Origin of the sequence: Sphingomonas faeni (assembly GCF_040407565.1) — a bacterium.
GTDB lineage: Bacteria > Pseudomonadota > Alphaproteobacteria > Sphingomonadales > Sphingomonadaceae > Sphingomonas > Sphingomonas faeni_F.
This window is the reverse complement of sequence record NZ_JAPZPR010000005.1, coordinates 1-55604: the sequence shown is the minus strand read 5'-3', so window position 1 is coordinate 55604 and position 55604 is coordinate 1. Positions and strand designations below refer to the sequence as shown.

The 55604-nt window shown below is 66.2% G+C and carries 54 protein-coding genes and 1 other annotated feature (1 of these 55 running past the window's edge); of the genes, 29 read left to right on the top strand and 25 right to left on the bottom strand.

Going from position 1 to position 55604, the window contains the following annotated elements; translation table 11 throughout:
• Nucleotides 1-582, bottom strand: the beginning of a protein-coding gene (locus O6Y00_RS11485) for a heavy-metal-associated domain-containing protein (protein ID WP_353442754.1). 675 nt of this gene lie to the left of the window's left edge; 582 of the gene's 1257 nt are visible here — the first part of the coding sequence; its start codon is at nucleotides 580-582; its stop codon lies beyond the left edge, outside the window.
• Nucleotides 583-646: 64 nt separating this feature from the next.
• On the opposite strand from O6Y00_RS11485, the gene purM reads away from it, so the two are divergent.
• Genes purM through O6Y00_RS11465 form a run of 4 tightly spaced genes read left to right on the top strand, consistent with a single transcriptional unit; the run spans nucleotide 647 to nucleotide 3291 of the window.
• A complete protein-coding gene (purM, locus tag O6Y00_RS11480; RefSeq protein ID WP_353442753.1) occupies nucleotides 647-1762 on the top strand; it encodes a phosphoribosylformylglycinamidine cyclo-ligase in 1116 nt (371 codons plus the stop codon).
• A complete protein-coding gene (gene purN, locus O6Y00_RS11475) occupies nucleotides 1755-2327 on the top strand; it encodes a phosphoribosylglycinamide formyltransferase (RefSeq protein ID WP_353442752.1) in 573 nt (190 codons plus the stop codon). The genes purM and purN overlap by 8 nt, the downstream gene beginning before the upstream one ends.
• Nucleotides 2324-2689 (top strand): MmcQ/YjbR family DNA-binding protein, encoded by a 366-nt coding sequence (locus O6Y00_RS11470; protein ID WP_353442751.1) that lies wholly within the window; start codon nucleotides 2324-2326, stop codon nucleotides 2687-2689. The genes purN and O6Y00_RS11470 overlap by 4 nt, the downstream gene beginning before the upstream one ends.
• On the top strand, nucleotides 2686-3291 hold the full coding sequence (locus tag O6Y00_RS11465; protein WP_353442750.1) for a hypothetical protein: 606 nt from the start codon (nucleotides 2686-2688) through the stop codon (nucleotides 3289-3291). The genes O6Y00_RS11470 and O6Y00_RS11465 overlap by 4 nt, the downstream gene beginning before the upstream one ends.
• 102 nt (nucleotides 3292-3393) lie before the next feature.
• On the opposite strand, the gene O6Y00_RS11460 is transcribed toward O6Y00_RS11465, so the two are convergent.
• From O6Y00_RS11460 to O6Y00_RS11445, 4 genes are all read right to left on the bottom strand, one after another.
• Complete coding sequence (locus O6Y00_RS11460) at nucleotides 3394-3912, bottom strand: GNAT family N-acetyltransferase (protein ID WP_353442749.1); 519 nt, start codon at nucleotides 3910-3912, stop codon at nucleotides 3394-3396.
• Nucleotides 3912-4334 carry a nucleoside-diphosphate kinase gene (gene ndk, locus O6Y00_RS11455; protein ID WP_353443024.1) on the bottom strand — a complete coding sequence of 141 codons (423 nt, stop codon included), beginning with the start codon at nucleotides 4332-4334 and terminating at the stop codon, nucleotides 3912-3914. The genes O6Y00_RS11460 and ndk overlap by 1 nt, the downstream gene beginning before the upstream one ends.
• Nucleotides 4335-4406: 72 nt before the next feature.
• The gene (locus tag O6Y00_RS11450) at nucleotides 4407-4853 is read right to left on the bottom strand and encodes a DNA polymerase III subunit chi (protein ID WP_353442748.1); all 447 of its coding nucleotides are present in this window, start codon (nucleotides 4851-4853) and stop codon (nucleotides 4407-4409) included.
• A 173-nt stretch (nucleotides 4854-5026) separates the two neighbouring features.
• Nucleotides 5027-6502, bottom strand: a complete 1476-nt coding sequence (locus O6Y00_RS11445; protein WP_353442747.1) for a leucyl aminopeptidase — start codon at nucleotides 6500-6502, stop codon at nucleotides 5027-5029.
• A gap of 217 nt (nucleotides 6503-6719) precedes the next feature.
• On the opposite strand from O6Y00_RS11445, the gene O6Y00_RS11440 reads away from it, so the two are divergent.
• The 4 genes from O6Y00_RS11440 (at nucleotide 6720) to rsmA (ending at nucleotide 12346) form a co-directional block, all read left to right on the top strand.
• Complete coding sequence (locus tag O6Y00_RS11440; RefSeq protein ID WP_353442746.1) at nucleotides 6720-9032, top strand: LPS-assembly protein LptD; 2313 nt, start codon at nucleotides 6720-6722, stop codon at nucleotides 9030-9032.
• Nucleotides 9033-9208: 176 nt separating this feature from the next.
• Nucleotides 9209-10489 (top strand): peptidylprolyl isomerase, encoded by a 1281-nt coding sequence (locus tag O6Y00_RS11435; RefSeq protein ID WP_353443023.1) that lies wholly within the window; start codon nucleotides 9209-9211, stop codon nucleotides 10487-10489.
• A gap of 22 nt (nucleotides 10490-10511) precedes the next feature.
• Complete coding sequence (gene pdxA, locus O6Y00_RS11430) at nucleotides 10512-11522, top strand: 4-hydroxythreonine-4-phosphate dehydrogenase PdxA (RefSeq protein ID WP_353442745.1); 1011 nt, start codon at nucleotides 10512-10514, stop codon at nucleotides 11520-11522.
• A gap of 8 nt (nucleotides 11523-11530) precedes the next feature.
• On the top strand, nucleotides 11531-12346 hold the full coding sequence (gene rsmA, locus O6Y00_RS11425) for a 16S rRNA (adenine(1518)-N(6)/adenine(1519)-N(6))-dimethyltransferase RsmA (RefSeq protein WP_353442744.1): 816 nt from the start codon (nucleotides 11531-11533) through the stop codon (nucleotides 12344-12346).
• Between the two features lie 119 nt (nucleotides 12347-12465).
• Here the strand turns inward: rsmA and O6Y00_RS11420 are convergent, their stop codons facing one another.
• The 3 genes from O6Y00_RS11420 to guaB all read right to left on the bottom strand — a co-directional run bounded on the left by O6Y00_RS11420 (nucleotide 12466) and on the right by guaB (nucleotide 16163).
• Nucleotides 12466-12966 (bottom strand): tetratricopeptide repeat protein, encoded by a 501-nt coding sequence (locus O6Y00_RS11420; protein ID WP_353442743.1) that lies wholly within the window; start codon nucleotides 12964-12966, stop codon nucleotides 12466-12468.
• Between the two features lie 56 nt (nucleotides 12967-13022).
• Nucleotides 13023-14210, bottom strand: a complete 1188-nt coding sequence (locus tag O6Y00_RS11415; protein ID WP_353442742.1) for an RsmB/NOP family class I SAM-dependent RNA methyltransferase — start codon at nucleotides 14208-14210, stop codon at nucleotides 13023-13025.
• Nucleotides 14211-14705: 495 nt separating this feature from the next.
• Entirely contained in the window at nucleotides 14706-16163 is a 1458-nt protein-coding gene (gene guaB / locus O6Y00_RS11410; RefSeq protein ID WP_353442741.1) for an IMP dehydrogenase, read from the bottom strand.
• Nucleotides 16164-16281: 118 nt separating this feature from the next.
• Here guaB and O6Y00_RS11405 point away from each other — a divergent pair, with 118 nt between their 5' ends.
• Both O6Y00_RS11405 and O6Y00_RS11400 read left to right on the top strand, forming a co-directional pair.
• A complete protein-coding gene (locus O6Y00_RS11405; RefSeq protein ID WP_093397470.1) occupies nucleotides 16282-17253 on the top strand; it encodes an SPFH domain-containing protein in 972 nt (323 codons plus the stop codon).
• Nucleotides 17253-17702, top strand: coding sequence for an NfeD family protein (locus O6Y00_RS11400; RefSeq protein WP_353442740.1), 450 nt, complete (start codon nucleotides 17253-17255; stop codon nucleotides 17700-17702). Before O6Y00_RS11405 ends, O6Y00_RS11400 begins: the two co-directional genes overlap by 1 nt.
• Nucleotides 17703-17958: 256 nt before the next feature.
• On the opposite strand, the gene O6Y00_RS11395 is transcribed toward O6Y00_RS11400, so the two are convergent.
• Nucleotides 17959-19569, bottom strand: a complete 1611-nt coding sequence (locus O6Y00_RS11395) for a phosphoenolpyruvate carboxykinase (RefSeq protein WP_353442739.1) — start codon at nucleotides 19567-19569, stop codon at nucleotides 17959-17961.
• A gap of 177 nt (nucleotides 19570-19746) precedes the next feature.
• Here O6Y00_RS11395 and O6Y00_RS11390 point away from each other — a divergent pair, with 177 nt between their 5' ends.
• The 9 genes from O6Y00_RS11390 (at nucleotide 19747) to O6Y00_RS11350 (ending at nucleotide 26955) form a co-directional block, all read left to right on the top strand.
• On the top strand, nucleotides 19747-20454 hold the full coding sequence (locus tag O6Y00_RS11390) for a response regulator transcription factor (protein WP_353442738.1): 708 nt from the start codon (nucleotides 19747-19749) through the stop codon (nucleotides 20452-20454).
• Nucleotides 20423-22006: a sensor histidine kinase gene (locus O6Y00_RS11385; protein WP_353442737.1), complete on the top strand. Its 1584-nt coding sequence runs from the start codon at nucleotides 20423-20425 to the stop codon at nucleotides 22004-22006. The genes O6Y00_RS11390 and O6Y00_RS11385 overlap by 32 nt, the downstream gene beginning before the upstream one ends.
• Before the next feature lie 9 nt (nucleotides 22007-22015).
• On the top strand, nucleotides 22016-22447 hold the full coding sequence (locus O6Y00_RS11380; RefSeq protein ID WP_353442736.1) for an HPr kinase/phosphorylase: 432 nt from the start codon (nucleotides 22016-22018) through the stop codon (nucleotides 22445-22447).
• Entirely contained in the window at nucleotides 22444-23358 is a 915-nt protein-coding gene (gene rapZ, locus O6Y00_RS11375) for an RNase adapter RapZ (RefSeq protein WP_353442735.1), read from the top strand. The genes O6Y00_RS11380 and rapZ overlap by 4 nt, the downstream gene beginning before the upstream one ends.
• Before the next feature lie 15 nt (nucleotides 23359-23373).
• The gene (locus tag O6Y00_RS11370) at nucleotides 23374-23781 is read left to right on the top strand and encodes a PTS sugar transporter subunit IIA (protein ID WP_353442733.1); all 408 of its coding nucleotides are present in this window, start codon (nucleotides 23374-23376) and stop codon (nucleotides 23779-23781) included.
• Nucleotides 23778-24053 (top strand): HPr family phosphocarrier protein, encoded by a 276-nt coding sequence (locus O6Y00_RS11365; RefSeq protein ID WP_353442731.1) that lies wholly within the window; start codon nucleotides 23778-23780, stop codon nucleotides 24051-24053. Before O6Y00_RS11370 ends, O6Y00_RS11365 begins: the two co-directional genes overlap by 4 nt.
• 107 nt (nucleotides 24054-24160) lie before the next feature.
• Nucleotides 24161-24976 carry a TrmH family RNA methyltransferase gene (locus tag O6Y00_RS11360; protein ID WP_353442730.1) on the top strand — a complete coding sequence of 272 codons (816 nt, stop codon included), beginning with the start codon at nucleotides 24161-24163 and terminating at the stop codon, nucleotides 24974-24976.
• Between the two features lie 222 nt (nucleotides 24977-25198).
• The gene (locus O6Y00_RS11355; protein ID WP_353443022.1) at nucleotides 25199-26611 is read left to right on the top strand and encodes a L,D-transpeptidase family protein; all 1413 of its coding nucleotides are present in this window, start codon (nucleotides 25199-25201) and stop codon (nucleotides 26609-26611) included.
• Nucleotides 26612-26622: 11 nt separating this feature from the next.
• Entirely contained in the window at nucleotides 26623-26955 is a 333-nt protein-coding gene (locus tag O6Y00_RS11350; RefSeq protein WP_353442728.1) for a hypothetical protein, read from the top strand.
• A 143-nt stretch (nucleotides 26956-27098) separates the two neighbouring features.
• Here O6Y00_RS11350 and O6Y00_RS11345 read toward each other — a convergent pair whose 3' ends face one another.
• The 5 genes from O6Y00_RS11345 to O6Y00_RS11325 all read right to left on the bottom strand — a co-directional run bounded on the left by O6Y00_RS11345 (nucleotide 27099) and on the right by O6Y00_RS11325 (nucleotide 32956).
• Complete coding sequence (locus O6Y00_RS11345) at nucleotides 27099-27824, bottom strand: 3'(2'),5'-bisphosphate nucleotidase CysQ (protein ID WP_435368623.1); 726 nt, start codon at nucleotides 27822-27824, stop codon at nucleotides 27099-27101.
• A gap of 5 nt (nucleotides 27825-27829) precedes the next feature.
• The gene (gene cysN, locus O6Y00_RS11340) at nucleotides 27830-29743 is read right to left on the bottom strand and encodes a sulfate adenylyltransferase subunit CysN (protein WP_353442724.1); all 1914 of its coding nucleotides are present in this window, start codon (nucleotides 29741-29743) and stop codon (nucleotides 27830-27832) included.
• Nucleotides 29743-30669: a sulfate adenylyltransferase subunit CysD gene (gene cysD, locus O6Y00_RS11335; protein ID WP_353442722.1), complete on the bottom strand. Its 927-nt coding sequence runs from the start codon at nucleotides 30667-30669 to the stop codon at nucleotides 29743-29745. The genes cysN and cysD overlap by 1 nt, the downstream gene beginning before the upstream one ends.
• Before the next feature lie 70 nt (nucleotides 30670-30739).
• Nucleotides 30740-32218 carry a SulP family inorganic anion transporter gene (locus O6Y00_RS11330; protein ID WP_353442721.1) on the bottom strand — a complete coding sequence of 493 codons (1479 nt, stop codon included), beginning with the start codon at nucleotides 32216-32218 and terminating at the stop codon, nucleotides 30740-30742.
• A 68-nt stretch (nucleotides 32219-32286) separates the two neighbouring features.
• Nucleotides 32287-32342, bottom strand: a sequence feature (sul1 is cis-regulatory element that is thought to sense ions involved in sulfur or methionine metabolism; They are found in Alphaproteobacteria).
• Between the two features lie 170 nt (nucleotides 32343-32512).
• Entirely contained in the window at nucleotides 32513-32956 is a 444-nt protein-coding gene (locus O6Y00_RS11325; RefSeq protein ID WP_353442720.1) for a DUF488 domain-containing protein, read from the bottom strand.
• Between the two features lie 73 nt (nucleotides 32957-33029).
• Here O6Y00_RS11325 and trmFO point away from each other — a divergent pair, with 73 nt between their 5' ends.
• The gene (trmFO, locus tag O6Y00_RS11320) at nucleotides 33030-34397 is read left to right on the top strand and encodes a methylenetetrahydrofolate--tRNA-(uracil(54)-C(5))-methyltransferase (FADH(2)-oxidizing) TrmFO (RefSeq protein WP_353442718.1); all 1368 of its coding nucleotides are present in this window, start codon (nucleotides 33030-33032) and stop codon (nucleotides 34395-34397) included.
• Here trmFO and O6Y00_RS11315 read toward each other — a convergent pair.
• The 4 genes from O6Y00_RS11315 to pdhA form a co-directional block, all read right to left on the bottom strand.
• On the bottom strand, nucleotides 34333-34773 hold the full coding sequence (locus O6Y00_RS11315; RefSeq protein WP_353442716.1) for an EF-hand domain-containing protein: 441 nt from the start codon (nucleotides 34771-34773) through the stop codon (nucleotides 34333-34335). The genes trmFO and O6Y00_RS11315 overlap by 65 nt on opposite strands.
• Nucleotides 34774-34868: 95 nt before the next feature.
• Nucleotides 34869-35522: a hypothetical protein gene (locus tag O6Y00_RS11310; protein WP_353442715.1), complete on the bottom strand. Its 654-nt coding sequence runs from the start codon at nucleotides 35520-35522 to the stop codon at nucleotides 34869-34871.
• A gap of 221 nt (nucleotides 35523-35743) precedes the next feature.
• Complete coding sequence (locus O6Y00_RS11305) at nucleotides 35744-37171, bottom strand: pyruvate dehydrogenase complex E1 component subunit beta (RefSeq protein WP_353442714.1); 1428 nt, start codon at nucleotides 37169-37171, stop codon at nucleotides 35744-35746.
• The gene (gene pdhA, locus O6Y00_RS11300) at nucleotides 37171-38223 is read right to left on the bottom strand and encodes a pyruvate dehydrogenase (acetyl-transferring) E1 component subunit alpha (protein ID WP_056048766.1); all 1053 of its coding nucleotides are present in this window, start codon (nucleotides 38221-38223) and stop codon (nucleotides 37171-37173) included. Before pdhA ends, O6Y00_RS11305 begins: the two co-directional genes overlap by 1 nt.
• Nucleotides 38224-38690: 467 nt before the next feature.
• Between pdhA and O6Y00_RS11295 the strand changes: the two genes are divergently transcribed.
• The 3 genes from O6Y00_RS11295 to O6Y00_RS11285 are packed head-to-tail and all read left to right on the top strand — an operon-like array spanning nucleotide 38691 to nucleotide 42282.
• Nucleotides 38691-40043, top strand: coding sequence for an MFS transporter (locus O6Y00_RS11295; RefSeq protein WP_353442712.1), 1353 nt, complete (start codon nucleotides 38691-38693; stop codon nucleotides 40041-40043).
• Entirely contained in the window at nucleotides 40040-40960 is a 921-nt protein-coding gene (cysK, locus tag O6Y00_RS11290; protein WP_353442711.1) for a cysteine synthase A, read from the top strand. Before O6Y00_RS11295 ends, cysK begins: the two co-directional genes overlap by 4 nt.
• Nucleotides 40957-42282, top strand: a complete 1326-nt coding sequence (locus O6Y00_RS11285) for a cell wall hydrolase (protein WP_353442709.1) — start codon at nucleotides 40957-40959, stop codon at nucleotides 42280-42282. The genes cysK and O6Y00_RS11285 overlap by 4 nt, the downstream gene beginning before the upstream one ends.
• 139 nt (nucleotides 42283-42421) lie before the next feature.
• Here the strand turns inward: O6Y00_RS11285 and O6Y00_RS11280 are convergent, their stop codons facing one another.
• The 4 genes from O6Y00_RS11280 to hisI are packed head-to-tail and all read right to left on the bottom strand — an operon-like array spanning nucleotide 42422 to nucleotide 45557.
• Nucleotides 42422-44224: an acyl-CoA dehydrogenase C-terminal domain-containing protein gene (locus O6Y00_RS11280; protein WP_353442708.1), complete on the bottom strand. Its 1803-nt coding sequence runs from the start codon at nucleotides 44222-44224 to the stop codon at nucleotides 42422-42424.
• 3 nt (nucleotides 44225-44227) lie between these two features.
• Entirely contained in the window at nucleotides 44228-44680 is a 453-nt protein-coding gene (locus tag O6Y00_RS11275; RefSeq protein WP_056049049.1) for a MerR family transcriptional regulator, read from the bottom strand.
• A 32-nt stretch (nucleotides 44681-44712) separates the two neighbouring features.
• Entirely contained in the window at nucleotides 44713-45198 is a 486-nt protein-coding gene (locus tag O6Y00_RS11270) for a hypothetical protein (RefSeq protein ID WP_353442707.1), read from the bottom strand.
• Complete coding sequence (gene hisI / locus O6Y00_RS11265; RefSeq protein ID WP_056058610.1) at nucleotides 45195-45557, bottom strand: phosphoribosyl-AMP cyclohydrolase; 363 nt, start codon at nucleotides 45555-45557, stop codon at nucleotides 45195-45197. The genes O6Y00_RS11270 and hisI overlap by 4 nt, the downstream gene beginning before the upstream one ends.
• A gap of 120 nt (nucleotides 45558-45677) precedes the next feature.
• Between hisI and purF the strand changes: the two genes are divergently transcribed.
• Nucleotides 45678-47135, top strand: a complete 1458-nt coding sequence (purF, locus tag O6Y00_RS11260) for an amidophosphoribosyltransferase (protein WP_056058607.1) — start codon at nucleotides 45678-45680, stop codon at nucleotides 47133-47135.
• Nucleotides 47136-47151: 16 nt separating this feature from the next.
• Nucleotides 47152-47862 (top strand): SDR family NAD(P)-dependent oxidoreductase, encoded by a 711-nt coding sequence (locus tag O6Y00_RS11255; protein ID WP_353442705.1) that lies wholly within the window; start codon nucleotides 47152-47154, stop codon nucleotides 47860-47862.
• A gap of 81 nt (nucleotides 47863-47943) precedes the next feature.
• On the opposite strand, the gene O6Y00_RS11250 is transcribed toward O6Y00_RS11255, so the two are convergent.
• The 3 genes from O6Y00_RS11250 to O6Y00_RS11240 all read right to left on the bottom strand — a co-directional run bounded on the left by O6Y00_RS11250 (nucleotide 47944) and on the right by O6Y00_RS11240 (nucleotide 51688).
• Complete coding sequence (locus O6Y00_RS11250) at nucleotides 47944-49188, bottom strand: cyclopropane-fatty-acyl-phospholipid synthase family protein (protein WP_353442703.1); 1245 nt, start codon at nucleotides 49186-49188, stop codon at nucleotides 47944-47946.
• A 202-nt stretch (nucleotides 49189-49390) separates the two neighbouring features.
• A complete protein-coding gene (locus O6Y00_RS11245; protein WP_353442702.1) occupies nucleotides 49391-50752 on the bottom strand; it encodes a cryptochrome/photolyase family protein in 1362 nt (453 codons plus the stop codon).
• A 33-nt stretch (nucleotides 50753-50785) separates the two neighbouring features.
• Entirely contained in the window at nucleotides 50786-51688 is a 903-nt protein-coding gene (locus O6Y00_RS11240; protein ID WP_353442700.1) for a histone deacetylase family protein, read from the bottom strand.
• Nucleotides 51689-51762: 74 nt separating this feature from the next.
• Between O6Y00_RS11240 and O6Y00_RS11235 the strand changes: the two genes are divergently transcribed.
• From O6Y00_RS11235 to O6Y00_RS11220, 4 genes are read left to right on the top strand one after another with little or no spacing between them, the layout of a single operon-like run.
• Nucleotides 51763-52245 (top strand): RNA pyrophosphohydrolase, encoded by a 483-nt coding sequence (locus tag O6Y00_RS11235; RefSeq protein ID WP_353442699.1) that lies wholly within the window; start codon nucleotides 51763-51765, stop codon nucleotides 52243-52245.
• A 52-nt stretch (nucleotides 52246-52297) separates the two neighbouring features.
• Nucleotides 52298-53200 (top strand): DUF481 domain-containing protein, encoded by a 903-nt coding sequence (locus tag O6Y00_RS11230; protein ID WP_353442697.1) that lies wholly within the window; start codon nucleotides 52298-52300, stop codon nucleotides 53198-53200.
• A 40-nt stretch (nucleotides 53201-53240) separates the two neighbouring features.
• Nucleotides 53241-54446, top strand: coding sequence for a hydrolase (locus O6Y00_RS11225; RefSeq protein WP_353442696.1), 1206 nt, complete (start codon nucleotides 53241-53243; stop codon nucleotides 54444-54446).
• On the top strand, nucleotides 54443-55459 hold the full coding sequence (locus O6Y00_RS11220; protein ID WP_353442695.1) for an arginine N-succinyltransferase: 1017 nt from the start codon (nucleotides 54443-54445) through the stop codon (nucleotides 55457-55459). The genes O6Y00_RS11225 and O6Y00_RS11220 overlap by 4 nt, the downstream gene beginning before the upstream one ends.
• The last annotated feature ends 145 nt before the right edge of the window (nucleotides 55460-55604 follow it).

Below are 55604 nucleotides of genomic sequence, written 5' to 3'. Positions count from 1 at the left end.
GTTGAGCAGGAGCGCGTCGGGGCCGGAGCCGGACGGGCGGACATAGTCGATGCTGCTGTTACCGGTGCGATAGCGCGCCCAGGCCTGCTGCCACTGCGTGCTTTGCTCGAACGCCTGTCCGACGCCGCCCGAATACTGGATCGGGATCGTCAGCATCGGCTGCGAGCGATCGGCATAGGTCGAGATGCCGAGGATCGATCCGGCGCGCCCCCGATCGAACAGCACGCCGAGCTTGGCGATGTAGCGCTGCGGGCCGATCTGTTCGTTCTCGACGACGATTCCGGAGACCAGCGAATCGAGTGTGCCGTCGGAGACGAGACCGCCACCACCGCCGAGCCGGTTCGACAATTGCACCCAGGCTTTGCGCTGTGCGAGCCGCCAGCCGCTGTAACGCGCGGCGTCGGCGGTCTTGCCGGCGACGTCGACCATGACGCCGCTCACTTCGTAGGCGCTGCCGCTGTCGACAGGGGCTGCGCCTCGGCTGCCGCCTTCGATCTGCGCGAGTACGGCGCCGCCGCTGAGCAGCAGGGCCCCTGCGGCAATGGCGCCGGCGAGGACGGTGGGAAGGGCACGGATACGCATCTAGCGTGCCTTTTGGCGAAGCAGACGTGGAAATCCAAGCGCGATGTGGCTAGCAGCACCGATCATGACCGATACGCCAGACTCCGCCGCTCCCGCTTCGGGCTCCTACACCTACGCTCAGGCGGGGGTTTCGATCGCCGCGGGCAATGCGCTGGTGCGGGCGATCGCCCCGCTCGCGCGCTCGACACGCCGACCGGGGGCGGATGCCGATCTTGGCGGGTTTGGCGGGATGTTCGATCTCAAGGCCGCCGGCTTCGTCGATCCATTGCTGGTCGCGGCGAACGATGGCGTCGGCACCAAGCTGAAGCTGGCGATCGAGTGGGATCGGCATGAGGGCGTCGGAATCGACCTCGTCGCGATGTGCGTCAACGACCTGATCGTTCAGGGCGCCGAGCCGCTGTTCTTCTTGGATTATTATGCGAGCGGGAAGCTCGATGCGGCGGTCGCCGAGCGCGTCGTCGCTTCGATCGCGGAGGGGTGCAAGACCGCTGGCTGCGCGCTGATCGGGGGCGAGACCGCCGAGATGCCGGGCATGTATGCCGACGGCGATTACGACCTGGCAGGCTTCTGCGTCGGGGCGGTCGAGCGGACCAACGTGCTGACCGGGCGAGAGATCGCGGCGGGCGACGTGATGCTCGGGCTCGCGTCTTCGGGGGTGCATTCGAACGGGTTCTCGCTGGTCCGGCGGCTTGCCACCGATCGCGGGTGGAAGCTCGATCGACCCGCGCTGTTCGATCAGGACCGGTTGCTGATCGATCATTTGATGGCGCCGACTCGCATCTACGTCGCGAGCCTGCTGCCGTTGCTGCGCGAGCGGCGGATCAAGGGGCTGGCGCATATTACGGGCGGCGGCTTGCTCGAGAACATCCCCCGCGTGCTGCCCGACGGCGTGCATGCGGTGGTCGATGCGGATGCGTGGGAACAGTCGCGGTTGATGGCGTTCCTGCAGGCGCAGGGCGCGATCGAGCCGGAGGAGATGGCGCGGACGTTCAATTGCGGGATCGGCATGGTCGTGATCGTCAGCGCGGACGAGGCCGAGGCGGTGACGGCGGCGCTGGAGGCGGCGGACGAGACGGTGTTCACGATCGGGCGGATCGAGACCGGATCACACGGCTGCACGGTGCGTGGGTCTGCGGGTACGTGGAGCGCGCGCGAGGATTGGACCGCGACGCATGGCTGACAAGACGCGCGTCGGCGTGCTGATCTCCGGGCGCGGATCGAACATGATGGCGCTGGTCGGGGCGTCGCGTGCGGTTGAGTGTCCGTATGAGATCGCACTGGTGGCGTCCGACAAGCCGGATGCGGCTGGGCTCGAATGGGCTAAGTCCGAGGGTTTGGCTACGTTCGCGCTCTCGCCGAAAGGTTTGGGGAAGCCGGCGTATGAGGCGGCGATCGATGCGGCGTTGCGCGAGGCTGGCGTCGAGGTCGTTGCGCTGGCCGGCTATATGCGGCTGTTGTCGGACGGGTTCGTCGCGGCGTGGCGGGACCGGATCGTCAACATCCACCCTTCGCTGCTGCCGAAATACAAGGGCCTCGACACGCACGCGCGGGCGATCGCGGCGGGCGATGCGGTCGGCGGGTGCTCGGTGCATGTCGTGACCGAGGAACTCGATGGCGGAGTCGTGCTCGGCCAGGCAGAGGTGCCGATCCTTCCCGGCGACGATGCGGATGCGCTTGCGGCTCGCGTGCTGGCGGCGGAACATGCTTTATACCCGAAGATCTTGGCGGAGTTCGTGACGCGATGACCGATCTGTCCCCCCTCGACCGCGTTCGTGCGGCGGCGCTTGCCTTGCCCGAGACCGAGGAGAAGGTTTCACACGGCCAGCCGACCTTCTTCGTGGCCGACAAGCAGTTCGCGCAGTTCCGGGCGGATCATCACGGCGATGGGCAGACGATCGTGTGCGTGAAGACCGGCGGAATCGACGAGCAGACGATGCTGATCGAGGCGAACCCGGCGGTGTATTCGCTACCGGCCTATCTCGGCGCGACTGGTTGGGTCGGGATGAATGTTGCCGGCGATCCGGACTGGGCGCTGGTCGAGGACAGGATTGCGCGGAGTTGGGAACTGGCGACCCCTGCCCGTTTGCTGGAGGCTGGTGGGCGATGAGCACCGAGACTCCGACCGAACGGCGCGAGGCTGCGGCGACGCGGCGGCGTTGGGTGACACTTGCGGAGGTCGTGGCGGTGGCTGGCGTACTTATCGCGGCGCTGACGCTGTGGACCAACTGGTCAGATCACCGCGCGAACGAAGCAGACAAGATCGCGGCGCAGTCGAGTGCGGCGCGCGAGAGGACGAAGATCGATCTTTCGGCGATCGTGCAGGATGGCGGCGATACGCTGTTGTTGAAGGACGCGCGGCATGATCTTCAGGACGTGACCGTGACGTTTCCACGGTCGTTGGGGGTATCGGCTCAGCGACCGCCGGCCGAGCCGGTTATCGATGCGTCGTGGTTCTCGGCACCGTTGCTGAAGCTGACCGATGGCGGTTCGGATGATCGTGCGGGACGGCTGCCGGTGCTGGTGAGCGTGCAGTATTTCGATGGGGATACGACGCGGTCTGCGCGTGGAATCTACGATGTGATCTGGAAGACCGAGGGGCGGATGTTGCGCGGTCGCGCGCTCAAGCTCGAGGGGTTGCGGGTCCGCCAGCGTGGTGGGGATCAGGCTAGGCTCGATGCGATCTGGGCGAAAGAAAAGCCGGCGGCATAAGCTGCACTGCCTGAAAAGTAAGCGTGTTCCCCCGCGAAGGCGGGGGTTCAGTCTGGGCTCCCGCCTTCGCGGGAGAACAAGAAGTCGGGAGCTACGGCTCTCTCAGAGCACTCGTGCGTAGACCGGATCGTCGTGGCGGGTGGTGCCGACCGTGAACTGGCGGGTGCCGATCACCTCGAAGCCTTGGCGTTCGTAGAAGGCACGGGCGCGGGTGTTCTGGTCCCATACGCCTAGCAGGACGCGGGTTCGGCCTACCGCCGCGCCGTCTTCGAGAGCACGCGTCATCAGTGCGGCGCCCAGGCCTGAGCCTTGGGCCTGCTTCATGAGATAGATGCGGCGGAGTTCGATGTCCGCGGGGCCAGATTCGATCGGAAAGTCCGGCGCGGTCAGCACCGTGTAGCCGATCGGCGCGTGACCGGGCTCGTACTCGGCCAGCGTCACGATCGTCGCGAGATCGGACAGCCACGTCTCGAACGTGGCGATGCTGTTCTTCGTCGTGCAGTGGGCGACGATGTCCGCCCCCGTCAGCACGGTCGCATAGGTATCGAGAAACGTGGCGGATGCGACGAGCGATAGCGCGGGCGCATCGCCCGGCTCAGCCCGTCGCAGCCGCCATGTCATCAGCCGACGATCTCTTCGGGCTTGAAGAAGTACGCGATCTCGATCTCGGCGTTCTCGTCCGAATCCGAACCGTGGACCGAGTTGGCTTCGATCGACTCGGCGAGTTCCTTGCGGATCGTGCCGGCGTCGGCGTTGGCGGGGTTGGTGGCGCCCATGATGTCGCGGTTGCGCTGCATCGCGTTCTCGCCTTCGAGAACCTGGACGACGACCGGGCCGGAGATCATGAACGAGACGAGCTCGTCGAAGAACGGACGCTCCTTGTGGACCGCGTAGAAGCCTTCGGCCTGCTCGCGGGTCATCTGGATGCGCTTCGAAGCGACGACGCGCAGGCCGGCTTCCTCGAGCATCTTGGTGACCGCACCGGTCAGGTTGCGGCGGGTTGCGTCGGGCTTGATGATCGAAAAGGTACGGTTCGCGGCCATGATGGTCACGGGCTCCTGTGTTGACGGTAATCGGATGCGCGGCGCTTAGGCGGGGCACGCGGCTAAAGCAACCTATGCGGCCTGTTCCCAGCGGCCGGAGTCGTTCTGCTTCCAGTAGCGGCGTTCGACGCCGTCGCGGTCGGCTAGTGCCTTCCACGCCAGGCGCGCTTCCTGGATCGCTTCGTCGTCGAAGAGGTGGAAGCCGCGGTCAAAGGTTAGGATAAGGTCACGCCAACGTCCGTCTACCACCGCGACGTTGCGAGCGGCATTGGCGGGGGCAGTTTCCTGGATATCTTGAGCGATTAAAATGGGTTGGGCGGTATCGTCGTTGCTGCCGGCCTGGGCGTGGGGGAGGAAGCTTTCGGGGGCGTAGGACCAGAGGAGGCGATCGAGCGAGACGCGTTGTTCTTCGGGTTCGGCGACTATCAGGAGGCGGCCGCCGGTTTGGACGACGCGCTCGGCGATCCTCGGGAGGACGCGGTCGAGGGGGCTGGTTAAGTGGTAGAAATCGATCTGCATAGTTTCCATCCCCCTGCCCAACCCGCGCCGTCATCCTGACGAAAGTCAGGATTCAGAGTAACGGAGCGCATCGCTTGGTATCCTGGGTCCTGACGTTCGTCAGGATGACGCCGGGGTGAGCGAAGTTTCCCCTCCCCTAACCCCTCCCGCAAGCGGGAGGGGAATTCTTGCGTTTAGCCCTCGAAATTGTCCGCAACGAACTGGTCGAGCAGGCGCACGCCGTAGCCGGTTGCGCCCTTGTCGTGGTTCGGCCCCGGCTTGTCGGACCAGACCATGCCGGCGATGTCGAGATGCGCCCACTTCACGCCCTCGTCGACGAAGCGCTTGATGAACTGCGCCGCGGTGATCGAGCCGGCACCGCGGGGGCCGACGTTCTTCATATCGGCGATCGGCGAGTCGATCAGCTTGTCGTAGGCGGGCGACAGCGGGAAGCGCCAGAGCGTGTCGCCGGTGGTCGTGCCGGCCGCGATCAGCTGGTCGGCGAGCGCGTCGTCGTTGGCGAAGATGCCGCCATTCTCCGTGCCAAGCGCGACGATCATCGCCCCAGTCAGCGTGGCGAGGTCGACGATCGTGGTCGGCTTGTGCGCTTGCTGCACCCACGTGACGCAATCGCACAGCACGAGGCGACCCTCGGCGTCGGTGTTGAGTACTTCGATCGTCTGGCCCGACATCGAGGTGATGACGTCGCTCGGACGTAGCGCGGCGCCGTCGGGCATGTTCTCGACAAGACCCATCACGCCAACGACGTTCGCCTTGGCCTTGCGGCTGGCAAGCGCCTTCATCGCACCGGCGACCGCGCCTGCGCCGCCCATGTCCCACTTCATGTCTTCCATGCCCGCGCCGGGCTTGATCGAGATGCCGCCCGAGTCGAACGTCACGCCCTTACCGACGAACGCGAGCGTCGGCGCGTCCGCCCCTGCCCCGTTCCACTTGAGCGCGAGGATGCGTGCTTCACGGCGCGAGCCCTGGCTGACGCCGAGCAGCGAGCCCATGCCGAGCTCGGTCATCTGCGCTTCGTCGAGCACGGTGATCTCGAGGCCGAGACCCTCGACGTCCTTCGTCACCTTCTCGACGAAGCTTTCGGGGTAGACGACGTTCGGCGGCGACGTGACCAGCCAGCGCGTCAGGTCGAGCCCGCCGGTGACCGCGGCCGCCTCGGTCCAGGCTGCGTCGGTGCCGTCGGGCGCGCCGGCGATGGTGATCTCGGTCAGCGTCGGCTTCGACTTCTCGGCGAGCTTGGTGCGGTACGTGTCGTAGCGCCATGCGCGCTGGGCGGCGGCAGCGGCGAAGTGTGCGGCAGCCTTCGCGGTGGGCGTGGCGCCGGCCGAGAGGTCGGCGACGACCGAGGTTGCGCCCGACGTCAGCAGGCGCGCGGTGATCGCACCGCCGGCCTTCTCCCAATCGGCAGTCTCGCCGGCCCCGACTCCGACGAGCAGCACCTGGCGAACCGCGCCGTCGACCGGCACGAACAGCTCGACGACCGATCCTGCTTCACCTGCAAAGCGTGCCGCAGTCGCTGCGCCGGTCGCCACCGCCTCGCCATCGCCGCCGATCGCGCTCCAATCGATCTGCGCCAAGCCGTCCTTCGCGACGGGGACGGCGAGGATCGGGGCGTTGGCGGGAACGGTCGGGGCGAAGACGATCTGCATGAAGAAACCTCGGAGGATTTTGAGTAGCAGCGACCGGGAGACGTCCCGACAGCAGCATGATGCCCATAAGTTGATGCCGCCGCACTGGCAAAGCAAGACCGAGGGGCAAGACCGAGGGACAAGATCACGGGCCACAGCCGATACAAGGCACGGAGAAGTATGCGGTTCGCAGCAGGGCGATTGCAGCGAAGCCCCGGTGGTGCGATAGGCGGGCGATATGGCGGCACAAGGCTGCCCGGTGCCAAAGGGGTTGGTTCGGATCGTGTTGCGTATCGACCTTTTGACGGGTTGTGCCGTTTCGCTCGCGCTGGCGTGCGGACTGGCGAGCTCGCCCGTGTATGCCCAGGACTTCCAGAACCGTCCGGTCGCGCCCCCGGTGCAGGATCCGCCGGTCGCCAATGCGCCGACCGCGACGCCGGCCGAAGACCAGGTGCAGTTCAGTTCCAGCGCACTGGAATACGATACCAATACCGATATCGTCACGGCCACCGGCGAAGTCCGGATGTTCCGCCAGGGCGACAAGCTGCGCGCCGACAAGGTCGTGTGGAACCGCAAGACGGGCAAGGTCGTCGCGACCGGCAACATCGCGGTCACCAACCCGCAGGGCGACATCGCCTATGGCGACGAGATCAACCTGACCGACTCGCTGAAGGACGGCGTCGTCGACAACATGCTCGTCGTACTCGAACAGGGCGGGCGTCTCGCCGCCAAGCAGGGTACGCGCGAAACCGACGGCACGGTCAAATTGCAGAGCGCCGCCTACACGCCCTGTTCGGTCACCAACTCCGCCGGATGCCCCAAGGAACCGACGTGGAAGATCACCGCGGTCCGCGTCACCTATCGGCCCGAACGCAAGCGCATCTTTTATTCGGGTGCGCGGCTGCATCTGTTCGGCTTGCCGAGCCTTCCGCTCCCCGAATTCTCCAATCCGGTCGGCGGCGGCAGCGATAGCGGGCTGCTCTCGCCCAACGCTGGCTATAGCCGCGTCAACGGCCTCGAAGTGAACGCGCCGTATTATTTCAAGCTCGGCCCCAATCGTGGGCTGACGATCACCCCGCACGTCTACAGCAGCGTGCTGCCGATGATTCAGGGTGACTATTCGGCGCTCGGTACCCGGGGTGCGTTCCGCGTCCGCGCCTATGGCACCGTCAGCCGCCGCAGCGACGACCTGACGACGCAGGATCCGACCGACACCAGCATGGCGTTCCGCGGCTATCTCGACGGTATCGCACGCTATCAATTGTCGCCCAACTGGACCGCCAGCGGATCGCTTCGCCTGACCACCGACCGGACGTTCCTGCGCCGCTACGATATCTCGCGCGACGATCGGCTGCGCAGCACGGCCAGCCTCGAACGGATCGACGACACGAGCTATTTCGCGATCAGCGGCTGGTATGTTCAGACGCTGCGCGTGCAGGATCCGCAAGGCCAGCAGCCGATCGCGCTGCCCGAGATCGACTATCGGAAGCGGTTCGACGACGGCGTGCTCGGCGGCCGGTTCCAGCTTCAGCTGAACACGCTGGCGCTCACCCGCACCGATGGCCAGGATACCCAGCGGGCGTTTGCGAGCCTGCGCTGGGACCTGCGCAAGCTGACCAACTGGGGCCACGAAGTCACCTTCACCGCGTTCGCGCGCGGCGATGCCTACAACACCAACGATACGCTCGCGACGACGGTCGAGAGCTATCGCGGGCTGGAAGGGTTCCACGGCCGGGCGATCGGTGCGGTCGCGGTCGACGTGAAGTGGCCGTTCATCGGCACGTTCCTTAGCGGTACGCAGCGGCTCACCCCGCGCGTGCAGATCGTCGCCTCGCCGAAGATCGCCAATTTGTCGTTGCCGAACGAGGATTCGCGCGCGGTGGATCTGGACGACAGCAACCTGTTCGCCTTGAACCGCTTCGCCGGCTACGATCGATGGGAGGACTCATCGCGCGCGGTGTATGGCGCGGAATGGGCCGTCGACCTGCCGGCCATCACGCTCGATGCGACGGTCGGGCAGAGCTACCGTCTCGATACCCGTCCGACCATTCTGGCGGACGGCACCGGCCTCAGCGACCGGTTCTCCGACATCGTCGGACGCACTGAACTGCGGTTCCGCGATTTCGTCTCGATCACGCATCGCTACCGCGTCGACAAGGACAGCTTCGCGATCCGCCGGAACGAGGTCGACGCCACGGTCGGCTCGCGTGCGACCTATGTGCTGGTTGGGTATCTGAAGCTCAACCGCAATATCGACGCGGCGATCGAGGATCTGCGCGACCGGGAGGAGATCCGCGTCGCCGGCCGCGTTCAGTTCGCGCGATTCTGGTCGGCGTTCGGGTCGGCCGTGGTCGACCTGACCAACGCGCGCGAAGATCCGCTGTCGCTCAGCGATGGCTTCGATCCGATCCGGCATCGCGTGGGTGTCCAGTACGAGGACGATTGCCTTCGGCTGGGCGCGACGTGGCGGCGCACCTACAACGACACCGGCGACGCGCGGAAGGGGAACAGCTTTCTGTTGTCGCTGGCGTTCACCAACCTCGGCCGCTAAGCCCGGGTTCAGCTAATATGAGGCAAGCCGCGCCGGATATGGGCCGTCACCACCGTGGCGATCCTAGTCTCGGGGCGCGATGATGGGATACCGACACCTTGAAGCATGATGTTCGACTGACCCGCAGCGGCCGTGTGATCGGAGCGGTCGTGCTGGCTGCGCTGGCGGCAAGCGCGATGGCGCAGACCGTCCCCGACCAGAGCATTCCCGACAATACCGGGCTCGATATCCCGACCAACCTCCAGATTTTCGGCAAGGTCGACCCCAACATCCGCAAGCCGACCGCGATCGTCAACGACACGGTGATCACGGGCACCGACGTCGACCAGCGCGTCGCGCTGGTGGCCATCGCGAACGAGGCGAAGCTGTCGCCGGAGGATCGCGAGCGGTTGAAGCTCCAGGTGCTGCGCCAGCTGATCGACGAGACGCTTCAGATCCAGGAGGCGAAGACCGCCGACATCACGATCACGCCCGCCGAACTGACGCAAAGCTATGACGGCGTCGCCAAGCGGTTCAACCGCACGCCGGCTGCGATGCGCGCGTATCTGCGCGAGTCCGGATCGTCGGATCGTTCGCTGAAGCGCCAGATCGAGGGTGAACTCGCCTGGCAGCGCTATCTGCGTCGCCGTGTCGAGCCGTTCGTCAACGTCGGCGACGAGGAAGTGAAGTCGATCATCGACCGTCTCCAGGCGGCCAAGGGCACCGACGAGTTCAATCTCAAGGAGATCTATCTCGCGGCGACGCCGGCGAACAGCCAGCAGGTCTATGCGAACGCCAAGCAGATCCTCCAGGAGATTCAGAAGGGCGCGCAGCCGTTCGAATATTACGCGCGGCAGTTCTCCGAAGCGTCCACGCGTGCCGTGGGGGGCGATCTCGGCTGGATCCGTGCCGCGACGCTGCCGGCTCAGCTGGCCGAGGCCGCGACGACGATGCAGGTTGGCCAGGTCGCAGGACCGATCGAGGTCTCGGGCGGCTATTCGATCCTGTATCTGACCGACAAGCGTCAGGTGCTGACCGCCGATCCGCGTGACGCCAAGCTCAGCCTCAAGCAGCTGACGTTGCGCTTCCCGCCCAACACGACCCAGGCGCAGGCCACGGCGCGGGCCGAGGCGTTCGCCAAGGCGACCCAGGCGCTGCGCGGCTGCGGTACGGTCGAGAAGGTCGCGGCCGGGATCGGTGCCGACGTCGTCGACAACGACACGGTGCGCATCCGTGATCTGCCGCCGCAGTTGCAGGAAGTGATGCTGAAGCTCCAGGTTGGCCAGTCGAGCCCGCCGTTCGGTTCGGCCGAACAGGGCGTCCGTGCGCTGGTGCTGTGCGGTCGCGACGAGGCGGCGGGCGGGTCGGTGCCGAATTCCGAGCAGATCCAGGGCCAGCTCGAACAGCAGCGCGTCAATCTGCGCGCGCAGCAGAAGCTGCGCGATCTGCGGCGCGATGCCGTGATCGAATATCGGTGAATCGCGGCATGGCGATAGCGGCGTGACGCGCGTTCGCCCGCTGGCGATATCGATGGGCGATCCCGCCGGGATCGGGCCCGAGATCATCGCCAAGGCCTGGAATGCGCGGATGACGCACGACCTGCCACCATTCGTCGCGGTCGGCGATGCGCGCGCGATCGAGCGGGTCTGGGACGGGCCGATCGCGCGTATTGGCGACCCGAGTGCGGCAGGGCACGCGTTCGGCGAGGCCTTGCCGGTACTGACGGTCGGCGATGCCGGAGAGATCGTCCCTGGCCAGCCCGATGCGGACGGTGCGCGCTGTACGTTGCATTCGCTGGAACTCGCAGTCGGACTGGTCCGCAACGGCGCGGCGCGCGCGCTGGTCACCGGGCCGGTGTCGAAGTCGCAGCTGTATGCGATCGGGTTCACGCATCCCGGACAGACCGAGTTCGTCGCCGAGCGCTACGGCGTGGCGGGCGACAATGCGGTGATGATGCTGGCCGGGCCGTCGTTGAAGGTCGTGCCGATGACCACGCATATTCCGCTGAACGCGGTGTCGGGCGCGCTGTCGATCGAACTGGTCGTGGCGAAATCCCGCGCGACGGCGCGTGGGTTGTTGCGGAACTTCGGGATCGAGAATCCGCGGCTCGCCTTTGCCGGGTTCAACCCGCATGCCGGCGAACAGGGTGCGTTGGGCCGCGAGGAGATCGAGATCCTTGCGCCCGCGATCGCGATCCTGCGCGCCGAGGGCATCGACGCGACGGGGCCGTTCGCCGCCGACACGATGTTCCACCCGCGTGCGCGCGCCACCTACGATGTCGTCATGTGCTGCTATCACGACCAGGCGCTGGTGCCGCTCAAGACGATCCATTTCGACGAGGGCGTCAACATGACGCTCGGGCTGCCGATCGTGCGGACCTCGCCCGATCACGGCACCGCGTTTGCGATCGCGGGCAGGAACCTCGCCGAGCCGGGCGCCATGATCGCAGCGATCGTCATGGCGGGAGACGCAGCCGATCGTCGCGCTCAGACCGCCGCCCTCACGGCGTGAGCGACGCGGTGACGGAACTACCCCCGCTGCGCGAGGTGATCGCGCGCTACGGGCTGAACGCGAGCAAGGCGCTCGGACAGAATTTCCTGTTCGACATGCAGTTGCTCAAGCGGATCGCCGCGGTGCCGGGCGATCTTCGCGGTGCCGAAGTGCTGGAAGTTGGACCGGGGCCTGGTGGGCTGACGCGCGCGCTGCTTGCTGCCGGTGCGCGGGTGACGGCAATCGAGCGCGACCGGCGGTGTATCCCGGCGCTGGCGGAACTCGGCGAGGCGTATCCGGGCATGCTGCGGGTGATTGAGGGCGATGCGATGGCGATAGACGCGCCATCGCTGTTCGAGGGCAAACCGCATATCGTCTCGAACCTCCCCTATAATATCGGCACGGCGTTGCTGGTCGGGTGGCTGTCGGCGCCGTGGCTGCCGTGGTGGCAGTCGTGCACGCTGATGTTCCAGAAGGAAGTCGCCGAGCGGATCGTCGCGAAGACCAACGACGATCATTATGGGCGGCTGGCGGTACTGGCGCAGTGGCGCTCGACCGCACGCATCGCAATGCCGGTTCACCGCTCGGCGTTCACCCCGCCGCCCAAGGTCATGTCTGCGGTGGTGCATCTGACGCCGCTCGAGGCGCCGGAGGGCGTGAACTTCGCGGTGCTGGAGCGGCTGACGGGCGCCGCGTTCGGGCAGCGGCGCAAGATGCTGCGGCAAAGCCTCAAGGGCGTGCCGGGGGCGCTCAATGCGCTGGAGCGGATCGGGGTGGAGTCGACGCAGCGGGCGGAGACGCTGTCGGTTGCGGATTTTACCGCGTTGGCGAAGGCTGTCGGCTGATCTTCCCCCCTCCCTGGAAGGGAGGGGCCGGGGGTGGGTCGGCTTCCGTATGAGGCGACGTCGGCGACACGAGCCGGCCTACCCACCCCCAACCCCTCCCTTTCAGGGAGGGGAGCGCTTCAGTCCTTCGCGGCGACCGGGGTCTTCTCAACCTGCGCCGTCGCAATCGGCGGGCCCTTGGCGATCACCGCAGCAAGCTGCGTCGCTTCCGGGCACACGCCCTTGCAGAGCGTGCGGATCTTCACGAGGTTGTCCTTGGCGCGGACCACCGCCCCCTTGGCGACGAGCGCCTCGCCCTGCCCCTTCAGCGCCGCGACATCGTTTGGCTCCAAAAGCAATGCCTCGCGGTACAGGCGGATCGCCTTGCCGGGCAGATCGCGGGTTTCGGCGACCTTGGCGAGCAGCAGGAACGACGCCCGATTGCGCGGATCGACAGCGACCGACGTCTCCAGCACGTCGGTCGCCGCGTCGAGATTGCCCGCGGCGACCAGCGAGCGCCCTTGCGCCAGCAACTGCATCGAGCGCGCGTCGATCTGGGCGTCGGGGCGCTGCCCGCTGAGCGACGTCGAGACACATACGACGGTCAGCGCGGCGGCAAGGGCAACGGACGAAAAACGCATCATCGTCTCCAGGCGGGTCACAGATCGGGCCACGGGTTGGACCATAGGTCGGTTGGCTAGCACGCAGCCCGGAGGCGCGCGACAAAAAAGCCGTCGGTGCCGTCACGACCGGGTTCGAGGCGGACGCCGTGGCCGCGCTTGGAGCCCGCGGGAAGCGACAGGGTTTCCGTGGTCCAGCCGGGGTGAGCGTTGAGGAACCAGGTGACCTGGTCCGTTCCTTCAGCGTCGAGCAACGAGCAGACGATGTAGACGAGCGCGCCGCCGGGTTTGACCAGCGTGGCGGCGACGGAGAGCACCTGCTGCTGCGTCGATTGCAGCCGCGAGACGCGGTCGGGGGTGAGCCGCCAGCGCGCCTCGGGGTTGCGCCGCCATGTACCGGTGCCCGAGCAGGGCGCGTCGACAAGCACGCCGTCGGCGCGGCCGGCCCATTCGCTGAGAGCCTCGATCTCGCGCGTCGGGTTGAGCAGGCGGCTCTCGACGATCGTCGCGCCGGCGCGGGTTGCGCGGGGGGTAAGGCGCGAGAGGCGGTTGCGGTCGGTGTCGCAGGCGAGGATCACGCCTTCGTTCTTCATCGTTGCGGCGAGCGCGAGCGTCTTGCCGCCGGCGCCGGCGCAGAGATCGACGATGCGTTCGCCGGGCTTCGCCTGCATCGCGAGACCGACGAGCTGGCTGCCTTCGTCCTGAACTTCGAGCGCGCCTTCGTTGAAGAGCGGGAGGGCTTCGACGTTGGTGCCTGTGGGGAGCCGGATACCGTCCGGCGCATGCGGCGTGGCTTCGGCGTCGGGCAGTGCTGCGAGGACGGTCGTGCGGTCGGCGATCAGCGTGTTGACGCGGAGATCGAGCGTGGCGCGGCCGGCTAGGTCTGTAAGGGCGGCGCCGTCGAGGCCTGAAGCGCGTAGAGCCTTGCTCAGCCACTGCGGGGCGACGCCGGCGCGGGCGCGAGGTTCGTCCTTGGCGATCGGGGCGGGTGCGTGGGTGGAGCCGTCGAAGGTTGCTGCCACTTCAGGGTCGGCGTCCGCGACGAGCAGCATCGCTGTGCGGCCGTTCTCGGGCCGGTCGCCGGCCTTGCGGATCGCGGCGTAAACGAGTTCGCGGACGGCGCGGCGGTCCTTCGAGCCGGCGTAGCGGCGGGTGGCGAAATAGCGGGCGATCAGCGTGTCGGCGGCGGCGCCGGACTCGCGGGCGGCGGCGATGATCTGGTCGAGGAGCTCGATCGCGGCCTGCGTGCGTGCGGGAGGAGTCATTTGTGGGCTCCCGACTTCGCGTGGTATCGGGGGGAGTCTTGGTCGGGAGTGTTCGTCATCATCCCCTCCCCTAGCCCCTCCCGCGAGTGGGAGGGGAATAATTTCGGGGCTTGGGGCGAGTCGTGTGGTTAGCACCCTCTCCCTCCGTCATCCCGGCGGACGCCGGGACCCATGGACACGGCGTACCCGGCGATAGCGTGCAACCACCACCCAAACCGCAACCATGGGTCCCGGCGTTCGCCGGGATGACGAAAAATGAAATGAGAGCGTTTGATTAGAGGAGCGAGCGCGGATAGCGGAGATCCGCGCGAATAGTCGCGGGCTCTGGTCACGACGGCGATTATGGCGCCACGTAGCGACGAGAACGACCCGCTCCCCTCCCTGAAAGGGAGGGGTTGGGGGTGGGTTGGCTCGTTCAGCCACCGGCAGACGAGCTTGAGGAAGCCGACACACCCCCGGCCCCCCCCCCTTTCAGGAAGGGGGGAGTTCCCGCCCTTAGCGCGTCGGGTAGTTCGGCGCTTCCCGCGTGATGGTCACGTCGTGGACATGGCTCTCCATCAAGCCAGCACCGGTGATCTGCACGAACTCCGCGCGTGCCTGGAGGTCCGGGATCGTCGCCGAACCCGTATACCCCATCGCCGCCTTGATCCCGCCGACCAGTTGGTGAACCACATCCCTAGCAGGCCCCTTGTACGCGACCTGACCCTCGATACCTTCGGGCACGAGCTTCAGCTGGTCCTTGATGTCGCCTTGGAAATAGCGATCCGCCGAGCCGCGGCCCATCGCGCCAACAGAACCCATGCCGCGGTACGACTTGTACGCGCGACCCTGGTACAGGAACGTCTCACCAGGTGCCTCGTCGGTGCCCGCGAGCAGCGAGCCGATCATTACGGTCGAGGCGCCCGCCGCGAGCGCCTTGGCCATGTCGCCCGAGGTACGGATGCCGCCGTCGGCGATCACCGGGACGCCGGCCTTGTGGCCCGCCTCCGCGCAATCCATCACCGCGGTCAGCTGCGGCACACCGACGCCGGCCACCACTCGCGTGGTGCAGATCGAGCCCGGGCCGATGCCGACCTTGATCCCGTCCGCGCCCGCACCGATCAGCGCGCGCGTCGCTTCGCCGGTCGCGACGTTGCCCGCCACCACCTGCACCGAGTTCGACAGCTTCTTCACCCGCTCGACCGCACGGCCGACGTCGCGGTTATGGCCGTGGGCGGTGTCGATCACGATCAGGTCGCAGCCGGCGTCGACCAGCTGTTCGGTGCGGTCGAAGCCCTTGTCGCCGACCGTGGTCGCCGCGGCCACGCGCAGGCGGCCCGCCTCGTCCTTGGTGGCATCGGGGAACATCACCGCCTTCTCGATGTCCTTGACGGTGATCAGCCCGACGCAGCGATACTGCGCGTCGACCACCAGCAGCTTCTCGATGCGACGGGCGTGGAGCAGGCGGCGTGCCTCTTCCTTGCCGACTTCGGTCGAGACGGTGGCGAGGTTCTCGTGCGTCATCAGCTCGCTGACGGGCTGCTTCGGATCGCCCGCGAACCGCACGTCGCGGTTGGTGAGGATGCCGACGAGCTTGCCGTCCGCCTCGACGACCGGAATGCCGCTGATCCGGTGGCCCGACATCAGCGCCTGCGCCTCGCCGAGCGTGGCGGTCGGCTTGATCGTGATCGGGTTGACCACCATGCCCGACTCGAACCGCTTGACCTGACGGACCGCGATGACCTGCTCCTCGACGGTCAGGTTGCGGTGGAGCACGCCGATCCCGCCGAGCTGTGCCATCACAATGGCCATGTCGGCTTCGGTGACGGTGTCCATCGCGGACGAGAGGATCGGAATGTTGAGCGCGATGCCACGCGTGACCTGCGTCCGGGTATCGGCCTGGCTAGGCAGCACGTCCGATTCCCCCGGATACAGGAGGACGTCGTCGAAGGTGAGGCCGAGGCGGATATCCATGAAAGCTGCCGATCCTGGGGTTGGGGTGGCGCGCCATGTAACCAAAGGCGCGGCGTACGGCTAGGCCTGTCCTTCGACGACGTGCTATAGCGGTGCGATACACGGATGGGGATGTTCGATGGGCTTGACCGTTGCCGCACTCTTATTGGCGCTCGTGCTGCTGTACCTCTTCACCAGCATCAAGATCGTACACCAGGGCTATCAATACACGATCGAACATTTCGGCCGCTTCACCACGGTCGCGCGGCCCGGGTTCAACTTCTACCCGGCGTTCTTCTACCGCGTGGGGCGGAAGGTGAACATGATGGAGCAGGTGATCGACATCCCTGGCCAGGAGATCATCACCAAGGACAATGCGATGATCTCGACCGACGGGGTCGTGTTCTTCCAGGTGCTCGACTCGGCGAAGGCGGCGTACGAGGTGTCGGATCTGTATCAGGCGTTGTTGCAGCTCACGACGACCAACCTGCGCACGGTGATGGGGTCGATGGACCTCGACGAGACGCTGTCGAAGCGCGACGAGATCAATGCGCGGCTGCTCAACGTGGTCGATCATGCGACGACGCCATGGGGCGTGAAGATCACGCGCGTCGAGATCAAGGACATCCGCCCGCCGGCCGACATCGTCAACGCAATGGGGCGGCAGATGAAGGCGGAACGCGAGAAGCGCGCGAACATCCTTGATGCCGAGGGATCGCGGGCGTCCGAGATTCTCCGCGCCGAGGGGCAGAAGCAGGCGCGCATCTTGGAGTCCGAGGGGCGCAAGGAATCGGCGTTCCGCGATGCCGAGGCGCGCGAGCGGGCGGCGGTGGCGGAGGCTTCGGCGACGCGCGCGGTGTCGCAGGCGATCGAGGAGGGTGGCGCCCAGGCGATCAATTACTTCATCGCGCAGAAATATGTCGAGGCGATCGGCAAGTTCGCCACGTCGCCGAATGCGAAGACGATCCTGTTTCCGGTCGAGGCCACGCAATTGATGGGCACGCTTGGCGGGATCGGCGAGCTGGCCAAAGACGCGCTGCGTGATGCGACCGCGTCGCCGCCGGCCAAGCCCGAGCCGCGGAAGGGTCCGTTCGAGTTGCCGAAAAGCTGATGGACGCGATCGGGGCGGCTGGCGTGTGGTTGATCGCAGCGCTGGTCTTGGGGATCGCCGAGCTGGCGGTGCCAGGCGTGTTCCTGGTGTTTCTCGCCATCGCCGCGGCAGTGACCGGAGTAGCGGTGTTTGTGTTGCCGGACTTGCCGGTGGCTGCGCAACTCGCGGCGTTTGCTGTGTGGAGCGCGGTGACGGTGCTGATCGGCAAGCGCTGGTACCGGGACTATCCGGTCGAGGGCGGCGATCCGATGCTGAACGACCGGTCTGCTCGGCTGGTGGGTCAGGTCGTGGTGGTGGAGACCGCGATCGTTGGCGGGCGTGGTCGGGTGCTGGTGGGCGACGGGAGTTGGCCGGCGCGTGGCGGAGATGCGGGTGTCGGCACACGCGTGACCATTACCAACGTCGTGGACGGTGAAGTCGTGGTCGAGCCCCTAACCCGGTCATCCTGACGAAAGTCAGGATCCAGAGTACCAGGCGTTCCGTGTCATGGCTCTGGGTCCTGACTTTCGTCAGGATGACGGACGGATGAATGGCGGACGATGGATGGAGAAAGGGCAACAGGCAATACCCACATGCCCTCACCCTCCCGCTCCGCGTCACCCCGAACTTGTTCCGGGGTGCACGGTTCCGCAAACCCGGCTTTCTCGATGATGCGGAACCGTGGATGCCGGAACGACCCGGCGTAACGGAGAAACAGTGCGCGGATCAGGCCGCCTCTTTCACCTTCGGCGCCGCTTGCCGGACACCCTCGTCGACATGCTCCGCGAACTGGGCGAAGTTTTCCACGAACAGGTCGACCAGCTTGGCTGCGGTCGCATCGTATGCGTCCTTGTCAGCCCAGGTCGTCCGCGGATCGAGGATCGCGGTATCTACTCCCGGCACACTCACCGGCACCTGGAAGCCAAAATTGGGGTCCGTCCGGAACTCCGCGTCGTTGAGGCTCCCGTCTAGCGCCGCATTCAGCAACGCCCGCGTCGCCTTGATCGGCATGCGGTTGCCGACGCCGTATTTGCCGCCGGTCCAGCCCGTGTTGACCAGCCAGCAATCGACGCCACCCTTCGCGATCCGCTCCTTGAGCAAATTGCCGTACACCGACGGATGCCGCGGCATGAACGGCGCGCCGAAGCAGGTCGAGAAGGTCGCGTCGGGCTCGGTCACGCCGATCTCGGTCCCCGCGACACGCGCGGTATAGCCCGAGAGGAAATGGTACATCGCCTCATCGGGCGTGAGTTTGGCGATCGGCGGCAGCACGCCGTACGCGTCGGCGGTGAGCATCACGATGTTGCGCGGGACCGGCCCCATGTTCTCGGCGGACGCATTCGGGATGAAGTCGATCGGATACGCACCGCGGCTGTTCTCGGCTAGCGTGTGGTCGTCGAGATCGAGCAGCCGCGTCGCCGGATCCATCACGACGTTCTCCAGCACCGTCCCGAACCGCTTGGTCGTCGCGAAGATCTCCGGCTCGGCGTCGGCGGAGAGGCGGATCATCTTGGCGTAGCAGCCGCCCTCGAAATTGAAGACCGCGGTGTCGGACCAGCCATGCTCGTCGTCGCCGATCAGCGTCCGGCTGGCATCCGCCGACAGCGTCGTCTTGCCGGTGCCCGACAGGCCGAAGAACACCGCGGTGTCGCCGTTCGCGCCCATGTTCGCCGAGCAGTGCATCGGCATCACGCCGGTCGGCGGCAGGAGGTAGTTGAGCAAGCCAAACACCGACTTCTTCATCTCGCCAGCGTATTTGGTGCCGCCGATCAGGATCAGCTTGTCGGTGAAGTTGACCGCGATCACGGTTTCGCTGCGGCAGCCGTGGCGCGCAGGATCGGCGCGGAAGCTCGGCAGGTCGACGATCGTGTAGTCCGCGACGAAGTCCTTCAGCGCCGCCTGCTCGGGCCGCACCAGCATCGTCCGGATGAAGAGGTTATGCCAGGCGAGTTCGGTAACGACGCGGACGTTGACGCGGTGATCGGCCTGCGACCCGCCGTACAGGTCCTGCACGAAGAGCTCGTCCTTGGCGGCGAGCGCGGCGAAGAAATCCTCCTTCAGCGCGGCGAAATGCGCGGGCTCCATCGCCTTGTTGCTCTTGCCCCACCAGACGGTCGCGTCGGTCTCGGCGTCGCGGACGATGAACTTGTCCTGCGCCGATCGACCGGTATGCGGCGCGGTCTCGACCACCAGCGGGCCGTCGGCGGACAGCGTCCCCTCGCCGCGTTCGAGCGCGGCTTCGACGAGCTGCGCGGTGACCAGGTTCCAGTGCAGGATGGCGCGGGTTTCTATCCCCTGCGCGGCTAGGCCGCCGGCCGGAATACGTTCGTTGGACAAGGCATCTCTCCAGATGGTTTCGCATACGTATGTATGTCGTTGTGCCCGGCTGTACGGGGCGCCTTTCCACCGGTCAAATACGCTGTCCTGCCACGCCGTCCCGATACGGTCTTAGTTGAGTGCCGCCGCGGTTTGCCCTACGCCGACACGCTAACGACCGAGGCAAGCGACCCAGAAATGACGGCAACGATCGCGCTGGTCGACGACGACCGCAACATCCTGACCTCCGTGTCGATCGCATTGCAGACCGAGGGCTTCGTCACGCGCGTCTATTCGGACGGCGAGACCGCGTTGAAGGCGCTGACCGACAACCCGCCCGACCTCGCCATCTTCGATATCAAGATGCCGCGGATGGACGGGCTCGAACTGCTGCGGCGGTTGCGCGAGAAGAGCCAGATCCCGGTGATCTTCCTGACCAGCAAGGACGACGAGCTCGACGAGGCGCTCGGACTGGCGATGGGCGCGGACGACTACATCGCTAAGCCGTTCTCGCAGCGGCTGCTGATCGCCCGCATCCGCGCGATCCTGCGGCGTACCGAACTGACGCAGTCGCCGGGCACCGAGACCGAGGCGGAAGCCGCTGGCCCGCTCGATCGAGGGCGGCTCAGCATGGACCCGGCGCGGCACCGGACGTTGTGGGGCGGCGAGCCGGTGACGCTGACGGTGACCGAGTTCATGATCCTCGAGACGCTGGCGCAACGCCCCGGCATCGTGAAGACGCGCAACCAGCTGATGGACGCGGCGTATCAGGACGACATCTACGTCGACGATCGCACCATCGACAGCCACATCAAGCGACTGCGCCGCAAATTCCGGCAGGTCGACCCTGCGTTCGATGCTATCGAGACATTATATGGCGCCGGGTATCGATTTTCTGAGGAATGAGCTCGGTATCGACGGGCGCGATCTCACGTTGCGCTGGTCGGGACAGATTTCGCTCACGCGGCGGATCCTGGCCGTCAACATCCTCGCGCTGCTGCTGCTGGCGGGCGGCTTCTTCTATCTCGATTCGTACCGCAGCCGGGTCGTCGACAACCGCGTTGCGCAGACCGCGCGCGAAGCACGGCTGATCGGCGAGGCGATCGCCGCGGTCGATCCGGCGATACGCGATCCCCTGGTGCTGAGGTTCGCCCGCGACACGGGATCGCGGATTCGGTTGTTCGATGCGACGGGGCGGACGATCGTCGACAGCCGTGCCCTGGGCCTGCGCAACTTCGTGTTGATGGATCCGGACAAGGAAGATTGGGACCAGACGATCGCCCGCTTTCTGGACGCGGCGATCGACGTCATCGTGATGGCGCCGCGCCCCCCGCTCTACCGCGAGCGCAGCGGTGCGCAGCAGTGGCCCGACGTAGCGGCGGTCCGTGGGCGCAGCATCGTCTCGACGACCGTCTGGCGCGCGCCCGATCGTACGCCGGTACTGACTGCCGCCGCGCCGCTTCCCATCGGTGGGGTCGTGATGACGACGGTCAACGCGCGCGACATCACGAAAACGGTGCGTATCGAGCGGTTCCGGCTCAGCATGGTGCTGCTGGTCGTCTCGATCGTCTCGATCCTGCTGTCGCTGTTCCTGGCCCGCACGATCGTCCGCCCGCTTCGTCGTCTGGCGCGCGCCGCGGTGCGTGTTCGACTGGGTCGTGCCCGCGAAGTGGTGGTCCCCCGCCTGCCCTCGCGCCGTGACGAACTCGGCATGCTCGCGCGCGCTCTCTCCGACATGAGCCTAGCGCTCCGGGCCAGGATCGACGCGACCGAGGCGTTCGCCGCCGACGTCACGCACGAGATGAAGAACCCGCTCGCTTCCCTGCGGTCCGCGGTCGAGGGGTTGTCGCGGGTGAGGGATCCGGCGTTGCAGGCGCAGTTGCTGGAGATTGTCCGAGACGACGTCCACCGGCTCGACCGGTTGCTGTCGGACATCTCGGAGGCGTCGCGGCTCGACGCGCAGCTCAGTCGCGCCAAGTTCGAGCCGGTCGACATCGCGGCGATGATCGACGGGCTGGTCGCGCAACGCGATACGCGCGGCGTCGAGCGCGGCATCCGCGTCGTTTTCGATCGTAACCCCGACGAGCGCACGATCATACTCGGCGAAGGTGCCCGGCTCGAACGGGTGTTCGAGAACCTGATCGATAACGCGCTGTCGTTCTCACCGGACACCGGGTTGATCGCGATCTCGGTGATCGCCGAGCACGATGAGTTGGTAATCCGCGTCGAGGACGAGGGGCCGGGCGTTCCCGAGGAGGCGCGTGAGGACGTGTTCAAACGCTTCCACTCGGTCCGCCCCGACAGCGAGACGTTCGGCCAGCATTCCGGCTTGGGGCTCGCGATCGCGCGGACGATCGTAGACGCGCATCAAGGCTCGATCGGCGTCGAGTCGCGCGAAGACCGCCTTTGCGGTGCGCGGTTCGTCGTACGGCTTCCGCTCGCCGAGTTGCCGGAGTAAGGGGCGCTCGTGGTCGTGCTTTCCTCCGATCGGCTTCACGCCACGACGGTCGCGATCGACGGTATGGCGGTGATGATCGAAGGCGCGTCGGGGTCGGGCAAGTCCGACCTGGCGCTGCGCCTGATAGATCGTGGCGCGGTGCTTGTCAGTGATGACCAGACGCTGGTGGTGCGCTCGGGCAAGACGTTGCTCGCGCGGGCACCCGCGACGATCGCCGGAAGGTTCGAAGTGCGCGGGATCGGCATACTCGCGATGCCGCATGTCGAGGATGTCCCGGTCGGGCTACTCGTCCGCGTCGACGGCGCGATCGAGCGGATGCCCGAACGTCGCGCGCGGAAAATCGCCGGTATCGACGTCCGCCAGTTCGCGGTCGATCCGTTCGAAGCCTCCGCCCCGATCAAGGTCGAACTCGCATTGCGTCACCCGGAGCGTTTAGAATGACTCGTCCTAAGGACATCCTGCTGGTCACCGGCATGTCGGGGGCGGGCAAGACCACCGTCCTCAAGACGCTCGAGGATCTTGGCTGGGAAGTCGTCGACAACCTCCCGCTGTTGCTGCTCGACCGGCTGCTCGATGCGCCGCTTCCCGAAGGGTCGCCCGACGATTCGCAGCCGCTCGCGATCGGCATCGGCGCGCGCACCCGCGATTTCGATCCCGAGCGGATCGTCCGCCGGATTCGCGATCTGCGCGATCGCCATGGCCTAGAGGTCGGTATGCTGTTCCTCGACTGTTCGGGGGCGGAACTCGAACGGCGCTATTCGGAGACGCGGCGGCGGCATCCGTTGGCGCTCGACCGGCCTGCGAACGACGGCATCGGCCGCGAGCGCGACCTGCTGGCGCCGTTGCGCGAGTGGGCGAACCGGCTGATCGACACCACCGACATGGCCGCGAACGAGCTCGCCCAACAGATCCGCGCGAACTTTGCCGGCGAGGATCTCGGCGAACCGACGCTATCGATCCGCTCGTTCGGGTTCGCGCGCGGGCTGCCGCGCAACGCCGACCTGGTGTTCGACATGCGGTTCCTGCGCAACCCGCACTGGGACGCCGACCTGCGACCCGGCACCGGGCTTGATGCGGACGTGTCGGCCTACATCATGGCCGATCCCGCGTATGAAGCGGCGGTGAGTCGGATCGAGGAGCTGTTGATGCTGTTGCTCCCGCGCTACAGGGCCGAAGGGAAGTCGTACGTAACGGTCGCGATCGGGTGTACCGGAGGGAGACACCGGTCGGTTCACGTCGCCGAACGGATCGGCCGGCGGTTGCGCGACGCGGGATTTTCGCCCAGTGTCGATCACCGCGACCTGGGGGCCGCACCGCAGGATGCGCTCGAAGGATCACCCGTCGTCTTATGAGTATGAAACGCTGATATGATCGGCCTTGTTCTGGTAACGCACGGTCGGCTGGCCGAGGAATTCGTCCGCGCGATGATCCACGTCGTCGGTCCGCAGGAGCGCGTCGCGACGATCGCGATCGGCCCCGACGACGACATGGAGAGCCGTCGTGCCGACATCGCGGCGGCGATCCACGAGGTCGATGCCGGGCGGGGCGTGATCGTGCTGACCGACCTGTTCGGCGGCACGCCCTCCAACCTCGCCATCTCGTTGATGGAGCGCGGGCGGATCGAGGTGATCGCGGGAATGAACCTGCCGATGCTGATCCGGCTCGGCTCGGCGCGGAAATCGATGACCGTCGTCGCGGCGGTCGCGGCGGCGCGCGAGGCAGGTCGCAAATATATCTCGGTAGCCTCCGAGGTTCTCGGCGAGGCGGCCGCGTGAGCGACGTCGCGCGCACCGTTCAGATCACCAACCGCCGCGGGCTCCACGCACGCGCCAGTGCCAAGTTCGTGACGTTGGCCTCGTCGCATCCGGTCGAGGTCCGTGTGACCAAGGATGGCTCCGAGCATGTCACCGGTACCTCGATCATGGGGCTGATGATGCTCGGCGCGGCGATGGGCGACGCAATCACGATCAGTGCGAGCGGCGATGGCGCCGAGCATACGGTCGCCGCGCTGGCCGAACTGGTCGAAGCGAAGTTCGGCGAGGATTGACCGTCTTTCTCCCCTCCCGCTTGCGGGAGGGGTCGGGGGAGGGCATGAGCGACGGCGTGTTTACAAACCCCTCCCCCAACCCCTCCCGCAAGCGGAAGGGGCGCTAGATGCCCCGCGAGATAACCGCCTTTTCGAACCCGCTGATCAAGTATGTCCGCGATCTGCGCGACAAGCGGCATCGGCGTGCGGCCAGGCAGTTCCTCGCCGAGGGCCTGCGGATCCTGACCGAGGCGCGCGAGACCGGCCGCCTGCCCCGCACGCTGTTCTACGCCGCGGCCAGCGCGAACCACCCGCTGGTCCACGCATTGTCGATGGACGTCGAGGATGCCGGCGGCGACTCGATCCAGACCACGCCCGACATCCTCTCGAAGCTGTCCGGCAAGGACAACCCACAGGCAGTAGTCGGCGTGTTCGACGAGTTCGACGCAACGCTCGACGACCTCGACCGCACCAGTTCGGGCATCTGGCTGGTCGCCGAGCGGCTGCGCGATCCGGGCAATCTGGGCACGATCCTGCGTACTGGCGATGCGGTCGGTGCGGGGGGCCTGATCCTCATCGGCGAATCGGTCGACCCCTTCTCGGTCGAGGCGGTGCGCGCGAGCATGGGCGCACTGTTCACGATCCCCGTCGTAAAGACCGAGTGGGCGCCATTCCACGCCTGGCTGCGCGCAGGGCCCGGCCAGCTCGTCGGGCTAAGTCTCGATACCGACACCGATTACCGCAGCGCGACGTACACCGGCCCGACCTTCCTGCTCACCGGCAACGAGGCGCAGGGGATGCCGCCCGAGATGGCGGAGGCGTGCGACGTCCTCGTGAAGATTCCTATGCTCGGCAAGGCGGACAGCCTCAACGCGGCGGTCGCGACCGCGGTGATGGCGTATGAAGTCCTCGCCCGGCAGGAAAAAGCCACGTCATCCGTCTGAACTGGTGAATTCGGCCCGATTGCCGATGCTTCGCGACTCCGGTTCAGCTAAGGGAGAGCTACGGCGTGCGAAAGCATCGACGAGCGACAGTAAGACAGGATGAGTATGGCGCGCGTATTTGACGATCGACCTTTGAAAGCCGGGCGACGGGTGAAGACCGGGCAACGGGCGAACTCCGGGACAGTCCATGCCGCGTTGGCGCTCGCCGCGTTGCCGCTGCTGATGGCAAGTCCGGTGCTGGCGCAGCAGGTCGTGCCGCCGACCGTGACGCCGACGATCGTGCCGTCGGTACCGACGCTCGCGCCCCCCGTGATCGTCGTGCCGACGCTGAGCGACGCGCAGGCTAGCTTGCTCGACAAGCTGCTCAACGGCGACATCGTCGCGCAGGGGCTGAAGTCCGCCGCGACCGCGACGACGACCGCGCCGAGCAAGGACGAACTCGTCCACGCTGCGCTCGATCATGCGCGCGCGGTCCATGCGGGTCGTCTCGGCGAGGCCGATTTCCAGAAGGACTGGGGCCTGCGCCCGCCTGCCTATGATCCGACGCCGGCGTTCGCCGATGCGGTGCGGCAGGACAGGATCGCTGCGTGGTTCGCCTCGTTGCCGCCGCCCTATGCTGGCTATGACGGCCTGCGGAAGGGTCTCCAGAACTATCGTTCGATTGCGGCTGCGGGTGGGTGGCAGACGCTCGCGTCCGGCCCCGATTTCACGATCGGCGCGAGTGGTCCGCGTGTGCTCGCTTTGCGCAAGCGGCTCGCGGCGGAGGACAAGGACGTCGACACCAGCGGCGACAAGTTCGATGCGTCGCTGCTAGAGGCGGTCCGTCGCGCACAGCGTCGCTACGGCCTGAACCCGAGCGGGATCGTCTCGACCCAGACGCTCGCCGCGCTCAACGTCTCGGCGACCGATCGCGTCCATCAGATCATGGCGAACATGGAGCGCTGGCGCTGGCTGCCGCAGGACCTGCCACGCGACCGGATCCAGGTGAACATCGCTGCCGCCGTGCTGACGGTGTTCGACGGCGACGTCCCCGTGCAGTCGATGCGCGCGGTCACCGGGCGCCCTGGCGACGAGACGCCGATGCTGTCGTCGACGATCCACAGCATCGTCATCAATCCGCCGTGGAACGTGCCGACCTCGATCGCCACCAAGGAATTGTGGCCCAAGCAGCGCGCCAACCCCAGTTATTTCAAGCGCAATGGCATCAAGGTGATCGATGGCACGCGGCTGCAACAGCAGGCGGGCGATCAGAGTGCGCTTGGCCGGTTCAAGTTCGATTTCGCCAATGTCTATTCGGTGTATCTCCACGATACGCCGAGCCGCGCGAAATTCGCGAGCTTCAGTCGGCTTGCAAGCCATGGTTGCGTACGCCTTGAGAAGCCTGCCGAACTCGCCGACCTTCTGCTCAAGGGGGATCCGGCCTGGACCCCAGAATTGGTCGACGCCGCGGTTGCGAAGGGCGATACGGTCCGCGCTCGTCTGATCAAGCCGGTGTCGGTGTATCTGCTCTACTGGACCGCATTCGCCAGCGGCAACGGCCAGATGAACTTCCGCGCCGATCCCTATGACTGGGACGGCATCCTCGCTTCCAAGATCGAGGCGCGCACCGCACGCCAGACGATCGCCGCTCGCTGAGAGACACTGTGATGACGATCTCCCGCACCCGTACCGCCATCGCCGGCGGCCTTTTGACCGCAATGATACTGGCCGGTTGCTCGCGTTCCGAGCCCGAGCAGCCGCCGACGGATACCAACATGGTCGAGGATACCGGCGTGACCGAGACCGAGGCGGCCCCCGCCCCGGTCGAGGCGGCCCCGGTCGAGACTCCACCGCCTGCCCCAGCCGTGGTCGAACCGCCACGCGAAAAGCCGATCGCGCCGGACGAGCAGATGCAGGACGACGCGGATGCGACCGGCATGACGGCGCGCGTGAACCGCGACGAAGCGCCCGCAGAGAACGAAGCTCAGCCGCAGCAGTAAGGGGCGGCTTTATCATCCTCCCCTGCCAGGGGGAGGTGGTGCGAAGCGACGGAGGGGGCGGTAAGGGCAACTTCTGTTCCGTGCCCTCCCCCTCCGTCACCTTCGGTGCCACCTCCCCCTTGCGGGGGAGGATCGGGGTTCAGTTACGCCGCCATCGCCGCGATCACCCGGTCGCGGAGCGCCACCGGACAGATCAACAGGTCGGGCATGTAGACATCCCGACAATTATACACCAACGGCGACCCGTCGATTCGGCTGCAATGCAGGCCGAACGCCGCCGCCACTGCGACCGGCGCGGCCGAATCCCACTCATACTGGCCACCGGAATGCAGGTAGATGTCCGCTTCGCCGCGGACCACCGCCATCGCCTTCGCACCCGCCGAGCCCATCGGGATCAACGTCGCGCCGAGCATTTCGGCGACCTTCACCGCCTCGGGCGCAGGCCGCGTCCGGCTGACGACCATCCGCAGCGGATCGCCGGGTGGCGGCACCGACGCTGGCTGGTCCGAGCGTAGCATCAGGCCCAACCCCGGCAACGCGACCGCGCCAACCGTCGCGACGCCGTCGATCGCGAGCGCGACGTGCACCGCCCAGTCGTCGCGTGCCTCGCCATATTCGCGCGTGCCGTCGACCGGATCGACGATCCACACCCGCGACATCGCCGTTCGCGTGCCGTCGCAGCGGCGTTCCTCGGACAACAGACCGTCGTTCGGCCGCGCATCCTGCAGCGCGTGGACAAGGAACGCGTTCGCGGTCTCGTCACCAGCCTTGCCGAGCGCACCCGGCGAGAACACGCCCGATCGCCGCACTTCAAGCAGCAAGCGCCCTGCCGTTTCCGCCAGATGCGCGGCGAGTTCGCCGTCGGTCATCGCGCTCATGGGATCAGCATCGCGACGATCGCGTCGGCGGCCTCGTCGGGAGTCATGCCGGTCGTGTCGATCCGTATCTCCGGGTTCGCCGGCGCTTCATAGGGCGAGTCGATCCCGGTGAAGTTGGCGAGCTTGCCCGCCCTTGCCTTCGCATAGAGCCCCTTCACGTCGCGCCGTTCGGCCTCGGCGAGCGGCGTGTCGATATGCACCTCGATGAACTCGCCCGGCGCCATCATCTGCCGCACCATCTCGCGCTCGGCGCGGAACGGCGAGATGAACGCGGTGATCACGATCAGCCCGGCATCGGTCATCAGCTTGGCGACCTCGCCGACGCGCCGGATGTTCTCGACCCGGTCCGCGTCGGTAAAGCCGAGATCGCGGTTCAGCCCGTGGCGGACATTGTCGCCGTCGAGCAGGAAGGTGTGCCGGTTCATACGGGCTAGCTTCATCTCGACCAGATTGGCGATCGTCGACTTGCCCGCGCCCGACAGCCCGGTGAACCACAGCACCGCCGCCTTCTGGTTCTTGAGCGCCGCGTGCGCCTCACGCCCGATGTCGGTCGCCTGCCAATGCACGTTCTGCGCACGACGGAGCGAGAAGTGCAGGATGCCCGCCGCGACGGTCGCGTTGGTGATCTTGTCGACGAGGATGAACCCGCCGAGCTGGCGATTGTCGGCATAGGGCTCGAACACCAGCGGCCGGTCGGTCGACAGGTTAGCAACACCGATCGCGTTCAGCTCGAGCGTCTTGGCAGCAAGCCGCTCCATTGTGTTGACATTGATCGCGTATTTCGGCTGCTGGATCGTCGCGGTCACGGTCTGCGTCGCGAGCTTCAGCCAGTAGGAGCGCCCGGGCAGCATCGCCTCGTCCGCCATCCAGACCACGGTGGCCTCGAACTGATCCGCCGCTTCCGGCGGCGACTCCGCCGCGACGATCACGTCGCCACGCGAACAGTCGATCTCGTCCGCGAGCGTCAGCGTCACCGACTGTCCGGCGACCGCACTCGGCAGATCGCCGCCGAATGCGACGACACGCGCGATCGTCGAGGTGCGCCCGCCCGGCAGGATGCGTACCGAGTCACCCGGCGCGATCGAACCGCTCGCGACCAGCCCGGAAAACCCACGGAAATCGAGGTTCGGCCGGTTGACCCACTGCACCGGCATCCGGAATGCGCCGGCCTGATCCTCGCTGACGTCGAGCGTCACCGTGTCGAGATGATCGATCAGCGTCGGCCCGTCATACCAGGGCGTATTCGCGCTCGCGGCGGTGATGTTGTCGCCCTTGAACCCTGAGATCGGCATCGGCGTGAAGCCGGCGATCCCGATCGACTCCGCGAACGTCGCATAGTCCGCGACGATCCGGTCGTAGGTAGCTTGGTCGTAGCCGACGAGGTCCATCTTGTTGACCGCGAGCACGAGGTGCCGGATGCCGATCAGATGCGCGAGATAGCTGTGGCGCTTGGTTTGCGTCAGGATGCCCTTGCGCGCATCCACCAGGATCACGGCGAGATCGGCGGTCGACGCGCCGGTGATCATGTTGCGCGTATACTGCTCGTGCCCCGGCGTATCCGCGACGATGAACTTGCGCTTCTCGGTCGAGAAATAACGATAGGCGACGTCGATCGTGATGCCCTGCTCGCGCTCGGCGGCGAGCCCGTCGACCAGCAACGCGAAGTCAATCTCCTGCCCTTGCGTGCCGACCTTCTTCGAATCGCTCTCTAGCGCGGCAAGCTGATCCTCGAAGATCATCTTGGAGTCGTACAGCAACCGCCCGATAAGCGTGGATTTTCCGTCGTCCACCGACCCGCAGGTGATGAAGCGGAGCAGGCTCTTATGCTGATGCTGGAGCAGATAGGCGTCGATGTCCTCGGCGATGATGTCCTGCACCTGATAGGCGGAATCCTGCGTGCGCGTAGCCATCAGAAATAGCCCTCCTGCTTCTTCTTCTCCATGCTCGCCGAGCCCGCATCACGGTCGATCGCGCGGCCCTGGCGTTCGCTGGTGGTCGTCAGCAACATCTCCTGGATCACCGCGGACAGGCTGGCCGCCTCGCTTTCGACCGCACCCGTTAACGGGTAACAGCCAAGCGTGCGGAAGCGGATCGAGCGCTCGACCGGCATTTCGCCCGGCTCAAGCCGGAAGCGATCGTCGTCGACCATCAGCAGCATACCGTCGCGCTCGACGGTCGGGCGCGGCGCGGCGAAATAGAGCGGGACGATCGGAATGCCCTCGAGCTGGATATATTGCCAGACGTCGAGTTCGGTCCAGTTCGAGATCGGGAAGACGCGGATGCTCTCGCCCTTCGCTTTCCGCGCATTGTAGAGGTTCCAAAGCTCGGGGCGCTGCTTCTTAGGATCCCAGCGATGATGCGCGGCGCGGAACGAGAAGACGCGCTCCTTCGCGCGGCTCTTTTCCTCGTCGCGCCGTGCACCGCCGAACGCCGCGTCGAAGCCGTGCAGATCGAGCGCCTGCTTGAGCCCCTCGGTCTTCCACATATCGGTGTGCAGCGCGCCGTGGTCGAACGGATTGATCCCGCGCGCTTCCGCCTCGGGGTTCTTGTAGACCAGCAGCTCCATGCCGCTCTCCGCCGCCATCCGGTCGCGCAGATCGTACATCGCCTTGAACTTCCACGTCGTATCGACATGCAGCAGCGGGAATGGCGGTGGAGACGGATAAAAGGCTTTGCGCGCAAGATGCAGCATCACCGCGGAATCCTTGCCGACGCTATAGAGCATAACCGGGCGCTCGCACTCGGCGACGACCTCGCGCAGGATATGAATGCTCTCCGCCTCGAGCCGCTGGAGATGCGTGAGCGACACGGGGCCGGTATCTGAAAGTTTCGTCATCCCCCTCGACGTAGGACGTCGGGGCGGCCCGTACAGCATCGTATTTCTCGCCCGCCCCAAAGATCGAGCACTAGCCTCCGATTGGATCCAGCATCAGCGGCGCATGGCGATCGACTAGCGTCGCGCTTGCGGTGTTGAGCCCGATCACCTCGACCTCGCGCCCGTGGCGGCGGAGCTTATCAACGACGGTTTCGAGTGCGCCGACTGCGGTGACGTCCCAGAGGTGTGCATTGGTCAGGTCGATGCGGACGGCGCGAGCCGTCTCGCGCAGATCGAAGCGATCGGCGAAGATGTCGGCGCTCGCGAAGAAGATCTGCCCGCTTACCCGGTAGATACGCGTGTCGCTTGCCACGTCGTGCTCGATCGCGACGTCCATCAACCGCGTCACCTTCCACGCGAAAAACACGCCGCTGAGCAGCACGCCGACGCCGACGCCGAGCGACAGGTCGTGCGTCGCGACCGTGACGACGACGGTCGCGACCATCACCACGCTCGACGTCTTGGGGTGCCGCGCGAGGTCGCGGAGCGAGCCCCAGGAGAACGTGCTGATCGACACCATGATCATGATCGCGACCAGCGCCGCGACCGGCACCTGCGCAACCCACGGCCGCAGCGGGACCATGACGATCAGCAGGAACACGCCTGCGACCATCGTCGAGAGTCGCCCGGTGCCGCCATAGCGGACGTTGCCGACGGTCTGGCCGATCATCCCGCAGCCGGCGATGCCGCCGAACGCGCCCGCGGCGATGTTGGCGAGGCCGAGCCCGGTGCACTCGCGCGTTTTCGAACTGGTCGTTTCGGTGAGTTCGTCGACCACGTTGGCGGTCATCATCGATTCGAGCAGGCCGACCGCGGCCATCGCGAAAGCATAGGGGGCGACGATCCGCAGCGTGTCCCAGGTCAGGGGCACGTGCGGAAGACCGAACGACGGCAGCGAGTCCGGCAGGCGGCCGAGATCGCCGACGGTCTTCAGCGGCATCGGGAACCACATCGCGATCGCGGTGAGGACGACGATGCAGATCAGCGGCGACGGGATCGCGCTGGAAATCCGCGGCACGAGATAGATGATCGCGAGACCGCCGGCGATCATCGCATAGGCCTGCCAACTGACGCCGACCATCTGCGGCACCTGCGCGGAGAAGATCAGGATCGCCAGCGCGTTGACGAACCCGGCATGAACCGATTTCGAGACGAACCGCATCAATATGTCGAGCTTGGCGAGCCCGAACGCGATCTGGAGTGCGCCGGCGAGCATTGTCGCAACAAGCAGATATTGCAGGCCGTGCGCGTGGACGAGCGCGGCGGCAACGAGCGCGACGGAGCCGGCTGCGCCTGAAATCATCGCGGGGCGGCCGCCAGCGAACGCGATGACGATGCCGATCACGAACGAGGCGAACAGGCCGACTTCGGGATCGATACCGGCGACGAACGAGAAGGCGATGACCTCGGGGATCAGCGCGAAGGTGCCGACCATGCCGGCGAGAACGTCGCGGCGCGCAGCCGTCGGGCCGTTGAACCATTCGGCCCGGTAACGAGAAAGTGATGTCATGTTGGTATCCGCATAGGACGCGAGAACCGCGGCGGTTGCGCGGGCGGTTCGGTATCAAGGCGTCGGTGCGTTGTCCGGCGGATCGGCGGCCGGAATAGCCACCCGGAATTGCACCGGGTCCAGGGCGAATGGGGGTCCGTTAGCGGCGAGTGAGCCTTGATGCAACATTCGGCCCATAAACCCTGCCCGCCATCCTGACGAAAGTCAGGATCCAGAGTTACGAAGCGTGCCTCTGGGTCCTGACTTTCGTCAGGATGACGGGGGGGGCAGGATGACGGAGAAAACAGGAATGGGTCAGGTGAACAAATCCACCACCTCGGCCCCCTCGCCCACCGCTCGCAACAACAGCGTCCGGTGGCAGTGACACGGATCGCGCTCGTAACACAGCAGCGCGCTCGGCTTGTCGGCCGCCAGCCCGAGCATGATCGCTGCGGCCGCCTGCGCCTCGGGAAGTTCGAGCTGTTCGTCATAGACCGCAGTCAGCGTCGCGACGTCGCCCTTCTTGGCCGCATCGCGCCCACGCTTCGGCGTTCCCAGCGCTTTTAAGTGCACGTAATCGATCTCAACCCCGCGTAGCGACGCGGCGAGCGAGGACTTCGAAAAACCAGGTCGTCGCGACAAAGGCAGAGCGCGGACGTCGATCACCCGTTCCACCCCCGCCGTCTTCAGCGCGCTGAGGAAATCGGCCATCGTTGTGGCTTCGTAGCCGATCGTGAAGATTTTCGTGGGGTTCGTCATCCAGGCGAAGTGGGGCTGCCCCGCTGGCACGACAACCGCTGACATGACAGCCGTCGCGCGCTATCTGACCTGAATGACCCACGATATCCATGTCATCGGCGGCGGGCTCGCCGGTTCCGAAGCCGCCTGGCAACTCGCCGAAGCCGGCCTCAAGGTCCGCCTTTCCGAAATGCGCGGCAGCGGTGAAGAGACCCCTGCACACCAGACCGACGGCCTTGCCGAACTCGTCTGCTCGAACAGTTTTCGCTCGGACGACGCGGAGAGCAACGCGGTTGGCCTGCTTCATCAGGAACTCCGTACGCTCGGTTCGCTGATCATGCGGCAGGCGGACATCCACCGCGTCCCCGCCGGCTCCGCGCTCGCCGTCGACCGCGACAATTTTTCGGCCAGCGTCACGGAAGCGATCGACCAGCATGCGAACATCACGCTGGTCCGCGAACGCATCGACGCGCTTCCGGACGGCCCGACGATCATCGCCACCGGTCCGCTCACCGCCGCGTCGCTCGCCGCCGGGATTGGTGCCGAGACCGGCCGCGAGGCGCTCGCCTTCTTCGATGCGCTGGCACCGATCGTCCACCGCGACTCGATCGACATGGACACCGCGTGGTTCGCGTCGCGCTGGGACAAGGGAGAGGGCAAGGATTACATCAACTGCCCGATGGACAAGGACCAGTATCTTGCCTTCCACCAGGGCCTGATCGATGGCGAAAAGACCCCGTTCAAGGACTGGGAGAAGGACACGCCCTATTTCGACGGCTGCATGCCGATCGAGGTGATGGCGGAGCGCGGCGTCGATACGCTGCGCTACGGGCCGATGAAGCCGGTCGGCCTCGACAATCCCAAGACCGGGCGCTGGCCGCACGCCGTCGTCCAGCTTCGCCAGGACAACGCGCAGGGCACGTTGTGGAACATCGTCGGCTTCCAGACCAAGATGAAGCACGCCGATCAGGTCCGCCTGTTCCGCACCATTCCCGGCCTGGAGAACGCCGAGTTCGCGCGGCTGGGCGGACTGCATCGCAACACGTTCATTCGCTCGCCCGAACTGCTCGACGAAACGCTGCGGCTGAAGTCGCGCCCGAACATCCGGTTCGCCGGCCAGATCACCGGCTGCGAGGGCTATATCGAGAGCTGCGGGATCGGGATGCTCGCGGGGCTGTTCGCGGCGGCGGAACTCACCGGCAAGACGCTGACGCCGCCGCCCTATGCGACGGCGCTCGGTGCGCTGCTCGGCCACATTACCGGCGGTGCCGAGGTAGAGACGTATCAGCCGATGAACGTGAACTTTGGCCTGTTTCCGCCAATCCCCGGCCGGACCAAGAAGACCGATCGCAAGCGGATGTACACCAATCGCGGCCGCACGGCGCTTGCAGAGTGGCTCAACTCTCCTCGGCAGCAGCCTGAACCGGTGGACAATTCACCCGAGCTGGCCCCTTCCGCTTGACCGCGGTCGTGGCAAATTCGGGCGCGGTCATCGTGCCCGATTTGTCACGGTCCGCGTCGGCGAACTTGGTCGTCGCCTTTACCGCCCACTCGTCGAACGAGAGCTTGCCGTCGCCGTCCACATCCAACCGCGCGTAAGCCTTGCGCCGCTGGATAAGGTATTCCTTGCGCGTGATCTTGGCGTCGCGATCCTTGTCGTAGCGATCGAACCGCTTCTGCTCGCGCGTCTTGTCCGTCGCTTCGGGTGCGGCATCGGGTAGCGGAACGTTGGGGACGGACGTGCCGTTGGCCTGTGCTATCGGTTGCGATGGCAAAACCGGTCTAGGTCGCGCGTTCCCGCTGAAGAACATGAACCCGGCAACGATCAATGCGATCACCGCCGTTCCGCCTGCTACATACCGCCACATCGCCACCGCCCCCATCGCCCAGCCGGTACGCTACGCGTCGCTTGCGACAATCCCCATCCGATTGATCAGTATCCGGTCAATCTATGCCAGGCCAAGCGCCCGACGCGCTTCGGGCTGCCCGGCGGCGGTGGCGATGCGGACACGTGGAACCGCGCCGCGAGTGCCAAGGCGCCAAGCGTGCGAGCCTCCCTCGGCCAGCGGCCACGCAAGGCGGCGTCGAGCGCTTCGACGGCCCTCGTGCGCGCCAATGTGCGGCTAGACGCGTCGCGCAATTGCCGTGAAAGGTCTGCCATCGCCCAGCCCTCGCCCGCCAACCCGATCCGCGCATCGCTTGTCGACAACAATATGCCGGCCAATTCAAACAACCGCCGCCCCCGATCGCGCGCGAACTGCTCCAAGGCCTGGGCGTCCAGCACCGGCTCGAGCAGAGCCTCCCAGCCATCGGTCATCCCCGCCAGCATGGCGCCGGAGATACCCCTCGGCAGTACGGAAGCTTGAAGCGCGGTCAATACCGGTTCGGCGGGCGCACGCGCGACATCGAGCTTACCCAACGCCTCATACCACCAAGTCAAACGCATCTGTCCGACCAACAACTCACGCGTCGTCCTCAGAATGCCACCCAGCGTATCGTCAAGCGCGAACAACGCTTCCAGCGCAGGGCGCGCGGCGAAGTCGGCGTAGCTGAACGCCAATATTCGATCGGGATCAGGTCGGGTCATGCGCCAGCGATAGCGTGCCGCCCCTCGTCCCGCATCCCCCGCGTTCGGCCCACGCAACGGTAACTGCGATGGCAACCTTCGGAATGCACACGCTGCGCAGCGCGTTCGTGTGCACCGTTCGCCAGCGCTATACGCAAGCTCTCGCGCTGGTTGCCGGTCCCACGGCCGGCGCTTGCGCGACCTGAGCGCACCGGCCGGTTGTTCCGACCGGTGCGTCGTCCTTACTTGTAGGTAACCTTCTTGGCCGCAGCGACGACCTTGTCGACGTTGACCAGCATCAGCTTTTCGAGGTTCGCCGCATAGGGCATCGGCACGTCTTCGTTGGCGACGCGGAGCACCGGTGCGTCGAGGTCGTCGAAGCCGTGTTCCATCACCACCGACACGATCTCCGACGCGATCGAGCAGGTCGCCCAATTCTCTTCGACGATGATCATGCGGTTGGTCTTGGCGAGGCTCTTCAGCACCGTCTCGGTGTCGAGCGGGCGCAGCGTGCGCAGGTCGATGACCTCCGCGTCGATGCCTTCCTCAGCAAGCTTCTCGGCGGCTTCGAGGCTGATGCCGACGCCGATCGAGTAGCTGACGATCGTGACATCCTTGCCCTCGCGGACGATCCGCGCCTTGCCGATCGGCAGGACGTGGTTGTCGAGCTTGGGGACGTCGAAGCTGCGGCCGTACATCAGCTCGTTCTCAAGGAACACGACCGGATCCTCGGTGCGGATCGCGGCCTTGAGCAGGCCCTTCGCGTCTGCCGCGTCATAGGGCGCGATCACGATCAGGCCGGGGACGCTCGCATACCACGCCGCGAAATTGTGCGAGTGCTGCGCACCCACGCGCGACGCGGCGCCGTTGGGACCGCGGAACACGATCGGGCAGCGCATCTGGCCACCCGACATGTAGTTGGTCTTGGCCGCCGAGTTGATGATGTGGTCGATCGCCTGCAACGCGAAGTTGAAGGTCATGAACTCGACGATCGGGCGCAAGCCCCCCATCGCTGCGCCCGCGCCGATGCCGGCAAAGCCGTATTCGGTGATCGGCGTGTCGATCACGCGACGGTCGCCGAACTCGTCGAGCAGCCCCTGCGTGACCTTGTACGCGCCCTGATACTGCGCGACTTCCTCGCCCATCACGAAGACGCGGTCGTCCTCGCGCATTTCCTCGGCCATCGCGTCGCGCAGGGCTTCGCGGACGGTCGTCTTGACCATCTCGGTGCCCTCGGGGATCGCGGGGTCGGAGATGCCGACCTTTTCCGCCGATGCGACGAGCTGCTGCGTGCCGCTCTCGGCCTTGGCGGGCGAAGCGCCTTCGGGGACCGGCGGCGCCTTGTCGTCCGACGGCGTTTCCTTCGGCGCGGCGTTGGCCGCATCGCCGGAGCGTGCTTCCGTGGGCTTCTGGTCGCTTGCGCTCTCGCCCTCTTCGAGGATCGTCGCGATGACGGTGCCGACCTTCACGTTGTCGGTGCCTTCAGCGACGGCGATCGAACCGATCGTACCTTCGTCGATCGCCTCGAACTCCATCGTCGCCTTGTCGGTCTCGATCTCGGCGAGGATGTCGCCCGACTTGACGCTATCGCCTTCCTTGACGAGCCACTTGGCCAGCGTGCCCTCTTCCATCGTCGGGGAGAGCGCGGGCATCTTGATCTCGATCGCCATCAGTACTTCTCCACCAGAACGTCGGTGTAGAGCTCGGCAGCATCCGGCTCCGGGGTCTGCTCGGCGAAATCGGCGGCTTCGTTCACGATTTTCCTGATTTCCTGTTCAAGGGACTTGAGGTCCGCCTCGGTCACGCCCTGCGCGTCGAGCAGCTTCTTCATGTGATCGATCGGATCGGACTTGTCGCGAACCGCCTGGACCTCGTCACGCGTGCGGTACTTGGCCGGATCGGACATCGAGTGGCCACGATAGCGATAGGTCTTCATCTCGAGGATGACCGGACCCTTGCCCGCGCGGACCCACGCCAGCGCTTCCTCGGCGGCACCGCGGCAGGCGAGCACGTCCATGCCGTCGACCTGGATACCGGGAATGCGGAAGCTCTCGCCGCGGCGATACAGCTGGTCTTCGGCGGAGGCGCGGTTGACGCTGGTGCCCATCGCGTACTGGTTGTTCTCGATCACGAAGATGATCGGGAGCTTCCACAGCTCGGCCATGTTGAAGCTCTCGTACACCTGGCCCTGGTTCGCGGCGCCGTCGCCGAAATAGGCCATGCAGATGCCGCCGTCGTTCGAGTATTTATGCTTAAACGCGAGGCCGGTGCCGAGCGACACCTGCGCACCGACGATGCCGTGGCCGCCGTAGAATTTATGCTCGGTCGAGAACATGTGCATCGATCCGCCCTTGCCCTTCGAGATCCCCGAATTGCGCCCGGTCAGCTCGGCCATGATCACCTTCGGGTCGATCCCGTAGGCGAGCATGTGGCCGTGATCGCGGTAGCCGGTGATCACCGAATCGGTCTCGCCGTTGAGCGCGGACTGCAGGCCGACGGCGACGGCTTCCTGGCCGATGTAGAGATGGCAGAAGCCACCGATCAGGCCCAAGCCATAGAGCTGGCCCGCTTTTTCCTCGAAACGGCGGATCAGCAGCATCTGCCGATACATTTCGAGCAGTTCGTCCTTCGACGCCTCGTACGGCTTTGGTTCGGCCGGTCGTTCGCGGTTCGTAATCGGCGGTTCGGCGATTGCGCGTGCTGGTGGGGGGGTCTTGGCCACGATGTGGGAAACCTCGTTTTCCGTAGGGGAGTTGAGGGAGCCTATAGGCGCGGACGGGGCGGAACATCAATTCCCGTCTGGGGTATGTGGGTTTGCGGGGTATGGGATAGGGTCCGCTCCCACCCGTTGCCCTTCCGAAAAGGCCACCACCCCGGCGAAGGCCGGGGCCCAGTTGGGAAGCCGCAGTAACGACGCGCAGTTCTCAGTTAGCGACGTTCCCCAACTGGGCCCCGGCCTTCGCCGGGGTGGTGCTGAGGTAACGGAGGAGTGGTGGCGGCAACACCGATGCCAAGCACGTCAGCCCCCGCTTCCTTGTTCGCCCGCGAAGGCGGGAGCCCAGTCTGGGTCCCCGCCTTCGCGGGGAAGCAAGCTTTCTTCGGTTGGGCATCCTCGGCCAGGCCACTATTCCCAGCCCAAGCAAAGCTCCGGTTGCCCTGCCCGTTCACCCAAGCCTAAAGCCAACCGCAATGGCCACCATCGCAGACCCCCACCAGCATCCCTTACGGATCGCCAATTTCCGCGCCTATTGGCTGTCCCGCTTCACCGGCACGATCGCGGTCAGTGCGATGTCGATCGTGATCGGGTGGCAGGTCTACAATATCGCTCGCGAGACGATGGATATCCGCCAGGCGGCCTTCATGCTCGGCATGATCGGGTTCGCACAGTTCGTGCCGTTGTTCCTGCTGACCCCGATCACCGGCCTCGTCGCGGACAGCTTCGACCGGCGCTGGATCGTCAGAGGAACAACCACGCTGCTGGTCCTTACCGCTGCGACACTGTGGCTCCTGACATGGACGGGCCACCTCACGCTCGGCGTGTTGTTCGTGGCCGCGGTAGCCTTCGGCGTCGCGCGAGCCTTCTCAGGGCCCGCCTACTCTGCCCTCGCCCCCAACCTCGTTCCCCGCGCCGTTCTCCCGACCGCGATAGCAATAAGCTCGATCGCGTGGCAGGTCGGCACGATTGCGGGCCCTAGCGTTGGCGGCCTCCTCTACGCGATCCACCCGGAGGTCGCCTACGGCGTCGCGACGATCCTGTTTGTCGTCGCCCTGCTCTTCATGATCCTGATCGGCCCGGTCCCGCAACCCGCTTCGCAGCCCGACCATCGCCCGCTCGCCCGTATCATCGAGGGCTTCAGCTATGTCCGCCGCAACCGGCTGGTGCTCGCGACGATCACGCTCGACCTGTTCGCAGTGCTGCTTGCAGGCGCGACGTCGCTGCTGCCGGTCTATGCGCGCGACATCCTCCATGTCGGCTCGCAGGGGCTGGGGGTGCTCGCGGCGGGCATGGGGATCGGGGCAGCGGTGACGGCGATCTGGTTCTCGTTCCGGCCGATGAGCACCAATGTCGGCGTGAAGATGCTCGCGGCCGTCGTCGTCTTCGGCCTTGCGATCCTAACCTTCGGCGTCGCCACGCCGATCGTGACCCTGCTCGGCATCGCGCCCGGTACGATCGGCGGCATCTCCGTCCAGCCCGCATTCGTCCTCAGCCTCGTCGCGCTGATCGTCGCGGGCGGCGCGGATATGATCTCGGTCTATGTCCGCCAGTCCCTGATCCAGCTCCACACCCCCGACGCCATGCGCGGCCGCGTCAGCGCGGTGTCGCAGCTCACCATCTCTGCCTCGAACGAACTCGGCGAATTCGAGAGCGGCGTGATGGCGTCGCTGCTCGGTCCGGTCGGTGCAGTGGTGTTCGGCGGCGTCGGTGCTATTGCGATCACGATCGGCTGGGCGCGACTGTTCCCGGAACTAGGCCGCGCGAAAACCTTTGATCCCCCAGAGATCCTAGAGACCGAACCCGAACACGGAGAAGCCAAGCCATGAAGGCCAACTCGATCCTCGATACGATCGGCAACACGCCGCACGTCCGCCTGTCGAAGCTGTTCCCCGAATCCGAAGTCTGGGTGAAATCCGAGCGCTCGAACCCCGGCGGGTCGATCAAGGACCGCATCGCGCTCGCGATGATCGAGGCGGCGGAGAAGGATGGACACCTCCAGCCCGGCGGCACGATCATCGAGCCGACCAGCGGCAACACCGGCATCGGCCTCGCGCTCGTTGCCGCAGTGAAGGGGTACAAGATCGTCCTCGTCATGCCCGAGAGCATGTCGATCGAACGCCGTCGCCTGATGCTCGCCTACGGCGCGACGTTCGACCTGACCCCGCGCGAGAAGGGCATGAAGGGCGCGATCGAGCGTGCCAAGGAACTCGTCGAGCAGACACCCGGTTCATGGATGCCGCAGCAGTTCGAAAACCCTGCTAACATAGCCGTGCATGTCGCTACGACCGCACAGGAAATCCTCGCCGACTTCCGCGATACGCCGATCGACGTCATCATCACCGGCGTCGGCACCGGCGGCCACATCACCGGCGTCGCCGAGGCGCTGAAGAAGGAATGGCCGTCGCTCAAGGTCTACGCGGTCGAGCCCGCCGCCTCGCCGGTCATCGCCGGTGGCCAGCCCGGCCCGCACCCGATCCAGGGCATCGGTGCCGGATTCATTCCCGTCAATCTGCACACGCAGGCGCTCGACGGCGTGATCGAGGTCGACGCCGCTGTGGCGAAGGACATGGCCCGTCGCTCTGCGAGCGAAGAGGGCATGCTGGTCGGTATCAGCTCGGGCGCGACGCTCGCAGCGATCCTCCAGAAGCTCCCCGATCTGCCTGACAATGTTCGGGTTCTCGGTTTCAACTACGACACCGGCGAGCGCTATCTGTCGGTCCCGGACTTCCTGCCCGAACAGTGACAGTGTCAACCTCCGCCGCGTCCCCCGGGCGCGGCACCACGATCCTGAACGGCGTTCTCGTCGCGATCGCCGCTTGCGCGGTGGTCGGGCCCGCGCTGGTCGTCGCCAACCCGCCGGTGATCCGGCAGGCGCCCAAGCGGATCGCGCTGCCCGCCGGCCGCGTCGTGCCGAAAGCCGAGGTTCCGCAGGTCGAGCCCGTCAAGTTCGTCGACCTGAGCATGGACGATGCACGGGCGTTCAATGCGGCCGTGCCGTTCTCGACCGCGCCAAACCCCGCGGCACGCCCGTTCCGGTTCGAGGGTGGCCCGGAAGATCTCGCGCGCGCGACCGACTGCATGGCGGCGGGCATCATCTACGAGGCGGGCGACGACACGCTCGGCGAACGCGCGGTCGCGCAGGTCGTGCTGAACCGGCTGCGCCACCCCGCCTTTCCCAAGACGGTGTGCGGCGTGGTGTTCGAGGGGCAGGACCGCGCGACCGGCTGCCAGTTCAGCTTCAGCTGCGACGGTGCGATCACCCGCTGGCATCCGACATCGGATGCATGGCGGCGAGCGCGCGAGGTCGCCACCGCAGCACTTGCCGGGGCGGTGTTCAAGCCGGTCGGCTACGCCACGCATTATCATACCGACTGGGTGGTGCCGTATTGGCAGTCGAGCCTCGACAAGGTCGCCGCGGTGCACACGCATCTGTTCTTCCGCTGGACCGGCTGGTGGGGCACGCCAGCCGCGTTCGGCCGCCATCCCGAGACGGTCGAGCCGGTGATTGCGCAACTCGCAGGGCTGTCGGACGCGCACGGCCTCGGTATCGCGCTGGCGGTGGCAGACGACGCGAACGCGTCGCTCGCCGCGATGTCGCTCAATACCCGCGGGCTAGCGCCGCTGCCGGCCGATCCGAACAGCTTCCTCACGACGATCGACCCTCACCAGCCGCCCGAGAGTTTCCAGGCACTGGCGCTGAAGGCGTGTGGCGACCGACCGCGCTGCAAGGTGATGGGCTGGAGCGAGCCGGGTTCGATGGGCTTTGCGCTGCCGCTCAACGACGAACAGATCGCCGCGCTGTCGTTCAGCTATCTGCGCGATCGTGACGCGGGCGTCGAGAAGACCCTGTGGAACTGCGCGGAGTTTCCGCGGAAGGTGCCAGCGCAGTGCATGAAGCGACAGGTGATGCGGGCAACGCCCGTGGCGGCCGCGACCGTTGCTCCGGCGGAAACGCCGACGGTCACCGTCGTTCCCGAACTCAATGGGGTGAGGCGGAAGCCGGGTGCGGTAGCTTCACCGCCGATGCCCGCGCCGACACCCGCAGCCAGCGTACCGAAACAGTAGCGGCGTAGCGGACGGATCTCCAATTCCCCCTCGCTGAAAGGGGGTTGGGGGTGGGCTAATCAGCTCAGGTCGAGAGGGTCGGATCCGCAGAATCCGACCCTCTCCCTGCCCCACTCTTCCAGGGAGGGGATCACGCCGATCAGGCCGCCATGAACATCTCGGGCGGCAGCGCCATCAGCGACTCCGCACCACCCTCGATCTTGCGACGCAGTGCGCCTGCATCCGGCAGGATCCGCTCAGCATAGAAGCGCGCGGTCACCAGCTTGGCGTCGAGGAACGCAGCCTCGCCCTCGCCCGCCGCCTTCAGCTTGGTCGCGGCGACCGCCATCCGCAGCCACATCGTACCGACCGCTACGATCCCCATCAGGTGCATGTAGCTGACCGCGCCCGCGCCGACGTTCTCGGGGTTCTTCATGCCGTTCGCCATGAACCACATCGTCGCCGCCTGAAGCTGGCCGTTCGCCTTCTCCAGCGCTTCGGCAAACGACGCCGTCGCTGGATCAGCCTTCGCCGCGGCGACGTCGTCCGCCACCAGCTTGAAGAACGCCTGGATCCCGCGACCACCGTTCTGCGCGAGCTTGCGGCCGACCAGATCCATCGCCTGGACGCCGTTGGTGCCCTCGTAGATCATCGCGATCCGCGCATCGCGGACATACTGCTCCATGCCCCATTCGGCGATATAGCCGTGGCCACCGTAAACCTGCTGCGCGTTGGTCGCGATCGCATAGCCCATGTCGGTGCCATAGCCCTTGATGACCGGGGTCAGCAGGCTGATGATGTCGCCCGCGAGCTGCCGCTCTTCCTCGGTTTCGGCATGATGCTCGAGATCGGCCTGGAGCGCGGTCCACAGGATCAGCGCGCGCAGGCCCTCGGTCAGCGACTTGCCCTCCATCAGCATGCGGCGGATGTCGGGATGGACGAACAGCGTGTCCGCCTTCTCCTGCGGCTCCTTCGGCCCGGTCAGCGCGCGGCCCTGGCGACGATCCTGCGCGTACTGGACGGCATTCTGGTAGGCGACTTCCGCAACGCCGAGACCTTGGAGGCCGACGCCGAGACGCGCGGCGTTCATCATGATGAACATCGCGGCGAGGCCCTTCATCTCCTCGCCGACGAGCCAGCCGGTCGCCGAATCATAGTTCATCACGCAGGTCGAGTTCGCGTGGATGCCCATCTTGTGCTCGATCGAGCCGCAGGTGACGCCGTTGCGCGCACCCAACGAGCCGTCTTCCTCGACGAGGAACTTCGGCACGACGAACAGCGAGATGCCCTTCGAGCTGTCCGGCGCGCCCGGCGTCTTGGCCAGGACGAGGTGGATGATGTTCTCGGTCAGGTCATGCTCACCGCTCGAAATGAAGATCTTCGTGCCGGTGATCGCGTACGAGCCGTCCGCCTGCGGCTCGGCCTTGGTGCGGATCAGGCCAAGATCGGTGCCGCACTGCGGCTCGGTCAGGTTCATCGTCCCGCCCCATTCGCCCGACACCATCTTCGGCACGTACATCGCCTTCTGCGCGTCCGAGCCCTTGGCGATCAGCGCGGCGATCGCGCCGTGCGTCAGGCCAGGATACATCGCGAACGCCATGTTCGACGAGATCATGTATTCCTGGAACGCGGTCGACACGACGTGCGGCATACCCTGCCCGCCATATTCGGGCTGGTTGCCGAGCGTCGCCCAGCCGCTCTCGACATACTGCTTGTACGCTTCCTTGAAGCCATCCGGCGTCGTCACCGAGCCGTCCTCATGCCGCGTGCAGCCCTGCTGGTCGCCTGACAGGTTGAGCGGAAACAGCACTTCCGCGACGAACTTGCCGCCTTCTTCGAGCACGGCGTCGACGACGTCGGGCGAGGCCGCATCGAAGCCGGGGAGGTTATTGTAGCGATCGAGGCCGACGACATGCTCGAGGACGAAACGCGTGTCGCGGACGGGGGGCGTATACTGGGGCATGGTTTATCCTTGGTTGTCCTGGGCGCGGCTCACTTCGAGGAGGGCCACGAAACTGGTGAGTTCGTCGATGGCGAGATCGATGTCGCGCTTCTGCGCGGTCAGCAGCGCGATCCGCGCCTGGCTCCGCTCGATCACGACCTGGCGCTGCGCGCGGCGACCGTCGCCGAGATCGTAGAGATCGATCATCTCGCGGATCTCGCCGAGGCTGAACCCGACGCGCTTGCCGCGCAGGATCCAGGCTAGGCGCGCACGGTCGCGGTGCGAATAGATACGCTGCGTGCCGCGACGCTCGGGCGCGATCAGGCCCTCGTCCTCGTAGAAGCGGAGTGCGCGCGCGGTCACGTCGAACTCGGCGGAAAGGTCGGAGATCGTGAAGCTTTCACGATCATGCCGCGGCTCGATCACCGCGTAGGACTGCGGGGTCGCCTGCAATCGAGGGGATGCTTGTGTCGCCATCCCCGGAGAAATAACTCTCGTTTACGTCAACGTCAATTGCCGCAAAGCAACTTTCCCTTCGTCGACCGTAGCGTTGCCGCCTCCGATCGCGAATCGCTGAGGCGGTCTACGGTCAGTGCCGCGAGCGACGCGCGGCCAGTACAGAGGGACTCGCAGGCTTCGGGGACTTCGGCGGGAAACACGATCCGATCGCCGTCGAAGCGTGCGTCGAACTTGCACGTGCCGAACGCGAGCTTGAGTGCATCGCCTGCTCGCTCGACGGTTCCCGACGCGGCGCACGCCTGATCCTCGCCATAGTCGACGCTGACCCCGATCTGGGCAGTCTTTGCCGTACCGACCACGCAGACGCGGTCCGTATCGCGCGCCCACGATCCTTGCAGCGGCGCATTCGGGTCGGGCACGATCCCCGCCGTCTCCGCCGCAGCCTCGAGCCGAGCCCCCGCGCTGTCTGCCACCGCAGTCGTCGGCTCCCGCCCACACCCGCCGAGCATCAGCGCGAGCAGCAACGCCCGCTTCATTCGGCCGGCACCAGTCTGCCCCCTTCGATCCGCCGGAAGAAGCACGTCCGCTCGCCGGTATGGCACGCTGGCCCCGCCGCATCGACGATCACCCACACCGCATCCTGATCGCAATCGATCCGAAGTTCGGCGACGCGCAGCACGTTCCCCGACGTCTCGCCCTTCTTCCAGAGCTTTTCCCGACTGCGCGACCAGAAATGCGCCTCGCCGGTCGCCTGCGTTTCCGCGAGCGCCTCCGCATTCATGTGCGCGACCATCAGTACGTCGCCCGATACGCGATCGGTGACGACCGCGGTCAGGAGCCCGGCGGAATCGAATTTCGGATCGAGCGTCAGGCCCGTGTCGCGGCTGTGTGTCATGCCCCGGATATACCCGAAACCCGCCCCGATGCGACCAGCAGCGCGCAATGTTATTACAAACAGGCGACAAGCCGGCGATCCGCTCGTATAGGGCAGCTTCCGCACGACGTGAGAACCGGCATGCTGACGACAAACCCTTATGATGACGACAAACTCCGCGAAGAATGCGGGGTGTTTGGCGTTTCGGCCACCGATGGCGCAGCCGCGCTCGTAGCCCTGGGGCTGCACGCGTTGCAGCACCGCGGCCAGGAAGCCGCTGGCATCACGACCTTCGATGGCGCGCATTTCCATACGCACCGGGCGATGGGTCACGTCGCCGGGAACTTCGACCGCGACGACGTGATCCGGTCGCTGCCGGGCACCGTAGCCTGCGGGCACGTCCGCTATTCCACGACCGGCGAGACCGCGCTGCGCAACGTCCAGCCGCTCTATGCCGAGCTGTCGACCGGCGGCTTCGCGATTGCGCATAACGGCAATATCTCCAACGCGATGCGGTTGCGGCGCGAGCTCGTTCGCCGCGGTTCGATCTTCCAGTCGACCAGCGATACCGAGACGATCATCCATCTCGTCGCGACCTCGAACTATCGCACGCTGCTCGACCGCTTCATCGATGCGCTGAAGCAGATCGAGGGTGCGTATTCGCTGATCGTGATGACGCCGGAGGGCATGATCGCCTGCCGCGATCCGCTGGGCATCCGGCCGCTCGTCATGGGCAAGCTGGGCGACGCGGTGATCTTCGCCTCCGAGACGGTCGCGCTCGATGTCGTCGGTGCCACCTTCGTCCGCGCGATCGAGCCGGGCGAACTGGTCATCGTCCAAGGCTCCGAGATCCGCTCGATCCGCCCGTTCGCACCGATGGCGGCGCGGCCGTGCATCTTCGAATGGGTGTATTTCTCGCGCCCCGACTCGATCGTCGACGATCACTCGATCTATTCGGTCCGGAAAGCGATCGGTGCGCAGCTCGCGATCGAATCGCCGGTCGATGCCGATCTCGTCATCCCGGTCCCCGATTCGGGCACGCCGGCCGCGATCGGCTATGCCCAGCAATCGGGCATCCCGTTCGAGCTCGGCATCATCCGCTCGCATTATGTCGGGCGCACGTTCATCTCGCCCGGCGACAAGGTCCGCCATCTCGGCGTGAAGCTGAAGCACAACGCCAATCGCGCGCTGATCAAGGGCAAGCGGGTCATCCTCGTCGACGATTCGATCGTCCGCGGCACGACCTCGCTCAAGATCGTCGAGATGATGCGCGAGGCAGGCGCGGCCGAAGTCCATATGCGGATCGCCAGCCCGCCGACCCGGCATTCGTGCTTCTACGGCGTCGATACGCCCGAGCGCGAGAAGCTGCTCGCGGCCAAGCTCGATCTCGGCGGCATGACCGGCTTCATTCACGCCGACAGCCTGAACTTCATCTCGATCGACGGCCTCTACAAGGCGCTTGGCGAGGCGAAGCGCGCGGATGTCCGTCCGAAATATTGCGATGCGTGCTTCACCGGCGACTATCCGACGACGCTGACCGACCATGACGAAGGCTCGGAAGTCGACCAGTTCGCGATGCTCGCCGAACGCGTCATCTGATACTCGCGGAGCTGATATGACGGACAAGCCTCTCGACGGCCGGCTGGCCTTGGTCACCGGTGCCAGCCGCGGCATCGGCGCCGCAACCGCGATCGCGCTGGCGGCGAAGGGCGCGCATGTCGTCCTGACGGCGCGCACGCCCGGTGGTCTCGAAGAGGTCGAGGCGAAGATCCACGCGGCTGGCGGCTCGGCGACGATCGCGCCTCTCGATCTTGCCGAGAGCGAAGCCATCGCGCGCTTGGCGACCGCGATCGGTGACCGCTGGGATGCGCTCGACGTACTCGTATTGAACGCAGGCATGCTCGGCTCGCTCTCGTCGGTGCCGGCGATCGATCCGAAGGAAATGGCGCAGGTCCTGACGCTCAACGTCAGCGCGCAGGCAGCCATGATCGCTGCGTTCGACACGATGCTGAAGAAGGCCAAGTCGGCTCGCGTGATCGGCGTGACGTCCAGCGTAGGCCGCAAACCCCGCGCGTACTGGGGCCTCTACGGCGCTTCAAAGGCGGCATTCGAGACGCTGCTCGGTGCGTATGGCGACGAGATGGCCGAGATCAGCGCCATCCGCACCGCGATCGTCGACCCTGGCGCGACGCGGACCAAGATGCGTGCGCGGGCGTATCCGGGCGAGGACCCGAACTCGGTCAAGGAACCGGCAGTTGTGGCAGATCGCATCGTCACGCTGGCAATCGAAGGCTTCGAACCCGGCCACTTCGAGCGGGTAGCCTAACCGTTCTCCTGCGAACGCAGGAGCCCAGGGTCACAATCGCCACCGCCCGTTACCCTGGGTTCCTGCGTGCGCAGGAAAACGTTAGCGCTTCACCAGCGTAACCTGCGCGACATCGATCCCGCCGCCGAGAAACCCGCCCTCGCAATACATCAGATAGTAGCGCCACAACGCTACGAACCGCGCATCGAACCGCGCCGGCAACCGCCCTTCCGCAACCGCGGCATCGAACGCGACCCGCCACCGTCGCAACGTCTCTGCATAGTGCAGCCCGAACCCGCGCCGATCTTCCCACGCCAGCCCACGCGCCTCGGCCAGCGCGCGAAACCGCGGCTCCGACAACAGCATCCCGCCCGGAAACACGTAGCGCTGGATGAAGTCGACACTTCGCGAATAGGAGTCGAAGATCGCATCATCGATCGAGATATACTGCAACGCCGCGCGCGCGCCCGGCTTCAACGCGCGCGCGATCGCGTCGAGATACACCGGCCAGTATTCCTCGCCGACCGCCTCGACCATCTCGATGCTCGCCACCGCATCATAGGTCCCGGTGACGTCGCGGTAATCGGTCAGCGCCACGCGCACGCCGTCGAGCCCCGCTGCGCTGATCCGGTCGTCGACCTGCCGCTTCTGCTCGGTCGACAGCGTCAGCGCGTGCACGCCGACCCCCGCGCGCGCCGCCATCTCAGCGAACGATCCCCAACCGCACCCGATCTCCAGGATCGTATCGCCAGCCCGCGCCCCGGTCCGGTCGAGGATCGCACGCAGCTTGGTCGCCTGCGCCGCCTCATGCGGTTCGGCGTCGTCGAACGGCTCGGCAAAGATCGCGCTCGAATAGGTCAGGCTCGGGTCAAGCCACGTCTCGTAGAAGTCGTTGCCGAGATCGTAATGCGCCGCGATGTTCTTGCGCGAACCGGTCGGATCGTTCCGCCGCATCCGGTGCCACGCCCGCGCAACCAGCCGCACGACGCCCCCCGACCGCGCCGAACTCCCGAGCGAGCGCCGGTTGCGCATGAACAGGTCGAACAGCGGCATTGGATCGGGGCTCGACCAGTCGCCTGCCGCCCAACCCTCGTACCAGCCGACCGAACCCGCGGTCGCGAGCCGGACCAGCGCGCGCCAGCGGTGCACGGTCACGATGGGTAAAGGCCCCGGAGCCCGACCGCCGATCAGCCGCCGCGTGCCGTCGGGCAAGTGCGCGTCTATGCCGCCGCTCTCCAGCCCTGCGTCTATCCGGTCGAGCAAACGGTGAAACACCGGCGCGACGAGGCGCGCGACAGTGGAACCTTGCGCGGTGGGCACATCATCGAAAGCGGGAACGGCAGTCATCGCGGCGCTCCATGCAACAGGGGGGCGAGCGAGGAAAGAGGCTGGCGTCGAACAGGCTCCGGTTGGGGCGGCCCATCGACCAGCCATTGCCCTCAACCGTCATCCTGACGAAAGTCAGGACCCAGAGTTACGGGCGTCGACGTTTACGGCTCTGGGTCCTGACTTTCGTCAGGATGACGGGGGTTGTGACGGCGGCAACGGCTTACCGCGCGTGCCGGCCAGCCTCGAGTGCGCGCTCGCGGCCTTCGCGATGGCCGACGATCTTCGGCGGATACGCCTTCGGGCGGCAGCCCGACTCGTCGGGATCATGGATCGCTTCGCCGGTCACCTGCGCCAGTTCCGGAACCCACTCGCGGATATAGTCCCCCGCATCGAACTTCTCGGACTGTGTTAGCGGCGCCATGATCCGCCCGAACATGTTCGAATCCACCCCGGTCCCCGCCACCCACTGCCAGTTCACCGAATTGTTCCCGTAATCCGCATCGACCAGGCAGTCCCAGAACCAGCGCTCCCCCTCGCGCCAGTCGATCAGCAGATGCTTCACCAGGAAGCTGGCCGTGATCATCCGCACGCGGTTGTGCATCCAGCCGGTCGCCCAAAGCTGGCGCATCCCGGCATCGACGATCGGATAGCCCGTCTTGCCCTCCTGCCATGTCTTCAGGTCCGCCTCGGCCTCCTTGCCCGACCGCCAAGGCAGCTTGTCGAATTTGGGCCGCCCGTTCGTATCGCCGTAATCCGGCATCGTCAGCACGACACCATCGGTGAAATCGCGCCACGCCAGTTCCTTGCGGAACGTCGTCGCGTCGCCGTGACCATCGACGGCATGCCACACCGTACGTGGCGAGATTTCGCCGAAATGCAGGTGCGGGGATAGGCGCGAGGTGCCCTCGATCGACGGCATGTTGCGATCGACATCATACGCCTCGACGATCGGCGCCATCGCCTTCGCATTTTGCAACGCCTGCGCCTCGCCCGGCGTCCAGTCGCCGAACCCGGTCGACCAGTCCGGCTTGGTCGGCAGGAGATCCCAGTCCGCCAGTGTCTCGGTTCTTGGCCATTTCGACGGCGCCGGGATCGTTCGCGGCGCAGGCTCGGGATCGCCCGGCGGCATCATCTGGTTCAGCGCCTTCCAGAACGAGGAATACACCTTGAACTGCCCGCCGGACCCCGTTTTCACATCCTCGACGCGCGCGAGGTGGTTGCCGTCGTGCAGGCACAGCCGGTCACCGAGCGCCGCCTCGGCCTTGCGCCACCAAGGCTCGTAGTGCCGGATCGCATGGACCTGCTCAGCACCAGTCTCCTCCATCAGCGCCGTTAGCACCGCGACCGCATCGCCGCGTCGCATTATCAACTTCGATTCCTTGTCCGCCAACGACTTGCTGAACGAATCGAGTGTGTGGTGCAACCACCACCGCTGCGCGCCGCCCATCTTCCATTTACCCGGCGCGTCGTCGTCGAGCACATAGACCGGGATCACCGGCCCGGCATGCGCGGCGGCGATCAGCGCGGGGTGATCGTGAAGGCGGAGGTCCTGGCGCAGCCAGAGAAGAACAGGTGTCGTCATCGCATCCCCAACGCAGCAACCCGCGATCCAGCATCACGCCGCTGCGAAAGTTTCCCCCAGCGTCACGATTGCCGCCACGTGTCGCTCGGCGATAGCCAGCGCATCGTCGCCGTAGCCCCCGCCGACCGTACTCGCGAGCGGCACCCCACGCGCAATCGCAAGGCTAGCGACGAGCCGTTCCCGCCGCGCCAGGCCCTCCAGGGTCAGCGCCAACCGCCCGAGCCGATCGCCCTCGAACGGATCCACCCCCGCTTGATACAGGATCAACTCGGGCCGGAACTCGTCGAGCAAAGGCACCAAGGTCGCCTCCAGCGTCGCCAGATACGCCTCGTCGCCGACCTTGTCCGGCAACGGCACGTCCAGCGTCGAACGAGCCTTCCGCACCGGGAAATTCTTCTCAGCATGGATCGAATAGGTCGCGATCTCCGGCCGCCCCGCGAGCAACGCCGCAGTCCCGTCGCCCTGATGCACATCGCAATCGACGACGAGCACGCGCGCCACCCGCCCCTCGTCGATCAGGCGCGCCGCCGCCACTGCGAGGTCGTTGAACACGCAAAACCCCGCACCGGTATTCGCCAGCGCATGATGGCTCCCGCCCGCGGTGTTCGCCGCAAACCCATGCTCCAGCGCGAGGCAAGCCGCCAACCACGTCCCGTGCGGCACGATCGCCGCCCTCGACGCCACCGCCGCCGTCACCGGAAACCCGATCCGCCGCTCTTTCTCCTTCGGCACCTGCGCACGGAGCACTTCGGCGACGTAGTCCTCGTCATGCACCGTCTCCAGCCATGCGGTCGGGGTCGCCTCGGCGCGGTGCCAAGCGACCGTATCGCCTTTTTCGAGCAGCAGGTCGCGGATCAGCCCGTTCTTGTTCCAGCGATAGGTCGAGCGCGCCGGCGCTGGGGTGACATAGTCGGGATGGTGGACGACGTGGATCATGCTCCATAGGTAGGAGCGCGCCTGCCGATCCCCAAGTTGCCCGAGCCCCAAGCCCCTGCGTTGCGGAGACTATTTTGACCCACGTTTCAACCCTGCCCTACCGCCCGTGCGCCGGAATCATGCTGATCAACGCGGACGGCCGGATCTTCGTCGGCCAGCGCAACGACTCGCCACTGGAGGCATGGCAAATGCCGCAGGGCGGGATCGACCCCGGCGAGGACGCCGAAGCCGCCGCGTTGCGCGAGCTCGGCGAGGAAACCGGCGTCATGCCGGACAAGGTCGAGCTGATCGCGGAAGCGCCCGGCGAGTTCGTCTACGACCTCCCCCCCGAACTGCTCGGCAAAGTGTGGAAGGGCAAATGGCGCGGCCAGACTCAGCGCTGGTTCCTGTACCGGTTCCACGGCACCGACGCCGACGTGAACATCGCCACCGGCCACCAGGAATTCCGCGCGTGGCGCTGGAGCGACCCCGCCGACCTGCCGCGGCTGATCGTGCCGTTCAAGAAGGCGCTCTACGAACAGGTACTCGCCGCCTTCGCGCCACATCTCGGCGCATAACCACATCGTTCCGCAGTTCCCATCACGCCGCGCTGCCGTTACGGAATCCGGCGTGCGCCGCTTAACCTGTCTTGCCCTCGCCCCGCTGTTGCTCGCCAACGCGCCCGATCCGACGTCGGTGATGATCCCGGAGACGATCCGGGCGATGCTCGACGCCGCGCTGGAATCGGGTAACGAGGCGGACGTCAACACGGTCGCCAAATACGCGCGCGCCGCCGACCCGCTCAGCGGAGACGCGGTGCTGGCGGTTGCCGAGAAATGGAAGGCCGACCGCGCGGCGCAACGCACGCAGGTGATCCGTCAGGCCAGCTTCCTCGACCTGTGGAGCGGCAGGGCTGAAATCGGCGGCTATCTGACGACCGGCAATTCCGACACGGCGGGCGGTACCGCAGTGCTCGATCTAACCCGCGAAGGCCTCCGCTGGCGCCAGAAACTGCATGTCCAGGCGGACTACCAATCGAACCTCAACATCACGACCCGCGAGCATTACCTCGCCTCGTACGAGCCCAACTACAAGATCGACGAGCGCGCCTATATCTACGGCGTCGCGCAGTATGAAGGCGATCGGTTCCTCGGCTATTTCAACCGCTATTCGACCTCGGTCGGCGCCGGTTACAGCGTGCTCAAGACCGCCGGGACCAAGCTCGACCTCGAACTCGGGCCGGCCTATCGCTACACCGAGTTCACCGACAATACCGAGCAGAGCAGCCTGGCCGCGCGTGGCACTGCGAACTTCAGCGTCCGGATCCTCAGCGGGCTGTCGGTCAGCCAAGTCGCGTCCGCGTATGTCCAGCGCTATAACAGCACGCTGAGCGGCACGACGTCGCTCAACGCCAAGCTGATCGGACCGCTGTCCGCCGCGCTGTCGTACAGCGTCCAGTATGAAAGCGAACCGCCACTCGGCTCGGTGTCGACCGACACCACCAGCCGCGCATCGCTGGTCTACAGCTTCTGACGGTGTTCCCACATGCGCCCGGCCTCGCTAGGGTCGCGCGATGAGGGGACTTTCAACGATCGAGCGCGACGCCGTCGAAACGGCGCGCGCGACACCGATGCTGACGCAGGTCGAGGCCTGGGCGGCGGTGAACAGCGGCACGCGCAATCTGGTGGGCTTGGCGACGATGGCGGGGCTGCTGGGGGATGCATTCGCGCATTTGCCCGGCGCGATCACGCTGGTCGAGCCGATTCCGGTCGACAGCGTCGCATCCGATGGGATTGTATCGTCGATCGGGCATGGCAAGCACCTGCATCTGGTCGTCCGGCCGGACGCGCCGGTGCGCATGCTGTTCACAGGGCACATGGATACCGTGTATCCGGTCGATCACGCGTTCCAGTCGCTGCGGTGGCACGACGACGGCAGCCTCAACGGGCCCGGTGTCGCCGATATGAAGGGCGGGCTGGCCGTGATGCTCGCGGCGCTGACCGCAGTCGAGGCCACGCCGTTGGCCGCGCAGATCGGCTATGACGTTGTCATAAACTCGGACGAGGAAACCGGCTCGTTCTCGTCCGCCGCGCTTCTGGCCAGTGCCGCACGGGGCAAGATCGCGGCGCTCACCTACGAACCCGCGCTCGCCGACGGCACGCTCGCAGGCGCACGCGGCGGCACCGGCAATTTCTCGATCATCGTCCGCGGGCGCAGTGCACATGCTGGTCGCAACCCCGACGATGGCCGCAACGCTGTGGTCGCCGCCGCCGATATCGCGGTGCGCCTGTCAAAGGTCCGCGGGCCGCGCCTGGCGGTGAACCCTGCGCGGATCGAAGGCGGCGGCCCGAACAACGTCGTTCCCGACCTCGCCATCCTCCGCATCAATTTCCGCCCCGCGACGCTCGACGAGATTACGCGCGCCCAATCGCATATCGACTCCACAGTCGCGATGGTGGCCGCCGAGCATGACGTAAAGATCGAGGTTCATGGCGGCTTCAATCGCCCACCGAAACCGATCGACGCGGGCGCCGCGCGACTGTTCGATCTGGTGAAGGCGTCCGGCGGCGATCTAGGGCTCGACATCGCGTGGAAGGCAACCGGTGGGGTGTGTGACGGCAACAACATCGCTGCGGCGGGCGTACCGGTGGTCGACACGATGGGCGTGCGTGGCGGCGCGATCCATTCGACCGACGAGTTCATGATCCCCGACAGCCTCGCCGAGCGCGCGGCGCTGTCAGCCGTCACCATATTGCGTATCGCGGAGGGCCGTTTGTGAGCTTCAGGATCCGGGCTGCGGTCGACGACGATCTCCAGCATCTCTACGAAATGGCGAAGCTCACGGGCGGCGGCTTCACCAATTTGCCGCCCGACCGTCGCGCGCTGACCGCCAAGCTCGAGCGCAGCCATGCCGCGTTCGCGCGCATCGATGGCCCGGTCCAGGACGAGCTGTTCGTGCTGGTACTCGAGAATGTCGCGACCAAGGAGGTCCGCGGCACCTGCCAGATTTTCACCCAGGTCGGCCAGAGCTACCCGTTCTACAGCTACCGGATCGGCCAGCTGACGCAGCACAGCCGCGAGCTGAACCGCACGTTCCGCGCCGACATGCTGTCGCTCGCCACCGATCTCGAGGGCGCGAGCGAGGTCGGCGGGCTGTTCCTCCACCCCGGCGAACGTGCCGGCGGTCTTGGCCTGCTGCTCGCGCGCAGCCGCTATCTGTTCATCAAGATGCACCGCGCGCGCTTCGCCGACCGGATCCTCGCCGAACTGCGCGGCGTGATCGACGAAGCGGGCGGCTCGCCGTTCTGGGACGGTCTCGCCGGGCGGTTCTTCGGGATGAATTTTCAGGACGCGGATCAGTTCAACGCGATCAACGGCCACCAGTTCATCGCCGACCTGATGCCCAAGCACCCGATCTATACCGCGATGCTCACCGAAAGCGCGCGCGCCGCGATCGGTCTTCCCCACCCCTCGGGTCGTGCGGCGATGCGCATGCTCGAGAACGAGGGCTTCGCATTCGAGAATTATGTCGACATCTTCGACGGTGGCCCGACCATGACCGCGCGTACCGACCGGGTCCGCACCATCGCCGATGCGCGTGAAAGCCGCGTGGCCGCAATCGGCTGCGACGCCGGCACGCAGGCGCTCGTCGCAACCGGTGAGCTCGCGCGCTTTCGCGCGGCATTCGGTGACGTTCGCGATGGTGAAAACGGGATCACGGTGGCGAAGGACTGTGCCGACGCGCTCGAAATCGCCGAGGGCGACACGGTTCTCCACGTCGATCGCATCTGAGGCGTTAAGCTCTTTTTCGTCGGGTTAATTTACAGATAACCCGAGATGGCGGAAATGCGTGAGTCGCGAGCGGAGTTTTCCACTGTTTGTAAGTCTACGTTCTGTTCTCCCAACGCAGCATAGCCGCGTCGGCGAGGGCTGATTG

What these genes read in the sequence shown, in the direction of transcription:
- purM (WP_353442753.1), top strand. Translation starts at nt 647, where the DNA reads ATGACCGATACGCCAGACTCCGCCGCTCCCGCTTCGGGCTCCTACACC.
- purN (WP_353442752.1), top strand. Translation starts at nt 1,755, where the DNA reads ATGGCTGACAAGACGCGCGTCGGCGTGCTGATCTCCGGGCGCGGATCG.
- O6Y00_RS11470 (WP_353442751.1), top strand. Translation starts at nt 2,324, where the DNA reads ATGACCGATCTGTCCCCCCTCGACCGCGTTCGTGCGGCGGCGCTTGCC.
- O6Y00_RS11465 (WP_353442750.1), top strand. Translation starts at nt 2,686, where the DNA reads ATGAGCACCGAGACTCCGACCGAACGGCGCGAGGCTGCGGCGACGCGG.
- O6Y00_RS11460 (WP_353442749.1), bottom strand. Translation starts at nt 3,912, where the DNA reads ATGACATGGCGGCTGCGACGGGCTGAGCCGGGCGATGCGCCCGCGCTA.
- ndk (WP_353443024.1), bottom strand. Translation starts at nt 4,334, where the DNA reads ATGGCCGCGAACCGTACCTTTTCGATCATCAAGCCCGACGCAACCCGC.
- O6Y00_RS11450 (WP_353442748.1), bottom strand. Translation starts at nt 4,853, where the DNA reads ATGCAGATCGATTTCTACCACTTAACCAGCCCCCTCGACCGCGTCCTC.
- O6Y00_RS11445 (WP_353442747.1), bottom strand. Translation starts at nt 6,502, where the DNA reads ATGCAGATCGTCTTCGCCCCGACCGTTCCCGCCAACGCCCCGATCCTC.
- O6Y00_RS11440 (WP_353442746.1), top strand. Translation starts at nt 6,720, where the DNA reads ATGGCGGCACAAGGCTGCCCGGTGCCAAAGGGGTTGGTTCGGATCGTG.
- O6Y00_RS11435 (WP_353443023.1), top strand. Translation starts at nt 9,209, where the DNA reads ATGGCGCAGACCGTCCCCGACCAGAGCATTCCCGACAATACCGGGCTC.
- O6Y00_RS11420 (WP_353442743.1), bottom strand. Translation starts at nt 12,966, where the DNA reads ATGCGTTTTTCGTCCGTTGCCCTTGCCGCCGCGCTGACCGTCGTATGT.
- O6Y00_RS11415 (WP_353442742.1), bottom strand. Translation starts at nt 14,210, where the DNA reads ATGACTCCTCCCGCACGCACGCAGGCCGCGATCGAGCTCCTCGACCAG.
- guaB (WP_353442741.1), bottom strand. Translation starts at nt 16,163, where the DNA reads ATGGATATCCGCCTCGGCCTCACCTTCGACGACGTCCTCCTGTATCCG.
- O6Y00_RS11405 (WP_093397470.1), top strand. Translation starts at nt 16,282, where the DNA reads ATGGGCTTGACCGTTGCCGCACTCTTATTGGCGCTCGTGCTGCTGTAC.
- O6Y00_RS11400 (WP_353442740.1), top strand. Translation starts at nt 17,253, where the DNA reads ATGGACGCGATCGGGGCGGCTGGCGTGTGGTTGATCGCAGCGCTGGTC.
- O6Y00_RS11390 (WP_353442738.1), top strand. Translation starts at nt 19,747, where the DNA reads ATGACGGCAACGATCGCGCTGGTCGACGACGACCGCAACATCCTGACC.
- O6Y00_RS11385 (WP_353442737.1), top strand. Translation starts at nt 20,423, where the DNA reads ATGGCGCCGGGTATCGATTTTCTGAGGAATGAGCTCGGTATCGACGGG.
- rapZ (WP_353442735.1), top strand. Translation starts at nt 22,444, where the DNA reads ATGACTCGTCCTAAGGACATCCTGCTGGTCACCGGCATGTCGGGGGCG.
- O6Y00_RS11370 (WP_353442733.1), top strand. Translation starts at nt 23,374, where the DNA reads ATGATCGGCCTTGTTCTGGTAACGCACGGTCGGCTGGCCGAGGAATTC.
- O6Y00_RS11360 (WP_353442730.1), top strand. Translation starts at nt 24,161, where the DNA reads ATGCCCCGCGAGATAACCGCCTTTTCGAACCCGCTGATCAAGTATGTC.
- O6Y00_RS11355 (WP_353443022.1), top strand. Translation starts at nt 25,199, where the DNA reads ATGGCAAGTCCGGTGCTGGCGCAGCAGGTCGTGCCGCCGACCGTGACG.
- O6Y00_RS11350 (WP_353442728.1), top strand. Translation starts at nt 26,623, where the DNA reads ATGACGATCTCCCGCACCCGTACCGCCATCGCCGGCGGCCTTTTGACC.
- O6Y00_RS11345 (WP_435368623.1), bottom strand. Translation starts at nt 27,824, where the DNA reads ATGACCGACGGCGAACTCGCCGCGCATCTGGCGGAAACGGCAGGGCGC.
- cysN (WP_353442724.1), bottom strand. Translation starts at nt 29,743, where the DNA reads ATGGCTACGCGCACGCAGGATTCCGCCTATCAGGTGCAGGACATCATC.
- cysD (WP_353442722.1), bottom strand. Translation starts at nt 30,669, where the DNA reads ATGACGAAACTTTCAGATACCGGCCCCGTGTCGCTCACGCATCTCCAG.
- O6Y00_RS11330 (WP_353442721.1), bottom strand. Translation starts at nt 32,218, where the DNA reads ATGACATCACTTTCTCGTTACCGGGCCGAATGGTTCAACGGCCCGACG.
- O6Y00_RS11325 (WP_353442720.1), bottom strand. Translation starts at nt 32,956, where the DNA reads ATGACGAACCCCACGAAAATCTTCACGATCGGCTACGAAGCCACAACG.
- trmFO (WP_353442718.1), top strand. Translation starts at nt 33,030, where the DNA reads ATGACCCACGATATCCATGTCATCGGCGGCGGGCTCGCCGGTTCCGAA.
- O6Y00_RS11310 (WP_353442715.1), bottom strand. Translation starts at nt 35,522, where the DNA reads ATGACCCGACCTGATCCCGATCGAATATTGGCGTTCAGCTACGCCGAC.
- O6Y00_RS11305 (WP_353442714.1), bottom strand. Translation starts at nt 37,171, where the DNA reads ATGGCGATCGAGATCAAGATGCCCGCGCTCTCCCCGACGATGGAAGAG.
- O6Y00_RS11295 (WP_353442712.1), top strand. Translation starts at nt 38,691, where the DNA reads ATGGCCACCATCGCAGACCCCCACCAGCATCCCTTACGGATCGCCAAT.
- cysK (WP_353442711.1), top strand. Translation starts at nt 40,040, where the DNA reads ATGAAGGCCAACTCGATCCTCGATACGATCGGCAACACGCCGCACGTC.
- O6Y00_RS11280 (WP_353442708.1), bottom strand. Translation starts at nt 44,224, where the DNA reads ATGCCCCAGTATACGCCCCCCGTCCGCGACACGCGTTTCGTCCTCGAG.
- O6Y00_RS11275 (WP_056049049.1), bottom strand. Translation starts at nt 44,680, where the DNA reads ATGGCGACACAAGCATCCCCTCGATTGCAGGCGACCCCGCAGTCCTAC.
- O6Y00_RS11270 (WP_353442707.1), bottom strand. Translation starts at nt 45,198, where the DNA reads ATGAAGCGGGCGTTGCTGCTCGCGCTGATGCTCGGCGGGTGTGGGCGG.
- hisI (WP_056058610.1), bottom strand. Translation starts at nt 45,557, where the DNA reads ATGACACACAGCCGCGACACGGGCCTGACGCTCGATCCGAAATTCGAT.
- purF (WP_056058607.1), top strand. Translation starts at nt 45,678, where the DNA reads ATGCTGACGACAAACCCTTATGATGACGACAAACTCCGCGAAGAATGC.
- O6Y00_RS11255 (WP_353442705.1), top strand. Translation starts at nt 47,152, where the DNA reads ATGACGGACAAGCCTCTCGACGGCCGGCTGGCCTTGGTCACCGGTGCC.
- O6Y00_RS11250 (WP_353442703.1), bottom strand. Translation starts at nt 49,188, where the DNA reads ATGACTGCCGTTCCCGCTTTCGATGATGTGCCCACCGCGCAAGGTTCC.
- O6Y00_RS11245 (WP_353442702.1), bottom strand. Translation starts at nt 50,752, where the DNA reads ATGACGACACCTGTTCTTCTCTGGCTGCGCCAGGACCTCCGCCTTCAC.
- O6Y00_RS11240 (WP_353442700.1), bottom strand. Translation starts at nt 51,688, where the DNA reads ATGATCCACGTCGTCCACCATCCCGACTATGTCACCCCAGCGCCGGCG.
- O6Y00_RS11225 (WP_353442696.1), top strand. Translation starts at nt 53,241, where the DNA reads ATGAGGGGACTTTCAACGATCGAGCGCGACGCCGTCGAAACGGCGCGC.